The organism is Pseudomonas sp. 1176_21 (genome assembly GCF_052850635.1).
The window spans coordinates 452121-508635 of record NZ_VXCV01000002.1 but is presented as its reverse complement, the minus strand read 5'-3'; the positions used below and the strand labels follow the sequence as shown (position 1 = coordinate 508635).

Genomic DNA, 56515 nt, shown 5'->3' with positions numbered 1-56515 from the left:
CCTATGATGTGGTCATCGCCGGCGGCGGTGTGATCGGCGCTTCCTGCGCCTACCAGTTGTCCAAGCGTGGCAACCTCAGGATCGCGCTGATCGACGCCAAGCGCCCCGGCAACGCTACCCGCGCCTCGGCGGGCGGGTTGTGGGCGATCGGCGAATCGGTCGGCCTGGGCTGTGGGGTGATCTTCTTTCGCATGATGTCGCAAAAGCACAAGCGCGAAGCCAACGGCGCCGCCGTGGCGGTCGATTCCAGCACCCCGCACATCCTGCCGCAGTCGTTCTTCGACTTCGCGCTGCAATCCAATGCCTTGTACCCCGGCCTGCACCAGGAACTGATGGAGCGCCACGGCATGGACTTCAAGTTCGAGCGCACCGGCCTCAAGTACGTGATCTACGACGACGAGGACCGCCTGTACGCCGAGCATATCGTCGCGCAGATCCCGCACCTGGCCCACGAGGTTCGCTGGCTCGACCGCGATGCCCTGCGCAAGGCCGAGCCAGCCGTCAGCCACCATGCCCACGGCGCGCTGGAGTTCCTGTGCGATCACCAGGTCAGCCCGTTCCGTCTGGCCGATGCCTACACCGAAGGTGCGCGGCAGAACGGCGTCGACCTGTTCCTCAACACCAACGTCACCGGCGTGCTGCACCAGGGCGACCGGGTGGTGGGGGTCAAGACCGACGTGGAAGGCGAGTTTCACTGCCAGACCCTGATCAACGCCGGCGGCGCCTGGGCGGCAGAACTGAGCGAGATGGCCACCGGCCTGAGCATTCCGGTCAAGCCGGTCAAGGGCCAGATCCTGCTCACCGAGCGCATGCCCAAGCTGCTGCAGGGCTGCCTGACCACCGCCGATTGCTACATGGCGCAGAAGGACAACGGTGAGATCCTGATCGGCAGTACCACCGAAGACAAGGGCTTCGACGTCACCACCACCTATCCGGAAATCAACGGTCTGGTGCAGGGCGCGGTGCGCTGCATTCCGGAGCTGGCGCAGATCAACCTCAAGCGCAGCTGGGCAGGACTGCGTCCCGGTTCGCCGGACGAGCTGCCGATTCTCGGCCCGGTGCAGAGCGTGAGTGGCTACCTCAATGCCTGTGGGCACTTTCGTACCGGCATCCTGACCTCGGCGATCACTGGCGTGCTGATCGACAAGGTGCTGCATGAGGAGGCACTGCCGCTGGACCTGACGCCGTTCCTCGCGGACCGCTTCGGTACTCAGCCCAAAGCCGCCCAGGCCTGACCCGGTGCGTGCCTGAACCTGCGGTGATGGTCGCCGTCGGTTCAGGCGCACGGATCAAGCGTGCAGGCTGACCGGGGTCAGATCTGCATGGCCATGCCTTCGACGTTCATCGCCGCCTGGCGCAAGGCCTCGGAGCGAGTCGGGTGCGGGTGGCAGGTGAGGGCGATGTCTTCGGCCGAGGCCGAGAACTCCATGGCCACGCAGTACTCACCGATCATCTCGCTGACGCACGGGCCAACCAGGTGCACGCCGAGTACCTCGTCGGTTTCGGCATCGGCCAGCACCTTGGCGAAGCCTTCGGTCTCGTGGTTGATCTTGGCCCGGCTGTTGGCCATGAACGGGAACTTGCCGACCTTGTAGGCGCGGCCTTCGGCCTTGAGCTGCTCTTCGGTCTTGCCCACGCTGGCCAGTTCGGGGCGGGTGTAGATCACCCCCGGGATCAGCCCGTAGTTCACTTCGTGGGCCTTGCCGTGGATGCGCTCGATGCAGGCGATGGCTTCGTCTTCGGCCTTGTGGGCGAGCATCGGGCCGCTGGTGACGTCGCCGATCACCCACACGCCCGGCACGCTGGTGCGATGGCCTTGGTTCTCGAGCATGCCGCGCTTGTCGATCTGCAGGCCTACCGTTTCCAGGCCCAGGCCCTGGGTGTAGGGGCGACGGCCGATGGCGACCAGCACGTAGTCGGCCTGCAGGGTTTCGGCGGTGCCGCCGGCGGCCGGTTCGAGGGTCAGGCTGACACCTTCGGCCGACGGCGTGGCCTGGGTCACCTTGCTGCCCAGCTTGAAGCTCATACCTTGCTTGGCCAATGCGCGCTGCAGGGTCTTGGCGGTTTCTTCGTCGGTGCCGGGGCAGATGCGGTCGAGGTATTCCACCACGGTGACCTGGCTACCGAGGCGGCGCCACACCGAGCCCAGCTCCAGCCCGATCACGCCCGCGCCGATCACCACCAGGTGTTTGGGCACCTGGGGCAGGGCGAGGGCGCCGGTGGAGTCGATGATACGCTGGTTGTCGATGGTCACGCCGGGCAGCGGAGTCGGCTCGGACCCGGTCGCGATGACGATGTCCTTGGCCTGCAGTTCGGTGACGACGCCCTGGTCATCGGTGACCTTGACCTTGCCCACGCCATCGAGCTGGCCCCAGCCCTTGATCCAGTCGACCTTGTTCTTGCGAAACAGGAACTCGATGCCCTTGGTCAGGCCCGCGACGCTCTCGTCCTTCTGTTTCATCATCTGCGCCAGGTTCAGGCTTGGCTTGACCTCGATACCGAGGTTGGCGAACTCGCTGCCGGCAGCCGCTTCGTAGAGTTCGGAGGCATGCAGCAGGGCCTTGGACGGCATGCAGCCAACGTTCAGGCAGGTGCCACCGAGGGTCGGGCGACCTTCGACACAGGCCACGCTCAGGCCCAGCTGGCCTGCGCGAATGGCAGCGTTGTAGCCGCCAGGGCCGCCGCCGATGATCACGACATCATAGGTTTTCATTGTTGTACTCCCGGATGAAGAATCGACAATGCCGCCAAGGTTAGGGGCCGATCTGGAGGTTGTATACAATTTATGCCACTACCTTTTTGCATCGGCCGGTCTACGACGATAGTCCGGCATGCCTCCCTGTTCTTGAGGATGGGCTACCCTTTTGTGCAGACGTCCGAAGATTACGGGAGGCTCATTTCATGCTTGCGCAACTTCCATCTGTTCTGCAAAGCCTGCGGTTGCCCTTGCGACTCAAGCTTTGGGATGGTCACGAATTCGATCTCGGCCCCCAGCCGCAGGTCACCATCGTGGTCAAGGATCCCCAGCTGATCGGCCAGTTGACCCACCCCAGCCTGGATGAGCTGGGCGCGGCGTTCGTCGAGGGCAAGCTGGAACTGGAGGGCACCATCGGCGAAGTCATCCGCGTGTGCGACGAGCTCAGTCAGGCGTTGCTCACGGACGAGGAAGAAGACCAGCCGGTGCGCAGCGAGCATGACAAGGCCACCGACGCGGCGGCCATTTCCTACCACTACGACCTGTCCAACGATTTCTACCAGCTGTGGCTGGACCGCGACATGGCGTATTCCTGCGCCTACTTCAAGACCCCCGGCGACACCCTTGAGCAGGCCCAGCAGAACAAGTTCGAGCACCTGTGCCGCAAGCTGCGGCTCAAGCAGGGCGACTACCTGCTGGACGTGGGCTGTGGCTGGGGAGGGTTGTCACGTTATGCCGCACGCGAGTTCGGCGCCAAGGTGTTCGGCATCACCCTGAGCAAGGAGCAGCTCAAGTTGGGGCGTGAACGGGTCAAGGCAGAAGGGCTTGAAGATCAGGTGGAGCTGCAGATTCTCGACTACCGCGACCTGCCGCAGGACGGTCGCTTCGACAAGGTGGTGAGTGTCGGCATGTTCGAACACGTGGGGCATGCCAACCTGGCGTTGTACTGCCAGCGCTTGTTCGGCGCGGTGCGCGAAGGCGGCCTGGTGATGAACCACGGCATCACCGCCAAGCATGTGGACGGGCGCCCGGTGGGGCGCGGCGCGGGCAATTTCATCGAGCGCTATGTATTCCCCCATGGCGAGCTGCCGCACCTGTCGATGATCAGTGCGCGTATCAGCGAAGCGGGGCTGGAAGTGGTCGACGTCGAGAGCCTGCGCCTGCATTACGCACGGACGCTGGCGCAGTGGAGCGATCGCCTGGAAAGCCAGCTGGACAAGGCCGCGAGCCTGGTGCCGGAAAAGGCCCTGCGCATCTGGCGGCTGTACCTGGCCGGTTGCTCCTATGCCTTTGCCAAGGGCTGGATCAACCTGCACCAGATTCTGGCAGTCAAGCCGTTCGCCGATGGTGGCCACGACCTGCCGTTGACCCGCGAGGACCTGTACCGCTGACAGTCGCGCTCAGAGGATCGGCGAGATCAGTCGGGCGATGCGCATCCCCAGTTGCTGCAGGCGACGCGTCTGCTGGCTGTCCTCGGGGGTGATTTCCCGCGCTTGGTCGAAGTCGTGCTGGAGCATGGCTTCGACCTGCGCGGCAAAGGCAAGGTCTACGGTCAGCAGCATGATTTCGAAGTTCAGGCGGAACGAGCGGTTGTCCAGGTTGGCACTGCCGATGGCGCTGACCTCGTTGTCGACCAGCACCACCTTCTGGTGCAGAAACCCCGGCCCGTAGCGGAACATGCGCACCCCGGCCTGCACCGCCTCGAAGGCGAACAGGCTGGAGGCGGCGTACACGATACGGTGGTCAGGGCGCGAGGGAATCAGGATACGCACGTCGACGCCCCGCAACACCGCCAGGCGCAGCGCGGCCGACACGGCCTCGTCGGGAATGAAGTACGGGCTGGTGATCCAGAGCCGCTCGCGCGCCGCGTGGATGGCGTCGACAAAAAACAGCGAACAGGTCTCCTGCGGATCGGCCGGCCCGCTGGCCAGTACCTGGCAAAGTACGCCGTTGTCGGGGTAGGTGTCGGGCAGTATCAGTGGCGGCAACTGGCGCGCCGCCCAGTACCAGTCTTCGGCAAAGGATTCCTGCAGGCAGGCCAGCACCGGGCCGCTGACCTGCACATGGGTGTCGCGCCAGGGCGATAGCCTGGGGTTGCCGCCCAGGTATTCGTCGCCCACGTTATGGCCCCCCATGAACCCCAGCATGCCGTCTACCACCACGATCTTGCGATGGTTGCGGAAGTTGACCTGGAAGCGGTTGAACCAGCCGCGGCGGGTGGCGAAGGCGCGGATGTTCACGCCGCCTTCGCGCAAGCTCTGTATATAGGCGGAGGGCAGGGCGTGACTGCCAACGCTGTCGAACAGCACGTAGATCTTCACCCCTTCAGCGGCCTTTCTCAGCAGTAGCGCCTTGAGCTCACGGCCGATGCCGTCGTCGTGGATGATGAAGAACTGGATCAGTACCGTGTCGTGGGCCGCTTCTATCGCCTTGAAGATCGCGTCAAAGGTGGCCTGCCCGTCTATCAGCAGGCTGACCTGGTTGTTGGCCAGGCACGGCATGCGCCCAAGCTTGGGCATGGCCCGCAGCGCCGCATAGGATTCGGAGTTGCGCGCGGTCAGCGCCTCTTCCACCCAGGGGCGCCAGTTGAGGTCGGCCATGGCCACGTGCATTTCGCGGTTGGCCTGGCGGCGGGCCTGGATGTAGGCGTCGAAGGTGCGACTGCCGAACACCAGGTACGGAATCAGCGTGAAGTAGGGGATAAACAGCAGCGACATGGCCCAGGCAATTGCACCTTGGGCGGTGCGCACGGTGAACACGGCATGCAGGGCGGCAATCACGCCCAGCAGGTGAATCACACCGATGAGGTAACCGAAGAAGTAAGGGCTGTGGTAATCCATACACATTCTGCTATCCGAGGGCACTGCCCGCTAACAGAGCACGTTCGCGCCTGCACTTGCAACTGAAAGCACGAAAACGCGTCTAAGCTGTGTTCCGGCTTGGGGCCGGATTCTGAAGGAGTCACTACATGAAAAGTCGTCTGCCGATGCTGGCACTGTTACTGGGCCTGGCGAGCCCGTTGGTGCATGCGCAGATGTTGCAACCGGGCCTGTGGGAGTTGACCAGCAGCAACATGCAGGTCGATGGCAAGCCACTGCCCGACATGGAATTCATGCTCGGCCAGTTGAAGAACCTGCCGCCCGAGCAGCGCGCGATGATCGAGGGTGGCCTGGCCAAGCAAGGCATCAGCGTCGGGGGCAAAGGGGTGCGTTCGTGCCTGACCCAGGAGCAGGTTCAGACCAACGACATTCCGCTGCAAGACCCGCAGTCGGGGTGCACGCAGAAGATCACCGAGCGCAACGGCAATGTGTGGAAGTTCACCTTCAGTTGCCCCAAGGCTCAAGGCAACGGTGAAGCGCAGTTTCTCAGCGATCGGGAATTTCTGACCAAGGTCAGCGGCACGTTCAATGCGTCCGGTGTTGAGCAAAAGGGCAGCATGAACACCCGTGCGGTGTGGCTGGGCAACGATTGCGGCACGGTCAAGCCGCGCACCTGATCAGCGCAGGTGCCACTGCCATTGGCTTTGCGCGACAGCGTCGTGGGCATGCAGGCTTTCGGCATGTTCCACACGCAGCTTGAAGCCGTCGATCCACGGCAGCGGTTGCAGGGCCAGATGCAGGCGCCTCGCGGCGTCTTCGCAGAACATCAGGTTCTGCCCGTTGGCCAGCGCAAACGCCTGTTCGTCGGCTCGTTTCACGGCTGTCTGCACAGCAGTGCCGAGAGCTGCCTCGGCCAGGTCGATCAGCTGTCGAAAGGGCATTTGCTCCTCGCCTGGGGCCAGGCGCAGGTGCAGATGGGCCGTGCTGCGTTGGCTGTGTGGTGTTGCGACGATGCCTTGGGCGGTGCCGAGCCAATGCAGGATGGCAGCATGATCGAGGTTACTGCGGTTGGCGAAATCATCGACGAACTGCTGCTGAATCAATTGGCGGGCGAGCGCGGCGGAGCATGGGCAGGTCGAGGAATACTCGACTTGTGCGTTTAGTTCCACGTGGAACACTCCGTTTTCCAAACGTGCGTCCACACTCACCGGGTAAGCCTTCCAGCCTGCCAGCGGGCTGACCAGCGCAGGCCGCTTGAGCAACAATTCAAAGCCCAGACGCAGGTAAGCGGTGGTAGAGAGGCCCTGATGGCTGTCGATAAACCGTTCCAGGACCTGGCGCACCAACCCTACTGAAAACGCCGCGTGCTCGAATGCCTCCAACGCGAGGTACAGGCGCGACATGTGAATCCCCCGCGAGGCTCCATCATCCAGGCTGACACCGGCATCGGCGCTGGCGCGTACCTGCACGCCGTCGAGTGTGATCGGCAGTGCGATGCCGCACATGCCAACCCATTCCAGAGGCATGGATTGCTGGCTGGCCTGAGCGGCAATATCGGGAAGGGTCAGGGCGTTCATGCTGAAACCATCGCTGAATTAAAAACCGATACGTTACATTATAACGATTCATTCATCATAGCTTTTTCCGAGTCCTCACTCGCAGCCCCCAAGGCGATTGCAACGCAGGCTGAAGCGTTGGCCGCTGGAGCTGGACACCCGGTTCTGCGTGGTCCAACCCACCCGGCGGCTATAGCCGACCCAGGCTTCGCCGTCGCTGGCCAGGCCCGTGTAGAAGGTCAGCGGCCCATAGAGGCTGTTGGTTTGTACCCAGCGTCGCTGCCCCAGCACCTCAACGCCGCGCACGTACTGGGTGTTGCCCTGGCTGTGCACGCTGTACACATTGCCGTCGCGATCTTGGCAGGCCAGCAGGTTGGCGCTGCGCGTGCATTGGGCAGGCTCACTGCGCGGCATCGCGGCGTGAACCGTCGCGACGGGGATTAGCAGGAGCGGAAGCAGTACGAAGGTTTTCATCCAATCTCCGATTGGCTAAATTGCATTGTTATAATATAACATTGAAAAAGGCATCCTTCGAATGCTCCGACGCCCTGATGAGGTATTTGCGACATGACCGACCGTCTCCCCGTTACCGTGCTGTCCGGCTTTCTAGGTGCCGGCAAGAGCACCCTGCTCAACCATGTGCTGCGTAACCGCGACAACCTGCGGGTGGCGGTGATCGTCAACGACATGAGTGAAATCAATATCGACGCCAGCGAAGTGCAGCGCAACGTCAGCCTCAATCGTGCAGAAGAAAAACTGGTCGAGATGAGCAATGGCTGCATCTGCTGCACCCTGCGCGAAGATCTGCTCGAAGAGGTCGCGCGGCTTGCCCGCGAGGGGCGTTTCGATTACCTGTTGATCGAGTCCACCGGCATATCCGAGCCGCTACCGGTAGCCGAAACCTTTACCTTCCGTGATGAACAAGGCCGCAGCCTGGCCGACCAGGCGCGGCTGGACACCATGGTCACGGTGGTAGACGGGCTGAATTTCCTGGGTGACTACCAGGCCGCCGACAGCCTGGCTTCGCGCGGCGAGACCCTGGGCGAGGGCGATGAACGTTCCATCAGCGACCTGCTGATCGAGCAGGTCGAGTTCGCCGATGTGATCCTGTTGAGCAAGATCGACCTGATCGGCAGCGATGAGCGCGAAGAACTCTGCGCCATTCTGCGCTCGCTCAATGCCCATGCCCAGATCGTGCCGATGGTGATGGGGCAGGTGCCATTGGCGCAGATTCTCGATACCGGCCTGTTCGACTTCGAGCGTGCTGCCCAGGCGCCGGGCTGGCTGCAGGAACTGCGCGGTACGCATGTGCCGGAAACCCAGGAGTACGGCATTGCCGCCACCACCTGGCAGGCCCGCCGCCCCTTGCACCCACAGCGTTTTTTCGACTTTATCCACAGGCCCTGGAGCAACGGCCGCCTGTTGCGTTCCAAGGGCTTTTTCTGGCTGGCCAGCAAGCACCAGGAAGCCGGCAGCTGGTCCCAGGCCGGCGGCATGATGCGCCACGGCTTTGCCGGTCGCTGGTGGCGTTTCGTACCACGCGGGCAATGGCCCCAGGACCCGCAGGACACGGCGGCGATCCTCAAGCACTGGACGGCCGAATGCGGCGATTGCCGACAGGAGCTGGTGTTCATCGGGCAGCACATCGACTTTGCGCAACTGGATGCCGAGCTGGGCGCCTGCCTGCTGAGCGATGAAGAAATGGCATTGGGCGCCGAGGGCTGGCAACGCCTGCCCGACCCGTTTGGCGACTGGCACGACGAAGAGGCGGCCTGATGCTGGCCCTGAAACGCCGTGGCAGCGCCCGGCAAACAGTCGGCGAATCGCCCCAGGTGCTGACCGAGGTGCTGCAGGATGGCGTCAATCTGGCCGTGTGGCAGCGCCAGTTGCCGGTGCATGTGGCCGATTTTGCCCAGGTGCTGTTGTCCCTTGGGCAGCCGCTGGCCGAGTCCCTGACCCTGGAGTTGCAGCCAGATGACGACGCACCCGCCCTGCGCGGGTTGGCGGCAGCGTATGCCGATCTGCAGGGGTATGAGGGGTTCATCTGCGATGTGCGCTGGCTGGTGGGCGCCTACGCCTGCCTGCTCGACGCGCGTCGGGTGGGGCTGCGCCTGCGCGCACTGGAGGGCGCAATGTGCCCGCGTTTTCACGTCGACCACGTGCCGGCGCGGCTGATCTGTACCTATGCGGGCCCCGGCAGTGAATGGCTGACGGCGCCCGATGCGGTGCAGGTGGAGCAGTTGTCGACCGGTGATGTGGCCGTGCTCAAGGGCGAGAGGTGGCTGGGCAATGAGGGGCAGGGGCTGGTGCACCGTTCGCCGGCGGTACCTGCGGGGCAGCGCCGCCTGATGCTGACGCTTGACTGGATGGCCTGAGCGCGCAGCATAGTGCGTATCCTTCCTGGCGAATCGATGCGCATGCTGCAGAACATACCCACCCACCTGATCGGCGGCCCCCTGGGCGCCGGCAAGACCAGCCTGATCCGGCACCTGCTGGCCCAGCGCCCGGCCCACGAGCGGTGGGCGGTGCTGATCAACGAGTTCGGCCAGATCGGCCTGGATGCCGCCTTGCTCGCCACCGACGATGATGGCGTGGCGATGGGCGAAGTGGCGGGCGGATGCCTGTGCTGCGTGAATGGTGCACCGTTCCAGGTGGGCCTGGGGCGCTTGTTGCGCAAGGCGCGCCCTCATCGACTGTTCATCGAGCCTTCGGGGCTGGGTCATCCTGCCCAGTTGCTGGCCCAGCTGGGCGAAGCACCCTGGCAAGGCGTGCTGGCGGTTCAGCCGTCGGTGCTGGTACTGGACGCCCAGGCATTGGCGGCAGGCCAGGCATTACCCCAGCCGCAGGCGCAGGCACTGCACGGTGCGGGGCTGCTGGTGCTCAACAAATCTGAAGGCTTGGCGGCCGCCACGCGCCTGTGGATAAGCCAGGGGTTGCCTGATGTACCCCAGCTTTGGACGGACCATGGGCAGATTGCGCTGAACAGCCTGCCGGGCGTTGGTGTGCATCCGTTGCCGGTGGATAACTTCAAGCTGCCGGAGGCCAGGCCGTTGCCGGCGGCGCTGTGGATAAACCCGCTGACGCCGATCTGTCTTTATCAACAGCTGGAGCAGGGCTGGAGCATTGGCTGGCGCTGGCACCCGAGCCAGCAGTTGCACCCGCAGCGTTTGCAGCAATGGCTTGCAGGCCTTGGGTGGCGCAGGGCCAAACTGGTTATCCACAGCCCGGAGGGTTGGCAGTCGGCCAATGCGCTGGAGGGGCAGGCGCTGCACTGGCAGGCCAGCGAGTGGCGGCGCGACTCGCGTATCGAGCTGATTTTTGCACAGCCGCAGGCAGTGGCGGCCTTGGAGCAGGGGATGCAGGAATGCCGGATTCCCTGAAGACAGGGCCGGCCTTTTTGCAGGCAAGGCTGGCCCCGGTAGACGAAGGGAACGTCACTGGCGCCAGCGATTGTGCTCCTGGCGCCACTGGTTCATCTCGATCACGTTGCCGCCCTGCACCGGCGGCTTGATCTCGAACGGGTAGGGTGCCAGTTCGATCTGCATCGTATGCGCGCCAAACTGCGTCACCGTACCGGGGTGACGATGTTCGCCTGTCACTGTGAATTCGAAGTTGTACACACGGGCCAGGCGCTTGCGCCCGTTGGCATCGCGCACAAAACCGATGCGCTTGAGCGCCACGTTGCCATCCAGCAGTTCCAGGTCGAGCTTGGCGCAATGCTGCTTGACCCGTTCCAGTGCCTTTTCGCGCAGGCCGTGGTTATGCCACAGCCAGGCGCCTGCGGTGGCCAGCAGCATCAGCACCAGAAGGTTTTCGAGGGTTAACATCTACGTTCGCTCCAACCAGATAGGCTCAGCTTAACTGCCACCCCGGTCTGTCGTACAGGTGGCATTTGGCGCCATACTGCGCGCCTTGTTTTTCATTCGATCGTTTGGAAGCCCTGCATGAAACGTACACCGCATCTGCTCGCCATCCAGTCACACGTGGTATTCGGCCACGCCGGCAACAGCGCCGCGGTGTTTCCGATGCAACGGGTGGGGGTCAATGTCTGGCCGCTGAACACCGTTCAGTTCTCCAACCATACTCAGTATGGCCAGTGGACCGGCGAAGTGCTTGCGCCAGAGCAAATTCCGGCGCTGGTGGACGGGATTGCGACGATCGGCGAGCTGGGCAACTGTGATGCGGTGCTTTCCGGCTACCTCGGCAGCGCCGCCCAGGGCCGTGCGATTCTTACTGGGGTGGCGCGGATCAAGGCGGTCAACCCGAACGCCCTGTACCTGTGCGACCCCGTCATGGGGCATCCGGAAAAAGGCTGCATCGTACCCGCCGAGGTCAGTGACTTCCTGCTCGAGGAAGCGGTTGCGGTGGCGGATGTGCTGTGCCCCAATCAGTTGGAGCTCGACAGCTTCTGCGGGCGTCGGGCCGAGTCGCTGGAGGACTGCGTGGCCATGGCGCGCAGCCTGCTCGCCCGCGGGCCCAAGGCTGTGCTGGTCAAGCACCTGGCATACCCGGGACGCAAGGCCGAAGACTTCGAGATGCTGCTGGTGACTGCCGAAGGCAGTTGGCACCTGCAGCGACCGCTGCTGGCCTTTGCGCGGCAGCCGGTGGGGGTCGGCGACCTGACCTCCGGCCTGTTCCTGGCGCGGGTGCTGCTGGGTGACAGCTGGGTGGCGGCTTTCGAATTCACTGCCGCGGCCGTGCACGAGGTGCTGCTGGAAACCCAGGCTTGCACCAGCTACGAGCTGGAGCTGGTGCGTGCCCAGGACCGCATCATGCACCCGCGGGTGCGCTTCGAGGCGCGGCGCCTGGCGCTCTAGAAGGCGTCGCCCTTGAGTTCCTGGTAGCGCTTTTCGAGTTCCTGGCGAATCAGGCGGCGCTGCTTGCCTTGCACGAATCGGCGCTTTTCCTCGCTGGTCTCTGGCTGGCGTGGCGGCACGGCGACCGGCTTGCGATCGTCGTCCACCGCGACCATGGTGAAGAAGCAGCTGTTGCTGTGGCGCACCGAGCGCTCGCGGATATTTTCGGTGACGACCTTGATCCCGACCTCCATCGAGGTGTTGCCGGTGTAGTTCACCGACGCCAGGAAGGTCACCAGTTCGCCCACGTGTACCGGCTCGCGAAAGACCACCTGATCCACCGACAACGTCACCACATAACGGCCCGCGTAGCGGCTGGCGCAGGCATAGGCGACTTCATCGAGGTACTTGAGCAGGGTGCCGCCGTGTACGTTGCCAGAAAAGTTGGCCATGTCCGGGGTCATCAGGACGGTCATCGACAGCTGGGCGTTTCCAGGTTCCATAGTGTGCTCACGGTAAGGTTGCGCTGAGGCGGGGTGGCGAGTGGTCGTCACGCTTCTTTTCCCCAATTTCGAATCCCATGAAAACGGGACGCTGACAGCGCCGTTGCCGTCACGCCGTTCGTGCCATCTTTGGCGTGTTACCGGTCTATCTGTTTCTTGATATTACACCGCCTTTTCGTCGCAGGCGCCGGTGTTAACCTGACCAAGCCCATGCAATGTGGTGCCTGGCGTCATTTGACAGACTAATTCCCCCGCCGCTCCACGACAGGCATGTCATCGAGCGGCGGGCTTGTTCTTCGGTTCGAAGTAAGGAGCTCCACGCCGTGCATGCCATCAGCTTTATTCAGGATCTGGCGGTGATCATGCTGGTTGCCGGTGTGGTCACCATCCTGTTTCACCGTTTCAAGCAGCCGGTGGTACTCGGCTATATCGTCGCCGGCTTCATCATCGGCCCGCACACCCCGCCATTCGGCCTCATCCACGACGAAGACACGATCAAGACGCTGGCCGAACTCGGGGTGATCTTCTTGATGTTCTGCCTGGGGCTGGAGTTCAGCCTGCGCAAGCTGTTCAAGGTGGGGGCCACGGCGTTCATTGCGGCCTTCCTCGAAATCGTGCTGATGATCTGGATCGGCTTCGAGATCGGCCGCTGGTTCGGCTGGAACACCATGGACTCGCTGTTCCTGGGCGCAATCCTGGCAATTTCTTCCACCACCATCATCGTCAAGGCGCTCAACGACCTGAAGATGAAGAACGAGCGCTTCGCCCAGCTGATCTTTGGTGTGCTGATCGTTGAGGACATCCTCGGTATCGGCATCATTGCCCTGCTGTCGGGCATTGCGGTCAGCGGCGCGGTCAGTTCCGGCGAGGTGTTCTCCACCGTCGGCAAGCTGTCGCTGTTCATGATCGTGGCGCTGGTCATCGGCATACTGCTGGTACCGCGGGTACTGGCCTACGTGGCCAGGTTCGAAAGCAACGAGATGCTGCTGATTACCGTGCTGGGCCTGTGCTTCGGCTTCTGCCTGCTGGTGGTCAAGCTCGAATACAGCATGGTGCTGGGCGCGTTCCTGATCGGGGCGATCATGGCCGAATCGCGCCAGTTGCTGAAGATCGAGCAGTTGATCGAGCCGGTTCGCGACCTGTTCAGTGCCATCTTCTTCGTCGCCATCGGCCTGATGATCGACCTGAGCGTGCTCATCGAGTACATCTGGCCGATCGTGGTCATTACTGTAGCGGTGGTCCTGGGCAAGATGCTCTCGTGCGGCATGGGCGCCTTCATCGCTGGCAACGACGGTCGCACCTCGTTGCGGGTGGGCATGGGGCTTTCGCAGATCGGCGAATTCTCCTTCATCATCGCTGCGCTGGGCATGACCCTGCAGGTCACCAGCGACTTCCTTTACCCGGTGGCGGTGGCGGTGTCGGCCATTACCACCCTGCTCACGCCCTACCTGATTCGCGCCGCCGACCCGCTGTCGCTCAAGCTTGCCAGTGTGGTGCCCAAGCGCCTGTCGCGGGTGCTGTCGCTGTACGGCGAATGGCTGCGCAGCATCCAGCCGCAAGGCGAGGGCGCGATGGTGGCGGCGATGATCCGGCGCATCCTGCTGCAGGTGGGGGTCAACCTGGCGCTGGTGGTGGCGATCTTCTTCAGTGGTGGTTACTTCGCGGCACGCATCGGCGAGTACCTGAGCGAATGGTTGCCCGACCTGGCCCAGCAGAAAGCGCTGATCTGGGGCGCGGCGTTGCTGCTGTCATTGCCGTTCCTGATTGCCGCGTATCGCAAGCTCAAGGCGCTGTCGATGCTGCTGGCCGAAATGGGGGTCAAGCCGGAAATGGCCGGGCGCCATACCCAGCGCGTGCGCCGGGTGATCGCCGAGGTGATCCCGCTGCTGTCGCTGCTGGTGATCTTCCTGCTGCTGTCGGCGCTGTCGGCGAGCATCCTGCCCACCAGCGAGCTGCTGTTGCTGATCGCGGTGGTGGCGGCCGGTGTGGTGGCGTTGCTGTGGCGCTGGTTCATCCGGGTGCACACGCGCATGCAGATCGCACTGCTCGAAACCCTCGACAATCAGAAGGAACATAACCCCTAGGGTTTGCAGCGCAGCGGCTGGTCCCGCCATTGGGCCCAGGCCTGTGTCCAGCCTTCGGCGTGGCTCACACCGGGCAGCGCAACCTGCTGCATGCAGCGGGCACTGCCTAGTTCCACGCGGTAGTGCTCGAACAGCGAGGCCGGCACGCTGCGGTCCTGCAGGCCGAGAAGGTGGCGCTGCGGCAGGTCGCGCAGGCGCTGGCGATAGTCCAGCGGCTCCAGTGAGCCCGCCAGCGGCGTCAGTTGCAGGGTCTGTGCCCAGTACCGCGGGCTGAGGTTGCCGGCCAGGGTCTGTACCTGGGTAACGTCGCTTCGCCGGGCGGCCAGCAGCAAGGCCAGCGCACCCCCGCCGGAATAGCCGATCAGCTCGAACTCCTGGTTGCCATAGCGTTGCTTGATGCCGCTCAGGGCTTGGTCCAGGCTATCGAGCACTGCCTTGCCAAAGCGCTGGTCGGTCCACATCGCTGCGCGGCAGCCAGGCGCACTGACGAACTGGCAAGGGCGCGCCAGGTACAGGCTGGGCTGTGGGTCTTCAAGGGCCAGTCGCGCCAGCAACAGGTTGCGCGGGCTGGGGTCCAGGCTGGGTTGGCTGGAGGTGGCCCAGGCGCGTCCGTCACCTTCCAGATAGACACGCAGGCGCAGGGCGCCTGGCGCCTTGAGCGGAACGCTCAGCGCCAGCGGGAAGGGCTGGGTAGGCTGGATCTCGACACGATGGCCATGGGCCTGGCTGAGGGTCTGCAACTGTGTCAGCGGCGCCTGGCAGCCGCTCGCCAGCAGCAGGGCGAGCAGTGTGAACAGTCTGGAGTACATCGACAGGGCCCCGGCATGTGAAGGTGCATTCCTGTGCGCGCGGGTCGTATGTCCGAGGGGATGGAGCGGTAGCAACACCGCCGCGCACAGGAAGGCGCGGCGATTCTACGAAGATTGATAGCTCAGAGCCATCATTTTTGTCCGACAAACTGACGGATCAGCTTTCCAGCCACACGTCGCGCGCCCAGTGCCATACCGATTCCCAGGTTTCTTCGGTCACCAGCTCTTCTTCGGCCGACCACAGCACCACGGTGCCGTCTTCCTCGACGCAGTAGTAATCGTCACCATCCTGGCAGATCGGAATCAGCGAACGGTCCACGCCGGCATCCCAGGCATTGGCCGCCACGTCAGGCAGGTAGGTATGCGATTGCGGGTCGGTAACGGTCACCGGCTCCAGGCTGCCGTACACCACATCGCTGACGGTCAGCAGGAACTCCCTGAAGACGAACGGGATATCGATGAACAGCTGTTCTTCAATCTCGACCAGCAGGTCTTCGTCGGGCAACTCAAGCGGTACGGGTACCGGTTCGTTGGCTTCACGCAGTTGCTCGATGATTTCTTCCACGGGTTCAATCCTCTTACCTTGACGACACGCTGCGCGTTATACCCTAGTAGGACGCTACGCTAAAAGCAAAACCCCGGGCAAGCCCGGGGTTTTTTGTGCAATGCCTCAAGATCAGCCGTTCTGGCGGATCCCTGCGACCAGCCAAGGCTGGTTTTCGCCCTGGGCACGTTCCATGTTCCAGCTTTCGCTGAACACTTCGCCCTGGTCGAAACGCGAGGTTTTCGACACACCGCTGAAGGTCAGGGTGGCGATGGTGCGGTCGGCACGGTCATCCACGCCTTCCAGCTGCACGTTCAGGTCGTCGATGTAGGTGGACTGGAAGCCTTCACCCAGCTCGGCACGTTCCTTTTTCAGGAACTGCAGCATCTGCGGGGTAACGAACTCGGCGATCTTGTCGATCTCGTTGGCGTCCCAGTGCTGCTGCAGGGTCTGGAAGTGGTTGCGTGCAGCGGCCAGGAAGCTCTCTTCATTGAACCAGGCTGGTGCGTTGATCACCGGGCGGGCCGCGGCAGGTGCAGCGGAACCACCGAAGATCGACGGCTGAGCCGGTTGCTCGTGAACTTCACGCTGGAACGGCGCGTGACCGGCAGCGGCCATCTGCGGCTGTTGCTTGCGGCGACGGGCGGCAATGAAACGGAAGATCAGGAAGGCGATGACCGCCATGATCAGGATGTCGAAGATCTGCATGCCCTGGAAGCCGTCGCCCATGAACATGGAGGCCAGCAGGCCACCGGCGGCGAGGCCGGCCAGAGGGCCGAGCCAGCGCGAAGCACCGCTGGCGGCTGCCGGTGGACGGCCTGCCGCATTTGGCGTGGCGGCCGGCGTGGCCGGAGCGGCCTGGCGCGTCTGGTGGGTCGGCGCGGCGCCCGAGCTCTTGCCGCCGCCGAAGCGCTTGGCGTTGGCGTCGAGGCTCAGCGTAAGGCCGATGCACAGCGCCAAGGCGATGCTAAGAAAACGTTGCATAGAAGGGTATTCCCGTTTTGTGGAGTGCACGCGCGCCATGGTGCACAGGTTGTAGGACACATGACTAGCGCCATAATGTTTCTATCTTTTGCTTGGCGCTGTGGGATGTTTATCAAGTGCGTGTAGGAACTGGCCGACCTCTTCGCCGGCAAGGCCGGCTCCCACAGGGGACGGCCTTGCCGGCGGAGGGTGTTACAGCGGCTCCAGCTTGGCGTAGCCAAGCATCAGCCACTTGCTGCCTTCGGCGAAGTTCACCTGCACCCGCGCCTGGGCACCGGCGCCCTCGAAATTGAGGATCACGCCCTCGCCAAACACCGCGTGCTGCACGCGCTGGCCGAGGTTGAACGCGGTTTCGGGGATGTTCGCCGCACCGAACAGGCTGCTCGAATTCTGTTTCTGACCCGAGCCGAACGGCCGGCTGACGCTGTTGGACAAGCGCACTTCCTGCACCAGCCCCGCAGGGATCTCACGCACGAATCGCGACACCTTGTTGTAGGTTTCGCTGCCGTACAGGCGCCGGGTTTCGGCGTAGGTCATCACCAGCTGCTGCATGGCGCGGGTAATGCCCACATAGGCCAGGCGACGTTCCTCTTCCAGGCGGCCGGGCTCTTCCAGGCTCATCTTGTGCGGGAACAGGCCCTCTTCCATGCCCACCAGGAACACGTGGGGGAACTCCAGGCCCTTGGCGCTGTGCAGGGTCATCAGCTGGATGCTGTCTTCGTGTTCCTCGGCCTGGGCATCGCCGGCCTCGAGGGAGGCGTGGCCCAGGAACGCAGCCAGCGGCGACAGCTCGGCGTCTTCCTCGGCGCTTTCGAAGTTGCGCGCGGCGCTGACCAGTTCTTCAAGGTTTTCTACCCGTGCCTGGCCCTTTTCACCCTTTTCTTCCTGGTGATAGATGATCAGCCCGGACTGCTCGATCACGGTCTGGGTCATCAGGTGCAACGGCATGTCCATGACCTTGGCCGAGAGGTTCTCGATCAGCTCGATGAACGCGGCCAGGGCGCTGGCGGCACGGCCCTTGAGGCCCTTGTTGGCGACCAGCAGGCTCATCGACTCCCACATCGATACCTGGGCGTGACGGGCGTGTTCGCGAATCGCCTCCACGGTCTTCTCGCCGATGCCGCGCGGCGGCACGTTGATCACCCGCTCCAGCGCCGCGTCATTGCCACGCCCTTCAAGCAGGCGCAGGTAGGCCATGGCGTTCTTGATCTCGGCGCGTTCGAAGAAGCGCTGACCACCATAGATGCGGTACGGGATGCGCTCGCGCAGCAGGGCTTCCTCGAGCACCCGCGACTGGGCGTTGGAGCGGTACAGGATGGCGATGTCGCTGCGCGCCATGCCGGTCTTGAGCGCGCTCTCGATGGTCTCGACCACATAGCGCGCTTCGTCGTGTTCGTTGAAGGCGGCGTACAGGCTCAGCGGTTCGCCGTCGCCGCCGTCGGTCCACAGCTCCTTGCCCAGGCGATCACTGTTGTTGGCGATCAGGGCGTTGGCCGCCTTGAGGATGCCGGCGGTGGAGCGGTAGTTCTGCTCCAGGCGGATCATCTGGGTGTCGGGGAAGTCGGCACTGTACTGGTGGATGTTCTCGATCTTGGCGCCGCGCCAGCCATAGATGGACTGGTCGTCGTCGCCCACCACCATCAGGCTGTCACCGCCCTGGGCCAGCAGGCGCAACCAGGCGTACTGCACGGCGTTGGTGTCCTGGAACTCGTCCACCAGCAGGTGGCGGAAGCGCCGCTGGTAGTGCTGCAGCAGGCCCGGGTTGTCGCGCCACAGGTCCAGCGCGCGCAGCAGCAGTTCGGAGAAGTCGATCACGCCGGCGCGCTGGCAAGCTGCCTCGTAGGCCTCGTAGATGCTGCGCATGGTGCCCAGGAACAGGTCGCCGCTGGCCTGGATGTGCTGCGGGCGCAGCCCTTCGTCCTTCTGCCCGTTGATGAACCACTGCGCCTGGCGTACCGGCCAGCGCTGTTCGTCCAGGCCCAGCTCGCGGATCACCCGCTTGACCAGGCGTTGCTGGTCGTCGCTGTCGAGGATCTGGAAGTTCTGGTTCAGCCCCGCTTCCTGCCAGTGGGCACGCAACAGGCGGTGCGCCAGGCCGTGGAAGGTACCCACCCACATGCCGGCCGGGTTGATGCCCATCAACTGCTCGATGCGCTGGCGCATCTCGGCGGCGGCCTTGTTGGTGAAGGTCACCGACAGCACCGAATGGGGTGAGGCCTGCTCGACCTGGATCAACCAGGCGATACGGTGCACCAGCACTCGGGTCTTACCGGAGCCGGCACCGGCCAGAACCAACTGGCGACCAAGCGGGGCCGCTACGGCCTGGCGTTGGGCGTCGTTGAGGGAGTTCAACAGGAGGGAGAGGTCATCGCGCATCCCGCCATTTTAGGGGCGCAAGCGAGCCGGGGGCAAACCCATGGTGGAAAAAGATCGCCCAAGGCGCCGCCCGCTCATCGGGCGCGCCCCTTGGCCCGCGTGCTTGAGGGCTCGGCACTGAAACCAGGTTCCATAATTGCCACGCACAATTTATGACCCAGAGCAGTTTGGCCCAGGCGCCTGCTTGTGTATGCTCCGTGCTCGTTCGAGGCTCACCATTACAAGAACATTGCCTATGACCTTCGCATCTGCCTCCGTCAGCGTGCCGCTGGAAGCGCGCCGCGGTATTCGCAAACAGTTCGCCACGCAACTGGCCGTCGAGCGTACCCGTCTGTTGTACCAGGGCTCGTTGCTGCCCACCCTGTTCATGCTGCTCAACGGCCTGGTGTGTGCCTGGCTGCTGTGGAGCCCGCAGCGCTACCTGCTGGTCAGTGTGTGGATCGTCTGGTTGATGGCGCTGGTAGCGCTGCGGGTCATTCAGGTGGCGGCCTTCGACGCGGCGATGCCCGATCGACAGGTGCAACCGACCTGGTGGCGCATGTTCCTGCTCGGTTCGGCCTTCAGCGGCCTGACCCTGGCCAGCGCGGCGATTGCCCTGGTGCCTGTGGATAACTTCGTGCAACAGGCCTGGGTCTTCGGCTTGCTGGGGGCCGCGACCCTGTCGGCGAGTGTGGCCTACGCGGTCAGCCTGCCGGCGTTCCTGAGTTTCACCTTGCCGTGCCTGCTGCCGCCGATCGCGTTCCTGTTCTGGCGCGGTGACGAGCAGCAGCAGGGCTGGGGCTGGCTTGGGCTGATCCTGCTCGGCGCGTTGATGGTGGTGGCCTGGCAGGTCAATCGGCTGATCGAGGGGGGCCTGTTGCGCCGCTTTCAGAACCAGGCGCTGATCGAGCACCTGCAGGCCGCGCAGGCGCGCAGCGAGCGGCTCAACAAGGCCCTGGCGACCGAGGTCGAGCAGCGTCGGCTGATCGAGGAGCAACTGCGTCAGGCCCAGGCCGGGCTGGAATCGAGGGTGGCGCAGCGCAGCCAGGAGCTGGACCGCGCCAGCCAGGCCCTGAGCAAGAGCGAGCAGCGCCTGGCCCTGGCGCTGGAAGCCAGTGAGCTGGGGCTGTGGGACTGGAATCTGGAAACCGACGAGGTGCATCACACCCAATTGCACGAGCTGTTCGGCCTGAACCCGGAGCAGGTGCGGGCGGTGCAGGCGCACCTCAAGCCGCGCCTGCACCCGGATGACGTGCCGGCGCTCAAGCGCGCCCTGGTCGACCACCTCAAGGGGCGCACCGACGATTACCGTATCGAGTACCGCTTCCGCCACGCCCAGGGCCACTGGTGCTGGATCGAGGACCGCGGCCGCGCGGTGGAGCGCGATGCCGCCGGGCGGGTGGTGCGCATGCTCGGCACCCGGCGCGACGTGAGCGCGCGCAAGGCCCAGCAGGAACAGCAACGCCTGGCCGCAACCGTATTCGAGGCGGCCAGCGAAGGCATCGCGATCATGGGGCCGGACTATGCCGTACTGGCCGCCAACCAGGCGTTCTGCCACATGACCGGCTACGTGCGCGAAGAACTGCTGGGGCGCAATGCGCTGGAGCTGCCATGCAGCCGCGACGCGCGCCGGCACTACGGTGCCATCGACCAGGCCCTGGCGCAGCAGGGGCGCTGGGAAGGCGAGCTGGTTGAGGCGCGCAAGAGCGGGGAACTCTACCCGCAGTGGCTGCAACTGACCGGCGTGACGGATGCGCGTGGCCAGGTCGGCACCATCGTGGGTTTCTTCACCGACCTGTCGGCACGCCGCGAGTCCGAAGAGCGCCTGCGGTACCTGGCGCACTACGACGAACTGACCGGCCTGGCCAACCGCGCGCTGTTCCGCCTGCGTCTGCATGAAGCCGGCCAGCGCCTGCGTGGCAGCGGTCGCAGCCTGGCGCTGCTGCACATCGACCTGGACCGCTTCAAGCTGCTCAACGACAGCCTGGGCCACGAACTGGCCGACCGGCTGCTCAAGACCATGGCCCAGCGCATCGGCAACGCAGTGCCCGAGGCCGATACCGTGGCGCGTCTGTCCGGTGACGAGTTCGTGGTGCTGTTCGACGGCTATTCACACCTGTCCAGCCTGGTGCGGGTGGCGACGCGCCTGCTGGACAAGCTGCGCGTGCCGCTGCGTGTCGACGGGCACGAGCTGGTGATCAGCGCGTCAGTGGGGGTCAGTCTGCTGCCCGATGCCAGCCTGGATGTCAGCACCCTGGTGAGCCAGGCCAACATGGCCATGCAGCACGCCAAGCACCTCGGCGGCGACGGGTTCCAGTTCTACACCGAGAGCCTGCAGGCCAGCACCCTGGAGCGCCTGCAACTGGAGAACCAGCTGCGCAAGGCCATCGAAGAACGCCAGCTGGAGGTCTATTACCAGCCCAAACTGTGCCTGGCCAGCGGCCGCCTGCAGGCTGCCGAGGCCCTGGTGCGCTGGCATCACCCGCAGGTGGGCATGGTGCCACCGGGCGACTTCATCGGCCTGGCCGAAGAGACCGGGCTGATCGCGCCGATGGGCGAGTTCGTGTTGCGCCAGGCGTGCTGGCAGGCCTGTGAATGGCAACGGCAGGGGCTGGCGCCGATTCGCGTGTCGGTGAACCTGTCGGTGTATCAGTTGCGCCAGGGCAAGCTGGTCAGCCTGGTGCGTCAGGTGCTGGAAGACAGCGGCCTGGCACCGCACCTGCTGGAGCTGGAGCTGACCGAAAGCCAGTTGCTCGACAGTGTGGAGCACATCATCGCGACCTTTCATCAGTTGCATGAACTGGGGGTCAAGCTGGCCATCGACGATTTCGGCACCGGCTATTCGTCGCTCAGCTACCTCAAGCGTTTTCCGGTGAATTACGTGAAGATCGACCAGACCTTCATCCGTGGCCTGCACGAAGGCAGCGAGGACGCCGCAATCACCCGTGCGATCATTGTCATGGCCCACAGCCTGGGCCTGCAGGTGGTGGCCGAAGGGGTGGAAACCCAGGAGCAGTTTGCGTTTCTGCGCGAGCAGGGCTGCGATGAGGTGCAGGGCTACCTGATCAGCCGGCCGGTGGAGGCCGACAGCCTGGCCGCCTTGCTGCGTGAGGATCGGCGCTGGTAGCCCCACGGCCAGGGCCCCGATCAACGGGGCCCTGGCGTTGTAACAAGTCGCAGCCTGCCGGTCAGTGAGTGACCAGGATCTCCTCCAGGCTCACCAGCAGTTTGCCGTCGTGGAAAACATCCACTTTCGGGATGTTGCTGTGGTCGCCGTCCATTTCGAAACAGACCGCACGTTCGGTGATCACCTGGGCAGCCAGGGCGTCCACATTCTCCAGCTTCAGTTCCAGCGCCAGGGCGTGCGATTTGTCCTGGATGGCGCGTTTCACCAGCACCGGCACGATGGCCGAGGTGGCGACTTCCACGGTGCCATACACTCGAAACCTGGCGTTGCCCGGCATCTTGTCGTTCTGCGCGATCCAGCCTTTTGTTTTCAGGGACATTCCTTTGTACTCCATTCGATGGTGGGTGGGATGTTGCGTGCCCACTATCGAACAGCGCGGCTGCACCCGGCAGCCGGAAAGCTTTCAACCGTGCCAGGCGCGTCCCTGGTGAGCCAGCAGGCTGTGGGCCTGGTCCGGGCCATTGGAGCCGGCCGGGTAAGGGCGCGGGGCCTGGAAGTGCTCCTGCCAGCCAGTCAGGATCGGGTCGATCCAGGCCCATGCGGCCTCCACTTCGTCGCGGCGCATGAACAGGGTCGAGTCGCCGTCCAGAACATCCAGCAGCAGGCGTTCGTAGGCGTCCCAGCGTCGTGCCTGGCCGAACACCTGGGCCAGGTTCAGGTTCAGTTCCACCGGCTCCAGGCGCATGCCCTTGCCCGGTGCCTTGGTCATCATCTGCAGGCTGATGCGCTCATCGGGCTGCAGCTGGATCAGCAACTGGTTGGCCTGGTCGCCGTCGAACAGGCGATGGGGCACCGGCTTGAACTGGATGACGATCTGCGAAGAGCGCTTGGCCATGCGCTTGCCGGTACGCAGGTAGAAGGGCACGCCGGCCCAGCGCCAGTTGTTGATGTGGGCTTCGACGGCGACGAAGGTTTCGGTGTCGCTGTCGTTGTCCACGTCCTTCTCGAAGTAGTAGGCCGGAACCTCCTGCCCGCCGATCTTGCCGGCGCTGTACTGGCCGCGCACGGTCTTGTCCTGCACGTCCTGCCCGGTGATGGGTTTGAGGGCCTTGAGGATCTTGACCTTTTCATCGCGCACCGCCTCGGCCTCGAACTGCGCTGGTGGCTCCATGGCTACCAGGCAGAGCAGTTGCAGCAGGTGGTTCTGCAGCATGTCGCGGGTGGCGCCGGCACGGTCGTAGTAGCCGCCGCGGTTTTCCACGCCGAGGGTTTCGCACACGCTGATCTGCACGTGGTCCACCTGGTTGGTGCGCCACACCGGCTCCAGCAGCGCGTTGGCGAAGCGCAATGCCATGAGGTTCTGCACCGTCTCCTTGCCCAGGTAGTGGTCGATGCGAAACACCTGGGATTCGGCGAATACCGCGCCGATGGCGCTGTTGATCGTGGTGGCGGACTCCAGTGAGTGGCCGATGGGTTTTTCCAGCACGATACGCGCTTCGCTGTCGACCAGCCCGGCCACCTGCAGGTGGGTGGCGATGGGCACGAACAGGTTGGGTGCGGTGGCCAGGTAGTAGACCCGCGTCAGCCCGCCGGGCTCGCCCAGAAAGCGGGCGAGGCGGCCGAAATCGGCGCTCTGCATGGCGTCCATGGAGAAGTAGTCCAGGCGCGTGGAAAAGCGGTGCCACACCTCGTCGCTGAAGTCCTGGGGCACGATCTGGGCGCGGCAGCGGCGTTCCACCAGCTTGAGAAATTCAATCCGTGGCAAGGGCCGGCGGGCCAGGGCGATGATCCGCACGGCGTTGTGCAGACGGCCTTCGCGAAACAGGTGGTAGAGCGCTGGAAGCAGTTTGTTCAGGGCCAGATCGCCGGTGCCGCCGAACACCAGAATGTCGCACGGGATAGTCAATGCCACCACTCTCCAAGATCGTTTAGCTGGGCGGGTCGCCGGTCATGTAGTATAACTACAAGAAAGCTACAACCCGGTCAGCCGATCATAACCGAGTCCTGCCCTTGAATCTGTTGCAACACATCGCCCAGTCGCGCCATCTGCTACGCAAATCGGAACTGAAGGTTGCCGATCACGTATTGCTCGATCCAGCGGCTGTCATGCATAGCTCCATGGCTGATCTGGCGCACAGCGTCGGGATCAGCGAGCCGACCATCGTGCGTTTCTGCCGGGCGATCGGTTGCACCGGTTTCCAGGACCTCAAGCTCAAGCTGGCGCAAAGCCTGGCGGCGGGTGCGAGCTTCGGTCAGTTCGCGATTCATGAAGACGATTCGGTAGCCGACTACAGCCTGAAGATCTTCGACACCACCCTGCACACCCTGATGGAAGTGCGCGAGCACCTCGATGCCCAGGCATTGCAGCGCGCCGTGACGGCCATGGCCCAGGCGCAGCGCGTGGAGTTCTACGGGTTTGGTGCATCGGGTGCGGTGGCTGCCGATGCCCAGCACAAGTTCTTTCGCCTGTTGCTGACGGCAGCGGCGTATTCCGACCCGCACATGCAGGCGATGTCGGCGGTCACCCTCAAGCCGGGCGACGTGGCGATCTGCATTTCCCAGTCAGGGCGTTCCAAGGACCTGCTGATCACTGCCAACCTGGTGCGTGAAAGCGGCGCGACGCTGATCACCCTGTGCCCGAGCCAGACCCCGCTGGCCGAACTGTCCACGGTCAACCTGGCCATCGACGTGCATGAAGACACCGAAATCTACACCCCGCTGACCTCGCGTATCGCCCACCTGGTGGTGATCGACGTGCTGGCCATGGGCGTTGCCATGGCGCGCGGGCCGAGCCTGGTCAACCACCTCAAGAGCGTCAAGCGCAGCTTGCGCAGCCTGCGCCTGTCGCCCAAGTCGATCAAGGCGATGGACGACTGATCGTCTTGCACCGCTCGAACTGACGCCTTCGCTGGCTTGCCGGCGAAGGGCAGCACCGCATGCCACGCCTGATTGTTCATGCTTTTGTAACCCTCCCGCCGCCAAACCGTAACTCCGCCCGGGCACGCTGAAACTCCCCGCAATCGACCAGGGAGACACGCAATGGCTCGTGAATTCGATGGCTCGCACCAACCTACCGCCAAGTCCCGCAAGCAGCAGGAAAAGGATCAGCGCCGCATGGAGTTTCGCCGCGCGATCGAAAGCTATTCCGAGCAGCGCCAATTGCTGCAGGACATCGCCGACTACCCCGAACTGCACGCTGTCAGCGTATGGCAGGTGTCAGCGGCAACGTCCCCGAGAAACGCTCAACAAGCGCGCTGATCTGCGCACGTTCGCTGCGGATGAACGCAACAAAGGCCAGGGCCACCGGCGACTGCCGCTTGGCCTTGGCCTGCACCACGCACCAGCTGCGGTACAACGGCAGCTCCTCTACCGGCAGCTCGCGCAGCACCCCGGTGGCCAGTTCCATGTTCAGTGCATGCCGGGTCAAAAGGGCGATGCCAAGGCCTGCGATCACGCATTCGCGCTGGGCGTCGGCCGACGCTACTTCCAGGGTCTGGGTGAAGTGCACGCGCTTTTCCTTGAAGTACTCCTCGCACGCCTTGCGCGTGCCCGAACCCTGTTCGCGCACCAGCAGCGTATGCGGCTCCAGGTCCTGCAGGCGCAGGCTGTCGAGCGTGCACAGCGGGTGATCGGGCGGGGCCACGGCCACGATCGGGTTGTTCAGGAAGGGCAAAAACTCCAGGCCCATGTCCTGCGGCACCATCGACATGATGATCAGGTCGTCGCGGTTGTCCGACAGGCGCCGGATGGCCTGGGCGCGGTTGACCACGGTGAGGGTCAGGTTGACCTCCGGGTGCAGGCGCTTGAAGGCGGCGAACAGGTGCGGCACGAAGTACTTGGCGCTCGATTCCACCGCCAGCTTGAGCTGGCCCTGCAGCGAGCCCTGCATGTCCGACAGCTGCATGTCGAGGCTCTCCAGGCGTCCGAAGATGTCCCGGCTGGCGCGCTGCAGCGCCTCGGCGGCCTCGGTGAGGTAGAGCTTCTTGCCGACGTACTCGAACAGCGGCTGGCCTACCAGTTCTTCGAGCTGGCGGATCTGTAGACTAACGGCGGGTTGCGTCAGCGACATCTCCTCGGCGGCCCGGCTGTAGGAACGCAAATCACACACTTCATTGAAGATCTGCAATTGACGCAATGTCATACGCATCAATGACTTACGCATATTTCCCGTCGCCTCGGCAAAACCCTGTTACGGCACTATAAGCAATTGCTAATGCTGCCCCTAACAAATATTGATTTTTGTTTATTCACGTTCGGCGCTAGGGTGATTATACGACTGGCCAGCGACGTCTGGTCACGCGCCGACCGGTACTGCCGGTTCGTTTGTTACCAACGGCTTTGGGAAGACTCCAGTGATAAAAAAAATCCTGATCGCCAACCGGGGTGAAATCGCAGTACGCATTGTGCGTGCCTGCGCCGAGATGGGCATTCGCTCGGTGGCGATCTATTCCGACGCCGACCGTCACGCCCTGCACGTAAAGCGTGCGGACGAGGCCCATAGCATCGGTGCCGAACCCCTGGCCGGTTATCTCAACCCGCGCAAGCTGGTGAACCTGGCAGTGGAAACCGGCTGCGATGCGTTGCACCCGGGCTATGGTTTTCTGTCGGAGAACGCGGAGCTGGCGGACATCTGCGCCGAACGCGGGATCAAGTTCATCGGCCCGGCCGCCGAAGTCATTCGCCGCATGGGCGACAAGACCGAGGCGCGGCGCAGCATGATCAAGGCCGGCGTACCGGTCACCCCGGGCACCGAAGGCAACGTGGCCGACATCCACGAAGCCCTGGAAGAGGGCGACCGCATCGGTTACCCGGTAATGCTCAAGGCCACTTCCGGCGGCGGCGGGCGCGGCATTCGTCGCTGCAACAGCCGCGAAGAACTCGAGCAGGCCTTTCCGCGGGTGATTTCCGAAGCCACCAAGGCATTCGGTTCGGCCGAGGTGTTCCTGGAAAAATGCATCGTCAACCCCAAGCACATCGAGGCGCAGATCCTGGGTGACAGCTTCGGCAACGTAGTGCACCTGTTCGAGCGCGACTGCTCTATCCAGCGCCGCAACCAGAAGCTCATCGAGATCGCCCCCAGCCCGCAGCTGACCCCCGAACAGCGCGCCTACATAGGCGACCTGTCGGTGCGCGCGGCCAAGGCCGTGGGCTACGAGAATGCCGGTACCGTGGAGTTCCTGCTCGCCGATGGCGAGGTGTACTTCATGGAAATGAACACCCGGGTGCAGGTGGAGCACACCATCACCGAGGAAATCACCGGTATCGACATCGTTCGCGAACAGATCCGCATCGCCTCGGGCCTGCCGCTGTCGGTCAAGCAGGAAGACATCCAGCACCGCGGCTTCGCGCTGCAGTTCCGGATCAATGCAGAAGACCCGAAAAACAACTTTCTGCCCAGCTTCGGCAAGATCACCCGCTACTACGCCCCCGGCGGCCCGGGCGTGCGCACCGACACGGCGATCTACACCGGCTACACCATCCCGCCGTTCTACGACTCGATGTGCCTGAAGCTGGTGGTCTGGGCACTGACCTGGGAAGAAGCCATGGACCGCGGCCTGCGGGCCCTGGACGACATGCGCCTGCAGGGGGTCAAGACCACCGCCGCGTACTACCAGGAAATCCTGCGCAACCCGGAATTCCGTAGCGGCCAGTTCAACACCAGCTTCGTTGAGAGCCACCCCGAACTGACCAACTACTCGATCAAGCGCAAACCCGAAGAGCTGGCCCTGGCCATCGCCGCCGCCATCGCCGCCCACGCAGGCCTGTGAGGAACCCTACAATGTCCAAGAAAATTTTCGTAACCGACACGATCCTGCGCGACGCCCACCAATCGCTGCTGGCCACCCGCATGCGCACCGACGACATGCTGCCGATCTGCGACAAGCTCGACAAGGTGGGCTACTGGTCGCTGGAAGTGTGGGGCGGCGCGACCTTCGACGCCTGCGTGCGCTTCCTCAAGGAAGACCCGTGGGAGCGCCTGCGCAAGCTGCGCGCAGCACTGCCCAACACCCGGCTGCAGATGCTGCTGCGCGGCCAGAACCTGCTTGGCTACCGGCACTACAGCGATGACGTGGTCAAGGCCTTCGTGGCCAAGGCAGCAGTCAACGGCATCGATGTGTTCCGCATCTTCGACGCCATGAACGACGTGCGAAACCTGCGCGTGGCCATCGAGGCCGTGAAGGCGGCCGGCAAGCATGCCCAGGGCACCATCGCCTACACCACCAGCCCGGTGCACACCATCGAGGCGTTCGTGGCCCAGGCCAAGCAGATGGAAGCCATGGGCTGCGATTCCATCGCGATCAAGGACATGGCCGGCCTGCTGACCCCCTACGCCACCGGCGAGCTGGTCAAGGCACTCAAGGCCGAGCAGTCGCTGCCGGTGTTCATCCACAGCCACGACACGGCCGGCCTGGCCGCGATGTGCCAGCTCAAGGCCATCGAGAACGGTGCCGACCATATCGACACTGCCATCTCCAGCTTCGCCTGGGGCACCAGTCACCCGGGCACCGAATCGATGGTTGCAGCGCTCAAGGGCAGCGAGTTCGATACCGGCCTGGACCTGCAACTGCTGCAGGAGATCGGCCTGTACTTCTATGCCGTGCGCAAGAAGTACCACCAGTTCGAAAGCGAGTTCACCGCCGTGGATACCCGCGTGCAGGTCAACCAGGTACCGGGCGGGATGATTTCCAACCTGGCCAACCAGCTCAAGGAGCAGGGTGCGCTCAACCGCATGAACGAAGTGCTGGCCGAGATCCCGCGGGTGCGTGAAGACCTTGGCTTCCCGCCGCTGGTCACGCCCACCTCGCAGATCGTCGGTACCCAGGCGTTCTTCAACGTGCTGGCCGGCGAGCGCTACAAGACCATCACCAACGAGGTGAAGCTGTACCTGCAGGGCGGCTACGGCAAGGCGCCGGGGGTGGTCGACGAGAAGCTGCGTCGCCAGGCCATCGGCAGCGAAGACGTCATCGACGTGCGCCCCGCCGACCTGCTCAAGCCCGAGATGACCAAGCTGCGTGCCGACATCGGCAGCCTGGCCAAGTCCGAAGAAGACGTGCTGACCTTCGCCATGTTCCCGGACATCGGGCGCAAGTTCCTTGAAGAGCGTGAAGCCGGCAGCCTGACCCCTGAAGTGCTGCTGCCGATTCCGGAAGCCGGCGCGGTGGCCTCGGCCGGTGGCGAAGGCGTACCAACCGAGTTCGTGATCGACGTGCACGGCGAGACCTACCGCGTGGATATCACCGGTGTGGGCGTCAAGGCCGAAGGCAAGCGCCACTTCTACCTGTCCATCGACGGCATGCCGGAAGAGGTGGTGTTCGAGCCGCTCAACGAGTTCGTCGGCGGTGGCAGCAGCAAGCGCAAGCAGGCCAGCGAGCCGGGCCATGTGAGCACCACCATGCCGGGCAACATCGTCGATGTGCTGGTCAAGCAGGGCGACACGGTCAAGGCCGGCCAGGCGGTGCTGATCACCGAAGCGATGAAGATGGAAACCGAGGTGCAATCGGCCATCGCCGGCAAGGTTGCAGCCATACACGTGGCCAAGGGCGACCGGGTCAACCCGGGCGAGATCCTGATCGAGATCGAAGGCTGACTCAGGCCTTCATCTGCAAGCGGTTAACCTCTGGGGAGCGAATTGCTCCCCTTTTTTTATCTTCTGTTGGATACGCCCGCTTCGGGTACCCGCCTCACGCAACCGTACGGCACGCTTCCAGCGTCTTGAGCTGACCCTCTGGGCGCTGGTTGTCCTCGCTCAGCCAGCGTTCGAAACCAGCGGCAATGGCCGGCCATTCGTCATCGGTGATGGAGTACCAGGCCGTGTCGCGGTTGTGGTCCTTGGTCACCATGTGCTTGCGAAACACCCCTTCGAAGGTGAACCCGAAACGCTCGGCCGCGCGCTTGGAGCGGGCATTGTCGTTGTTGCACTTCCATTCCAGACGCCGGTTGCCCAGGGCGAAGGCCTGCTTGCCCAGCAGGTAGATGGCCTCGGTGCCCCTGGGCGTGCGCTGCATGGCCGCGCCGAAGGCAATGTGGCCGATCTCGATACGGCCCTGCTCGGGCACGATCGACATCAGGCTGAGGATACCCTGGGTCTGCCCGCTGGCCAGGTCGATCACGCTGTAGAACAGCGGGTCGCTGCTGGCGGCGTTGCTGTCTAGCCAGTGGTCGAAGTCTTCGCGCTCGGTGAATGGTCCGTAGGCCAGGTACTTCCACAGTGTCTGGTCGGCCTCGGGGCCCTGGAACACCGCCCACAGGTGCTCGCGGTCGCGCCGCGGGTCGAGTTTTTCCAGGCGGATGAAGCGCCCGACCAGCGGGACAGGCTGCGGGGCCTTGGCCGGCCGCCAGTTCAACGGTGTGCTCATGGTGGCTTCTCCGATTACAGGGCTTTGCGGAACTGGATGAAACCCGGCCGTTCGGCCACCTGTTCATACAGCGAAATACCGGTGGCGTTGGTTTCATGGGTCAGCCAGTGCACCTTGGTGCAGCCGGCCTGGCGCGCCGTGTCGTACACCAGCTCGATCAGCTGGCGGCCCACGCCCTTGCCGCGCTGGTTGGCGTCGACATACAGATCCTGCAGGTAGCAGGCGTTTTCCACCGTCCAGTTGGAGCGGTGGTAGATCCAGTGCACCATGCCCACCGCCTTGCCATCGACCCAGGCCAGCGCAGCGTTGGTCGGCTCGCTGGTGTCGAGCATGCGCTGCCAGGTCACGGCACTGACCGCCTCATCGATGCGGGTCTCATAGAAACGCTGGTAGGCCTGCCACAGCGGCAGCCAGGCGGCGTGGTCATCGGCGGTCACGGGGCGCAGGGTCACGGTAGACATCGAAGGATCCTTGTGTGCGATACAGGGGGTTGGCGAATGGCCCCATCCTAGGCAGGCTATTGGCTTATGGTAAGAGCCATTTCCGGCTTATTTGGTAGGTCCAATTTCATGAGCGAACGTAGCGTTGCCTTGCCCTTCGACCCCACCGGCATCGTGCTGGACCGTCGTCAGGGGCTCAGTCGCCAGTTGTACCAGGCGCTGCGCCAGCGCGTGCTGGACGGGCGACTGGGTAGCGGCACGCGTCTTCCCGCCACCCGCGACATGGCCGCAGCGCTGGCCGTCTCACGTAACAGCGTAGTTCGTGCCTACGACCAGCTGTATGCCGAAGGCTATATCGAAAGCCGGGTGGGCGATGGTACCTACGTCAGTCAGCTGCCAAAACTATCCACAAAACTGTCCACAGGGTTATCCCTGGGTTTTTCCACAGGATTATCCACAAAAACGGGTGATTGCACTGAGGATTTATCCAGTAAAGTTATCCACACGGACGTGCTGGAGCGCCTGGAAAACAATCATTTATCCGTGCATGAGCCTCGTGCGCCGCGGGCTTTTCAGGTTGGCATACCGGCCTTCGACCTGTTCCCCTTCGAGGTGTGGGCCAAGCTGCAGGCGGGTTTCTGGCGAAATCCCGACCCGGCGTCACTCGGTTACGGCGACCCGGCCGGAGAACCGCTGCTGCGCGAGCTGATTGCCACCTACCTGCGTCGCTCCCGTGGGTTGTCCTGCGTGGCTGAACAAATTGTGATCACCAGTGGTGCGCAGCAGGCAATCAGCCTTTGTGCACAGCTGCTGCTGGCGCCCGGTGACGGTGTGGCTGTGGAAAACCCCGGCTATCGTGCGGCGGGTAAAGCCTTCGCCATGGCGGGCGCGAAGGTGCATGGCGTGGGGGTGGATCTCGACGGGTTGCAGTGCGCTGCCCTGGCCCAGTTGCCCAACTGTCGCCTGAGCTACGTTACCCCCGCGCATCAGTACCCCACCGGCGTCACCCTGAGCCTGGCGCGGCGCCTGGAACTGCTGGCCTGGGCCGAGCGCAACGACAGCTGGATCATCGAGGACGACTACGACGGCGAGTACCGCTACAGCGGCGCGCCGCTGGCCCCGCTGGCAGCCCTGGACCGCAGCGGACGGGTGCTGTATGTCGGCACCTTCGGCAAGGTGGCCTTCCCGGCGCTGCGTCTGGGCTACCTTGTGCTGCCGGCCCGGCTGGTGGAGGCATTCGCGCGCTTTCGGGCGTTGGCGGTGCGCCATTCCGAGGTCGGCACACAGGCGGTGATGGCGCAGTTCATGGCCAAAGGGCACTTCCAGCGTCATATCCGGCGCATGCGCCGCGCGGCGTTGAGCCGGCGCAATGCGCTACTGGCCGGCTGGCCGAAGGCTGTGGCGGGGTTGGGAGCCTTGCCGGAGGTGGCGGCGGGCTTGCACCTGAAGATCGACGTGCACAGCCAGGCGCGCGAACGGGAGCTGATCGCCCGTGCCGCAGCGGTGGGTGTCGAACTCAATGCGCTGAGTGATTACTGGTTGCCCGACACGCCGCTGCCTGTGGATAAGCGTGCCGGACTGGTGCTGGGGTTCGCGGCCGTGAACGAGGCCGCGATTGCCCAGGCCCTGGCACGCCTTGCAGGTGCCTGGGCCGACTGAGCCTAGCCTTGACGGGCGCGCTCGAAGCCCTCGAGCACGTTGACCGCGTTGACGCCGATTTCGGCCACGGCATAGCCACCTTCCATGATGAACAGGGTCGGCTTGCCCAACTGCGCGATGCGCTCGCCCATGGCCAGGTAGTCGGGGCTGTCGAGCTTGAATTGCGAGATCGGGTCGTCCTTGAAGGTGTCCACGCCCAGCGAGATCACCAGCACTTCGGGGTCATACGCGCCGATGCGTTCGCAGGCTTCGTCCAGCGCGCCGCGCCAGGTGGCCCAGCCGCTGCCTGCCGGCAGCGGGTAGTTGAAGTTGCAGCCCAGCCCGTCGCCTTCGCCGTGCTCGTCGGCATAGCCGAGGAAGAACGGGAATTCGGCCTGCGGGTCGCCGTGGATCGAGGCGAACAGCACGTCGTTGCGCGCGTAGAAGATCTGCTGGGTACCGTTGCCGTGGTGGTAGTCCACATCCAGGATCGCCACGCGCTGGCGACCGTGGTCGATGAAGGCCTGGGCGGCGATCGCGGCGTTGTTCAGATAGCAGTAGCCCCCCATCACGTCGCTGGCGGCATGATGCCCCGGTGGCCGGCACAGGGCGAAGGCGCTGTGGGCACCGGCCTGCACCGCCGCCTGTGCGGTCAGGGCAACCTGCGCCGAGCTGTAGGCGGCCTGCCAGGTGCCGGCGGTGATCGGTGCACCGGCGTCGAAGCTGTAATAGCCCAGCTCGCCATGCAGGCCGCTGGGTTTGACCTGGCGCAGGCTGCGCGCCGGCCAGGTGAACGGCAGCAGGTCGCCGTCATGGCCCAGTGCGCTCCAGCGCTGCCAGGCGCCCTGAAAGAAATCCAGGTAGTCGGCGCTGTGCACGCGCAGCAGCGGTGCGCGGCCAAAATCGGTAGGGCCTTCGACGGGCCCCAGGCCCTGGGCCTTGACCCGCTCGAGCACATGGTCGGCACGCGAGGGCATTTCGAAGCAGGGCATCAACTGCCCGTCGATCAGCTCGCAGCGGCCGTGGTGCAGGCGATGGTCATCGGAATAGATCGTCAGCATTTTTTGTTCTCCGGGTTTACTGGCGTGGCCCCATTGTCGAGAGGTACGCCCACGGGCAGAACGGCGCAAACGGCCAAAAGGGGATCGATATGGCCAACACGGTTGTCCGCATTTCGCCCCCTCGCGGTGCATGCGCGTGTTTCAGGCGCGAAAATGGCTCGGTGCCACGCCGCTCCAGCGCAGGAAGGCGTGTCGGAAGCTGGCCGGCTCGCTGAAGCCCGGCACCTCGGCGATGCGGTAGATCGGCAGCTCGTCCTCGGCCAGCAACTGCTTGGCCCGTTCGAAGCGCAGCTCATCGAGCAGCTGTTGATAACTGCTGCCCAGCTCGTGCAGGTGGCGACGCAGGGTGCGTGACGAACAGCTCATCTGCCGCGCCAGGCCCTCGAGGCCTGGTGGTGCCTCCAACTGCTGCTGCAGCAGCTGGCGAATGCGCCCGAGCCAGGCCTGGCGCCCGGTGAATTCCAGGTTCTGCCGGCGGCAGCGTTCGCTCATCGCACGGTGGGTGATCGGGTCGGCCAGGGGCAGGGCCCGGGCCAGCCAGTGGCGTTCGAAGGCAAAGGCATTGTCGCTGGCGCCGAACTGCAGGGGGCAGTCGAAAGGCGTGCTGTAGAGCGCCTGGTAATCCGGGGCAGGGTGAGCGAAATGCGCGCCCAGCAAGGGCAGCGGCTGGCCGAGCAGGTCGTTGCAGATGACCTTGAGCGACGTCAGGCAGAACTCGGCATTGAACGCCGCAAGCTCCGGGGCCTGGCCGTAGTCGCTGGCGCTGAACCAGACCCGCTCGCCGTCCTCGATCAGGCGCAGCTGGAAAAGTGTTCCCAGCAGCGCGGGGTACTGCAGGGCCAGGTGCAGGGCGTCACCCAGGGTGGCACCGGAAAGCAGGGCGTAACCGAGCATGCCGTAGGATGAAACGTGCATGCGCTGGCCCAGTTCCAGCCCGACTTCCCGGCGCATGGCCACGGCGTTGGCGCACACCCGCAGTTCCTGGTGCGTGGTGATGCGCCAGTCGGCGCGGCCCAGGTCGGCCGTGGTGATGCCGGTGCCTTCGAGCAGCCGCTGGGCGGCACGGTCTTCGTCCTTGAAGGCCTGCAGCATCAGGGAAACCGCGTTCAGGGTGGTGAGGTGGGAGTGGAGCATGCTCGGCATCCGGCTGAGGGGGCTTGGGGTTGAGTGAGCAATTTGTATGCCCTTCAGGGCCTGTTCGCTGGCAAGCCAGCGAAGGGCTCAACGTAATTCGCCAGCCAGGTCCAGCCCAACCAGCCGTCGCACCTCGTCAACCGGCAACCGGCTACCGAGCAATGCCTGCAATTTGCCGAACGCCGCCTCCCGGGTCATTCCACCACCCGACAGCACACCGGCGTCGCGCAGGCGGCTGCCGGCTGCGTACACCTCCAATTCGACCCCGCCTTCATGGCACTGGGTGATCGCCACCACCACGATGTCACGCGCGCAGGCTTGTTCCAGCACGGCCACGAACGCATCGTCATCACACGGCCCGGTGCCGCTACCGTAGCATTCCAGCACCAGCCCCTGGACCCCGCTGTCGAGTGTGGCCTGCAACAGCGTGGCGTCGAGGCCCGGTACCAGCGGCAACACTGCAACCTTGGCCACCTGCAGTGGCGCGCGATAAGCCAGTGCTGCCGGTACAGGCGCCTGCGCCGCACCGCCCGAGCGCTGCAAGGTCGCGAACGGGTTCCGGCCGAAGCTGCGCACCTTGGCGGTGCGGTTTGGCGCCAGCAGCTGACCGTGGAAATACAGCTGAACACCCGGCGACGTACCCTGGCTCAGCACCTGCAGCGCCCCCGTGAGGTTCTCCCACGCATCGCTGTCCGGCGTACCGGCCGGCAGCATCGAGCCGGTGAACAGCACCGGCACCGTCAGCCCGAGCAACTGGAAGCTCATGGCGGCGGCGCTGTAGGCCAGGGTGTCGGTGCCATGCAGCACCAGCACCCCATCGCAGCCCTGGCCATCCACCGCCTCGATGATCGCGGTGCGCAGGCGCTGCCAATAGCAGGGCGTCATGTTGGCGCTGTCGATCAGCGGCAGCAGTTCGCGGAACTGCCAGGCTGCCAGGCCCGGTTGCCCGGCCAGTTGCTCACGCATGCGCTGCTCGAAGCCCGACGCCGGGGCCAGGCCGCCGGCGCTGGCCTGCATGCCGATGGTGCCTCCGGTGTACAGCACCATGATGTTGTGGGCAGGGGCCGGGGTCATGGCCTGTCTCCGTGCTCGACTGAAGGAAAGCCGACCACCTTACGCCATCCCCCGGCGCGCTGTCAGCGGCCGGGCCGCCCGAGTTCGCGATGGGCAGCGCGACAGCCAGCGGTTACCATCGCGCCTGCTTCAGGACTAAGGTGCCAAGGACGTGTCGACGAACAAGTACAAATCCGCGCAAGAGCGCCTGTGCGCCGCGGTGGACCTCAATTGCCCGGCATGCGGCCACGTCTGGTTGCCGAGCGAGGGCGAGCTGGAAACGCTCATGGGCGGGCAGCCGCTCCCCTGTGCAAAGTGTGCCCAGGCGCTGGTGTTGCCCGAGGCGGATCACCGGGCCATGAAGCGCCACCTCAGCCGTTCCAACTGGGCAGACCTGATCAGCGGGCTGGGCGTGGTGCTGTGCTTTATCGGGGTGCTCACGGTGCGCCATTACACGGGCGATCTGACCGCCTTCATGGTGGCGCTCTGCCTGGCGTTCGTGTGGTGGTTCATGAAGGAGATCGTCAGCGATTCGACCTTCCTGAATGTGCTGCTGCTGCCCTCGTCGGCAGAAGCAGCCGACACCACCGGTTCGCTGTAGGCGCCGGCATTGCTGGCGAAGCTCGCGGCGCAGGCAAAAAAAAGGGCCCGGAGACAAAGTCCCTGGGCCCTCAAAAGGTGAGAGGTGTCTAGTCCCTCAACCTGGTGAGCGGTAGTACGGCGTCGGTTACGCTTTGAGCGGTACCAGACGCGGTGCAATCATGTTTTCCGGACGCAGGATGTCGTTGAGCATCGCTTCGTCCAGCAGGCCTTCCTCACGCACCAGTTCCAGTACGCCGCGGCCGCTTTCCAGCGCGATACGGGCGATACGGGTGGCGTTTTCGTAGCCGATGTACGGGTTCAGGGCGGTGACCAGGCCGATCGAGTGTTCGACCAGTTCACGGCAGCGCTGTTCGTTGGCGGTGATGCCGACGATGCAGTGCTCGCGCAGCATGTCCATGGCGCGTTGCAGCAGACGGATCGAGTCGAAGATCTTGTAGGCGATCAGCGGCTCCATCACGTTCAGCTGCAGCTGGCCGCCTTCGGCCGCGATGGTCAGCGCGATGTCGTTGCCGATGATGGCGAAGGCCACCTGGTTGACCGCTTCCGGGATAACCGGGTTGACCTTGCCGGGCATGATCGAGCTGCCTGGCTGACGCGCCGGCAGGTTGATCTCGTTGATGCCGGTGCGCGGGCCGCTGGACAGCAGGCGCAGGTCGTTGCAGATCTTCGACAGCTTGACTGCAGTGCGCTTGAGCATGCCGGAGAACAGCACGAAGGCGCCCATGTCGGAGGTGGCTTCGATCAGGTCGGCAGCCGGTACCAGCGGCTGGCCGCTGATCAGCGCCAGACGCTGTACGGCCAGGGCCTGGTAGCCCGGGTCGGCGTTGATGCCGGTACCGATCGCGGTACCGCCCAGGTTGACTTCGGTCAGCACTTCCGGCGCCAGGGTGCGCAGGCGGTTGAGGTCTTCGGTCAGGGTGGTGGCGAAGGCACGGAATTCCTGGCCCAGGGTCATCGGCACGGCGTCCTGCAGCTGGGTACGGCCCATCTTCAGTACGTGGCTGAACTCTTCACCCTTGGCAGCGAAGGCCTGGATCAGGCTGTCGAGGCTGGCCAGCAGCGCATCGTGACCCAGCAGCAGGCCCAGACGGATGGCGGTCGGGTAGGCGTCGTTGGTCGACTGCGCCATGTTCACGTCGTTGTTCGGGTGCAGGTACTGGTACTCGCCCTTCTGGTGACCCATCGCTTCCAGCGCGATGTTGGCGATCACTTCGTTGGCGTTCATGTTGGTGGAGGTACCGGCACCGCCTTGAATCATGTCGACCACGAACTGCTCGTGGAAGTCACCGCGGATCAGGCGGGCACAGGCCTCGCTGATGGCGGCGTGCTTGGCATCGCTCAGGTGACCCAGCTCGCGGTTGGCGTCGGCAGCTGCCTGTTTGACCATGGCCAGGCCGACAACCATTTTCGGGTAGTGCGACAGCGGCACGCCAGAGAGGTGGAAGTTGTTGGCAGCACGCAGGGTCTGGATACCGTAGTAGGCATCAGCAGGGACTTCGAGGGTGCCAAGCAGGTCTTTTTCGACACGGAACGATGCAGCAGCGGACATGATAGAGATCATCTCGAGTTAGGCCCGGCACATGCCGGAATGGCGCCAATCCTAGGCCTGCACGGATTTTGCGGCCAATGCTGTTGCACGCTAACCTATGCACAAACGGCATAACGTTCCATGTGACGCCAATTGACATTCGAGCGTGTACCATTTTGGTGCATGCCTGGAGAGCCCGATGAACCTCGAAAGCAAATGGCTGGAAGATTTCAGCGCCCTGGCCGCCACCCGCAGCTTTTCCCAGGCGGCGGAGCGTCGCTTCGTGACCCAGCCGGCGTTCAGCCGGCGCATTCGCAGCCTGGAGGCTGCGTTGGGGCTGACCCTGGTCAACCGCTCGCGCACGCCGATCGAGTTGACCGCTGCCGGCCAACTGTTCCTGGTGACGGCGCGCACGGTGGTCGACCAGCTGGGCGAGGTGCTGCGCCACTTGCATCACCTGGAAGGCGGGCAGGGCGAGGTGATCCAGGTGGCGGCGGCGCATTCGCTGGCGCTGGGCTTCTTTCCGCGCTGGATCGCGCAGTTGCGCAACGACGGCCTGAACATCGCCACGCGGCTGGTGGCGACCAACGTCGGCGATGCGGTGCACGCCCTGCGCGAAGGTGGCTGCGACCTGATGCTGGCGTTCTACGACCCGGATGCGGCCCTGCAGATGGACGCCGAGATCTTCCCCTCGCTGCACCTGGGGCACACCGAGATGCTGCCGGTGTGTGCAGCGGATGCCGACGGCAAGCCGCTGTTCGACCTGGAAAACGACGCCAGCGTGCCCTTGCTGGCCTACAGCGCCGGAGCGTTTCTGGGGCGTTCGGTGAATCTGCTGCTGCGCCAGCGCAACCTGCGCTTTACCACCATCTACGAAACCGCCATGGCCGACAGCCTCAAGAGCATGGCCCTGGAAGGCCTGGGTATTGCCTGGGTGCCGCGCCTGTCGGCCCGTGCCGAGCTTGAACGTGGCGAGCTGGTGATCTGTGGCGGTGCGCAATGGCACGTGCCGCTGGAGATCCGCCTGTACCGCTGCGCGCTGGTGCGCAAGGCCAACGTGCGCCTGCTGTGGCGCAAGCTCGAAGGCGGGCCGGCGACGGCTTGACTCCAGAGTCAGCCCGAAGCCCTGAAAAAGCCCGAAAAATAAGGCTTACAGTTGGTCGCCGGGGTGCATCAAACACACGGCTTTACGATATACTGCGCGGCCTTCGGTCGGTACACCCGGCCCTAATTCGCATAACAAGCCACGCCGGTCGTCCCTGCGTGGCTTGTTGTTTTTTGACGCGCCTGAAGGCGCCCAAGAGAAGAGGCTCGACGATGAGTGCACTGGTTGGCGTGATCATGGGCTCCAAGTCCGATTGGTCCACCCTTAGCCACACCGCCGATATGCTGGAAAAACTCGGCATTCCCTACGAAGTGAAGGTGGTTTCCGCCCACCGCACGCCGGACCTGCTGTTCCAGTACGCCGAAGAGGCCGAAGGCCGTGGCATCGAGGTGATCATCGCCGGTGCCGGTGGCGCTGCCCACCTGCCAGGCATGTGCGCCGCCAAGACCCACCTGCCGGTGCTGGGTGTGCCGGTGCAGTCGGCCATGCTCTCGGGCGTCGACTCGCTGCTGTCGATCGTGCAGATGCCGGCCGGCATCCCGGTTGCCACCCTGGCCATCGGCAAGGCCGGCGCGATCAACGCCGCGCTGCTCTCGGCGAGCATCCTGGGCGCCAAGCACCCGCAGTTCCATACCGTTCTGAAACAGTTCCGCGCTGAGCAGACAGACAACGTTCTGGACAATCCAGACCCGCGCCAGGCCTGAGGTCACACGCATGAAAATCGGTGTAATCGGTGGCGGCCAACTGGGCCGCATGCTGGCCCTGGCGGGTACCCCGCTGGGCATGAACTTCGCTTTCCTCGACCCGGCCCCTGACGCCTGTGCGGCTGCCCTGGGCGAGCACCTGCGTGCCGACTACGGCGACCAGGATCACCTGCGCCAGCTGGCCGACGAAGTCGACCTGGTGACCTTCGAATTCGAAAGCGTGCCAGCCGAGACGGTGGCCTTCCTGTCGCAGTTCGTGCCGGTGTATCCGAGCGCCGAAGCGCTGCGCATCGCCCGCGACCGGCTGTTCGAGAAGAGCATGTTCCGTGACCTGGGCATCCCGACCCCGGCCTTCGCCGACATCCAGTCGCAAGCCGACCTGGAGGCCGCCGTCGCCAGCATCGGCCTGCCGGCCGTGCTCAAGACCCGCACCCTGGGTTATGACGGCAAGGGCCAGAAGGTGCTCCGCACCGAAGCCGATGTTGTCGACACGTTCGCCGAACTTGGTAGCGTGCCCTGCCTGCTGGAGGGCTTCGTGCCGTTCACCGGCGAGGTGTCGCTGATTGCCGTTCGCGGCCGCGATGGCGAGACGCGCTTCTACCCGCTGGTGCACAACACCCACGACAGCGGCATCCTGCGCCTGTCGGTGGCCAGCGAAGACCACCTGCTGCAGAGCCTGGCCGAAGACTACGCGAGCCGCGTGCTCGAGCAGCTCGACTATGTCGGCGTGCTGGCGTTCGAGTTCTTCGAGGTCGACGGTGGCCTGAAGGCCAACGAGATCGCTCCGCGTGTGCACAACTCCGGGCACTGGACCATCGAAGGCGCCGAGTGCAGCCAGTTCGAGAACCACCTGCGCGCCGTGGCCGGCCTGCCGCTGGGCTCGACCGCCAAGGTCGGCGAAAGCGCCATGCTCAACTTCATCGGCGAAGTGCCGGCGGTGGCTGCGGTCGTGGCTATCGACGACTGTCACCTGCATCACTACGGCAAGGCCTTCAAGGCCGGGCGCAAGGTCGGTCACGCCACCCTGCGCTGCGCCGACATGGCCACGCTGGAGCAGAAGATCCAGCAGGTCGAAGCGCTCATCGCAGGCTGAGCGGAACCATTCCCGCCGCGCATCCCTCTGATGGCAGGATGCCAAAGCGCTGACTAGGCTTTGGCTCGTGCACTCAATTCAGAGGGAATGCCATGGGTATCATCGGAACCATCTTCATCGGCCTGATCGTCGGCTTGCTGGCACGTTTTCTGAAGCCGGGCGACGACAGCATGGGCTGGATCATGACCATTCTGCTGGGTATCGCCGGCTCTCTGGCGGCGACCTACGGTGGCCAGGCGCTGGGGATCTACCATGCGGGCGAGGGTGCTGGCTTCCTCGGTGCACTGGTGGGTGCAATCATCCTGCTGGTGATCTACGGCATGATCAAAAAGCGCTGACAGGGCGCTAGAATGCTCGGCAACTTTCCGTCAGTTGCCGAGCTTTTTTTCATGCGCCGAGTCGTACTGCTTACCCTGTTGCTGTGTAGTGGCCTGGCTCGCGCCGAGCTGCCCGAGACCGACTGGCTGGAGCTGATGCCCAAGTCGGACCAGAAGGCGCTGGAGCAGATGCCCGAGATCGACCACAACTCCCCCGAGGCGATGGGTACCTTTACCGAGAAGGGTGGCCTGAAGCAGAGCAAGGGCCTGCCGGCGGTGATGTATTCGAGCAAGACGGTGGCTGCCATGAACGGCAGGCAGATCCGTCTGGGCGGGTACCCGGTGCCGCTGGAAACCGACGCCAAGGGCAACAGCACGCTGTTCTTCCTCGTGCCCTATCCGGGCGCCTGCATCCATGTACCGCCACCGCCGCCCAACCAGCTGGTGCTGGTGCGTTATCCCCATGGCCTGAAGCTGGACGATATCTACACGCCGCTGTGGGTCAGCGGCACGCTGAAGGTGGAGAAGGTCAGCAATGACCTGGCCGATGCGGCGTATGCGCTGGATGCGGGGAAGGTGAGGGTTGTGGAGGACTCCGACCTGTAACCGCGCCGTCTGCATCGCGGGTCAAGCCCGCTCCCACAGGTACAGTGCTGCCCTCATGATCAGTGCAATGCCCGGTGGGAGCGGGCTTGACCCGCGATAGCGGTCTAGAGCGGTTCGCTGCCGATACTGACACTCAGCGAATGGGTCGCCCCGGGCGCAAGTTCCACCACGTCATCCCACACGTTTGCCGTCTCGATGCACAGCATCCGCTGCCAGCCGTCATCGGCCATGTCCGTGAGCTGCGCGGCGCGGTCCACCCATGGGTTCCAGATCACCGCCGAACGCGAACCCTGGGTACGCAGGGTGATACGCCGGTTCCAGCCCGGGTCGACGACGCTCAGACGCTCAGGTGCCTGCAGGTAGATGCGGTCGGTTTCCCCGGCAAACCCCAGGTCGCCCTGCTGGGTGCGTTGCTCCCAGTCTGCCAGCGTCTCGATGTAGGCCAGCCCGTCCACGCCTTCTACCCGCGCGCCACGCACGTCGCTGACTGCAAAGTAGCTGTGCAGCGCCTGGCTGAGGGTGACGCTGCCATTGCCCAGGTTGTGGCTGTCGAGGGTCAGCGCCAGTTCCTCGCCGAGCACGATGCTCAGTTTCAGTTCCACCGTGTGCGGCCAGCCGGGCAGCTCTCCCAACGCCTGGGGCAGCGTGAAGTCCACGCGTACCGAATCCGCACTGCTGTCGATACCCAGCAACTGCCAGTCACGCCCGCGCACCAGCCCGTGGGCCGGGGCCTCGGCGCCGTGGAACATGGCCTGTACGGCCGCTGGGTTGCGTTGCAGGTTGCCGAACCAGGGCCAGCACACCGGGGCACCGGCGCGCACCGATTTGCCCTGCCTGAAGATCGCCTGATCGCTGAGCCACAGCAGCGGCGGCTCGCCCACGCGCTGGTAACTGAGCACCTGTGCGCCCTGCTGGGCAATCAGCAGCTCGGCGCGAGGCGTGGTGATACGCCAGCAGGCAAGCTCGCCATGCTGTTCGACTTCTACCTTGGATGTGGACATGCGTTGCTCTCGAAGGGTGGCCTACGAGGTCTTGGACCTCGCGCAGACCCTCGAGTTTAGCGCGCCCCAGGCTCAGCGACGAGGCGGCACCGAGCGGGTGCGGCCGCTGCCGTCGATGGCGACGAACACGAACACCGCCTCGGTGACCTTGCGCCATTCACTGCTCAGCGGGTCGTCGCTCCACACCTCGACCATCATCTGGATCGAGCTGCGGCCGATTTCCAGGGTCTGGGTATAGAAGGACAATTGCGCGCCCACCGCCACCGGCACCAGAAAGGCCATGCGGTCGATCGCCACGGTGGCGACGCGCCCGCCCGCGACTCGGCTGGCCATGGCCGTGCCGGCCAGGTCCATCTGGGCGACCAGCCAGCCGCCAAAGATATCGCCGAAACCGTTGGTTTCACGGGGCAATGCGGTGATCTGCAAGGCCAGGTCGCCTTGCGGAATAGGATCTTCTTGTTCGAGTTCAATCATGCCGGGGGTGCCTCTGACCCGTAACGCTTCGTTGGTTTGCGCTGGTGCGGACGCCGCGAAAAACGATTCAGCACGAACATACTACGCTGCTTCGCTCTGCCGTGCGGCGAAGGGAAACTCTGCGAAACCGACTAAGCATACCTAGCGGCGTTTTCGCACAACATCCCACACAAGGCGTAACCGTTTGATACGAGCGGCCAGTATATAGAGCCGCGCGTGGGGCGACGACCATGCGGTCATGATTATCTGCCCCGATTATGTCGATCCATGTGCTTTTTCGAACAATTTGCTATCGTTCGACCTCCTGACAGGCCGGGGCCAGCGCTGCCGCGGCCTGATTTGCCAATAAGAGACGCTTCGATGACCTCCGTGCCCCCCTCCATAGAGCAGCCCTCGCGGCCGCTCACCCGCAGTGACTACAAGACCCTGTCGCTCTCCGCCCTGGGCGGGGCGCTGGAGTTCTACGACTTCATCATCTTCGTGTTCTTCGCCGCGGTGGTGGGCAAGCTGTTCTTCCCGGTCGACATGCCCGAGTGGCTGCGCCTGATGCAGACCTTCGGCATCTTCGCTGCCGGCTACCTGGCGCGCCCGCTGGGCGGCATCGTGATGGCCCACTTCGGCGACCTGCTGGGGCGCAAGAAGATGTTCACCCTGAGCATCTTCATGATGGCCGTGCCGACCCTGATCATGGGCCTGCTGCCCACCTACGCGCAGATCGGCATGTGGGCACCGATCCTGTTGCTGCTGATGCGCGTGATCCAGGGCGCCGCCATTGGCGGTGAAGTGCCGGGTGCCTGGGTGTTCGTGTCCGAACACGTGCCGGCGCGCAACATCGGCTACGCCTGCGGCACCCTGACGGCGGGCCTCACCTCGGGCATCCTGCTCGGCTCGCTGGTCGCGACCCTGATCAACACCGTATACACCCCCGAGCAACTGAGCGACTACGCCTGGCGGATCCCGTTCCTGCTCGGCGGCGTGTTCGGCCTGTTTTCGGTGTACCTGCGCCGCTGGCTGCACGAAACCCCGGTGTTCGCCGAGATGCAGCAGCGCAAGGCATTGGCCGAGGAAGTGCCGCTGCGCGCGGTGCTGCGTGACCACCGTGGCGCCATCGTACTGTCGATGCTGCTGACCTGGCTGCTGTCGGCCGGCATCATCGTGGTCATCCTGATGACCCCGACCGTGCTGCAGACCCTCTACGGCATCAGCGCCACCGAGGCCCTCAAGGCCAACAGCCTGGCCATCGTGCTGCTGAGCATCGGCTGCATCGTGGCCGGGCGCCTGGCCGACCGCTTCGGCGCCGGGCGCGTGTTCATCGTCGGCAGCCTGGCGCTGCTGGCCAGCTCCTGGAGCTTCTACCACAACCTGGCGGCGCACCCTGAGTGGCTGTACCCGATGTACGCCGTTACCGGGCTGTGCGTGGGCATCGTCGGTGCGGTGCCTTACGTGATGGTGCGCGCCTTCCCGCCGGTGGTGCGTTTCAGCGGCCTGTCGTTTTCCTACAACCTGGCCTACGCGATCTTCGGTGGCCTGACCCCGATCATGGTCACCTCGCTGATGAAGTTCAGCCCGCTCGGCCCGGCCTACTATGTCGCCGGCATCTGCACCCTGGGCCTGCTGGTAGGCATCTACCTGCTGCTCACCAAGCGCTGAAACCCCGCCCCGCGTCCGCTATAAAGGCCATCCCTCGAACGAGGTGATGGCCTTTCATCTAATTGTCACATTCAGTTCATAGAGTAGTCATACGGCCTGCAGATACTTGGGCCCGATCCATCTACCCCCAATTCCTGCTAGGAGTAAGGCATGAAACTGAAGCGTTTGATGGCGGCCCTGACCTTTGCCGCCGCTGGCGTTGCGACTGCCAACGCAGTTGCCGCTGTTGATCCTGCTATTCCGACCTACGTCAAAACCACCGGCGTATCGGGCAACCTCTCCAGCGTCGGTTCCGATACCCTGGCCAACCTGATGACCCTGTGGGCCGAGGCCTACAAGAAGGAATACCCGAACGTAAACATCCAGATCCAGGCCGCCGGCTCCTCCACCGCGCCACCCGCGCTGACCGAAGGCACCGCCAACCTGGGCCCGATGAGCCGCAAGATGAAAGACGTCGAGCTGCAGGCGTTCGAACAGAAGTACGGCTACAAGCCGACCGCCATCCCGGTCGCCGTCGACGCCCTGGCCGTGTTCGTGCACAAGGACAACCCGATCAAGGGCCTGACCATGGCTCAGGTCGACGCCATCTTCTCCTCCACCCGCCTGTGCGGTGCCAAGGCCGACGTGAAAACCTGGGGCGACCTGGGCGTGACCGGCGACCTGGCCAACAAGCCGGTCCAGCTGTTCGGTCGCAACTCGGTATCCGGCACCTACGGCTACTTCAAGGAAGAAGCCCTGTGCAAAGGCGACTTCAAGCCTAACGTCAACGAACAACCTGGCTCGGCGTCCGTCGTGCAGTCGATCAGCAGCTCGCTGAACGGTATCGGTTACTCGGGCATCGGCTACAAGACCGCCAGCGTGAAAACCGTGGCCCTGGCCAAGAAGGAAGGCGGCGCGTTCGTCGAAGACAACGAAGCCAACGCCCTCAACGGTACCTACCCGCTGTCGCGTTTCCTCTACGTCTACGTCAACAAGGCCCCGAACAAGCCTCTGGCCCCGCTGGAAGCCGAGTTCGTCAAGCTGGTGCTGTCGCAGGCCGGTCAACAGGTCGTGGTGAAAGACGGTTACATCCCGCTGCCCGCCAAAGTGGCCGAGAAAGCGCTGGCCGACCTGGGCCTGAACCACGCCGCCAAAGGCGTCGCTGCAAACTGAGTGTGAACGGGCGCGCCCTGCATCTGTGCGGGCCGCGCTGCAAATTGCGAGTCCGCTGCCAGGCATGCCTGAGCGGCGGGCTTTTTTGCGTCACTGCATTGTCATGTTTTTGTCATACGGGACCGCTAGGGTGAGCGCATGAATGATCTGGCCAACTCCACCATGACCCAAAATTCTCCCCCCGTGCGGATTGATTTCAATACGCCCGAGCTGCAACGCAAGCGTCGCCTGCGTGCATTCAAGGACCGCCTGACCCGCTGGTATGTACTGGTGGGCGGGCTCGCCGTGCTGGCGGCGATCACCTTGATCTTCTTCTACCTGGCCTACGTGGTGGTGCCGCTGTTTCAAGGCGCCGAACTGACCACCAAGAAGGCCATGACCCCGGCCTGGCTGACCCAGGACGCCGGCAAGCCGCTGATGATCGCGCTCGAAGAGCAGAACCTGGTCGGCATGCGCGTCTCGGACAAGGGGCAGGCGCTGTTCTTCGACACCAAGACCGGTGCCGAGCTCAAGCGTGTCGACCTGCCGGTACCGGCCGGCACCCAGGTGACCTCGATCGGCGCCGACCAGCCGGGCAACCCGCTGGTGGTGCTGGGCCTGTCCAACGGCCAGGCACTGGTGTTCAGCCACAGCTACAAGATCACCTACCCGGACAACCACAAGACCATCACCCCGGCCATCGACTACCCCTATGGCCAGCAACCGTTCGCCCTCGGCGATTCGGGCCGTGCGCTGGAGCACGTGAGCCTGAACGTCAATGGCGACACCCTGGTGGTGGCCGGCTCCAGCGGTGCGCAGTTGCAGGTACTGCAACTGAGCCGCGAAGAAAACATGATGACCGGCGAAGTCACCAGCGAGCAGAACCACATCGAACTGCCGCAGATGACCGAGGCGGTCAAGGCGATCTTCATCGACCCGCGCCAGCAGTGGTTGTACGTGATCAACGGGCGGGCCCAGGCCGATGTGTTCAGCCTGCGCGACAAGAGCCTCAACGGTCGTTACAAGCTGCTCGACGACGCCGATGCCGAAGTCACCGCCAGCGCCCAGCTGGTGGGCGGCATCTCGCTGATCATCGGTGACTCCAAGGGTGGCCTGGCCCAGTGGTTCATGGCCCGCGACCCGGACGGCGAGCAGCGCTTCAAGCAGATTCGTACCTTCCAGATGGGCAAGGCGCCGATCGTGCAGATCGATGCCGAAGAGCGCCGCAAGGGCTTCGTGGCACTGGATGCCAGCGGCAAGCTCGGCGTGTTCCACAGCACCGCGCACCGCACCCTGCTGGTGGAGCCGATGGCCGAAGGCGCCGGCGTGCTGGCACTGTCGCCACGGGCCAACCGCCTGTTCGTCGAAGAGGGCGGCAAGCTGATCCCGGCCAGCCTGCGCAACCCGCACCCGGAAGTGTCCTGGAGCGCGCTGTGGAGCAAGGTCTGGTACGAGAACTACGACGAGCCCAAGTACGTCTGGCAGTCCACCGCGTCGAACACCGACTTCGAGCCCAAGCTGAGCCTGTCGCCACTGACCTTCGGTACGCTCAAGGCCGCGTTCTACGCGATGATCCTGGCCGCACCGCTGGCGATTGCCGCAGCGATCTACACCGCCTACTTCATGGCCCCGGGCATGCGCCGCAAGGTCAAGCCGGTGATCGAGCTGATGGAGGCGATGCCCACGGTGATCCTCGGCTTCTTCGCGGGGCTGTTCCTGGCGCCTTACCTGGAAGGGCATCTGCCCGGTGTGTTCAGCCTGTTCGTGGTGATGCCGTTCGGCATCCTGCTGGCCGGCTTCATCTGGAGCCGCCTGCCGGAGTCGATCCGCCTGCGTGTGCCGGATGGCTGGGAAGCGGCGATCCTGATCCCGGTGATCCTGTTCACCGGCTGGGGTGCGCTGACCCTGAGCCCGTTCCTCGAAACCTGGTTCTTCGGCGGCGACATGCGCCTGTGGATCACCAATGACCTGGGCATCACCTACGACCAGCGCAACGCCCTGGTGGTCGGTATCGCCATGGGCTTTGCGGTCATCCCGAACATCTACTCGATTGCCGAGGACGCCGTGTTCAGCGTGCCGCGCAGCCTGACCCTGGGCTCGCTGGCACTCGGCGCCACGCCGTGGCAGACCCTGACCCGCGTGGTCATCCTGACCGCCAGCCCGGGCATCTTCTCGGCGCTGATGATCGGCATGGGCCGCGCGGTGGGTGAAACCATGATCGTGCTGATGGCCACGGGCAACACCCCGGTCATGGAAATGAACCTGTTCGAAGGTATGCGCACCCTGGCGGCCAACGTCGCGGTGGAGATGCCCGAATCGGAAGTCGGTGGCAGCCACTACCGCGTGCTGTTCCTCGCCGCGCTGGTGCTGCTGATGTTCACCTTCGTGATGAACACCTTGGCCGAGCTGATTCGCCAGCGTCTGCGCAAGAAATACTCGTCGCTTTGATAGAAAGGTAGAGATCCGTGAAAAAGGATTCCCTCAAGAGCTGGTTCAAGAGCGGCGCCCCTGGCGTCTGGATAAGCGGTGGCGCGGTGTCCATCGCGGTGATCATGACCATCGGTCTGCTCTCCGTGATCGCCGTGCGCGGCCTGGCGCACTTCTGGCCGGCCGACCTGATCCAGGCCAGCTACAACGTGCCGGGCCAGGCCAACCACATCGTCATCGGCGAAGTGGTGCAGAAGGAAGAGGTGCCGCTGGCACGCCTCAAGGGGGCCGGCCTGCCGGTACCCGACAACGGCCCGGAGTTCATGACCCGCGAGTTGATCAAGGTCGGCAACCGCGACCTCAACGGCAGTGACTTCACCTGGGTGGTCGGCGACTGGCTGGTGGACCAGCAGAAGCCGGTCGACCTGATCGCCCTGGAGCGCCGCGAGTGGGGCAACTTCTACGGCTACCTGGTCAGCGTCAAGGAAAACGGCAAGGTGGTTGCCGAAGGGCAGGCCGCCTGGAACGAGCTGCAGGCACGCCTCAAGCGTGCTGCCGGCCTGGCCGACGAGCTGCAGAAGCTCGAGAAGAAGGACATCGGTGCGATCAACCATGGCCTTGAGCGCCTGCGCCTGCAAGCCCGCAAGCTGGAACTGCAAGGCAAGCTGACCCCTGTAGCGCAGGCCGACATGGATGCCGAGCGCGCCGAGCTGAACAACCGCTACAAGGCCATCGAGGACCGCCTGGGCAAGCTGCACCAGGACTTCAGCCGCGACAGCCTGGTGGCCCGTGACGGCAATGGCCGCGAAGTCGAGATCAACCTCGACAAGGTGGTGCACGCCTACCAGCCCAACGCCATGAACAACTTCACCAAGCTGGGCACCTACTTCGCCAAGGTGTGGGAGTTCCTCAGCGACGACCCGCGTGAAGCCAACACCGAGGGCGGGATCTTCCCGGCGATCTTCGGCACCGTGATGATGACCCTGATCATGGCCGTGATCGTCACCCCGTTCGGCGTGCTGGCGGCGGTGTACCTGCGTGAATATGCCCGCCAGGGCCCGGTGACCCGGCTGATCCGCATCGCGGTGAACAACCTGGCCGGCGTGCCGGCGATCGTCTACGGCGTGTTCGGCCTGGGCTTCTTCGTGTACGTGCTGGGCGGCTCGCTCGACCACCTGTTCTTCCCCGAAGCACTGCCGGCGCCGACCCTGGGTACCCCGGGCCTGCTGTGGGCCTCGCTGACCCTGGCGCTGCTGGCGGTACCGGTGGTGATCGTGGCCACCGAAGAAGGCCTGGCGCGGATCCCGCGGACCGTGCGCGAGGGCTCGCTGGCCCTGGGTGCGACCAAGGCCGAGACGCTGTGGAAGATCGTGCTGCCGATGGCCAGCCCGGCGATGATGACCGGCATGATCCTGGCCGTGGCCCGTGCCGCGGGCGAGGTGGCGCCGCTGATGCTGGTGGGTGTGGTGAAACTGGCGCCGTCGCTGCCGGTGGACGGCAACTACCCGTACCTGCACCTGGACCAGAAGATCATGCACCTGGGCTTCCACATCTACGACGTCGGCTTCCAGAGCCCCAACGTCGAGGCCGCACGGCCGCTGGTGTACGCCACCGCGCTGCTGCTGGTGATGGTGATCGCCACGCTCAACCTCTCGGCGGTATGGATACGCAACCACCTGCGCGAGAAGTACAAGGCGCTGGATAGCTAATACCCCTTATTGCAAGCGCCGCCCGTGTGTTGTGCCGGGCGGTACGATGAAACGAAATTGATAGCGTATGGAGTCTTACCATGCAGCATGAATCCCACACCCACGGCATCGACATGTCCGCCCTGGGTCGCACCAAGCAGAGCCTGCAGCTGGCCGACGAGACCGTGGCCATCGAAGTGCCGGGCCTGAGCCTGTTCTACGGCGAGAAGCAGGCGCTGTTCGATGTCAGCCTGAACATTCCCAAGCAGCGCGTGACCGCCTTCATCGGCCCCTCGGGCTGCGGCAAGTCGACCCTGCTGCGCACCTTCAACCGCATGAACGACCTGGTCGACGGCTGCCGGGTGGAAGGCGCGATCAACCTCGACGGCAACAACATCTACCGCAAGGGCGAGGACGTGGCCGAGCTGCGCCGCCGCGTGGGCATGGTGTTCCAGAAGCCCAACCCGTTCCCCAAGACCATCTACGAAAACGTGGTGTACGGCCTGCGCATCCAGGGCATCAACAAGAAGCGTGTACTGGATGAAGCCGTGGAGTGGGCACTCAAGGGCGCCGCACTGTGGGAGGAGGTCAAGGACCGCCTGCACGACTCGGCCCTGGGCCTGTCCGGCGGCCAGCAGCAGCGCCTGGTGATCGCCCGTACCATCGCGGTGGAGCCAGAGGTGCTGTTGCTCGACGAACCGTGCTCGGCGCTGGACCCGATTTCCACGCTCAAGGTCGAAGAGCTGATCTACGAACTCAAGTCCAAGTACACCATCGTCATCGTGACCCACAACATGCAGCAGGCCGCGCGGGTTTCGGACTACACCGCGTTCATGTACATGGGCAAGCTGGTGGAATACGGTGACACCGACACCCTGTTCACCAACCCGGCGAAGAAGCAGACCGAAGACTACATCACCGGTCGGTATGGCTAGGATTCAACGATTGAACGCCGCCTGACAGCACTTACCGGACGCGCCAAGGATTTCTCATGATCGACAAAGACAGCCTTACCCATCACATCTCCCAGCAGTTCAACGCCGAACTTGAAGAGGTTCGCAGCCATCTTCTGGCAATGGGCGGCCTGGTCGAGAAACAGGTCAACGACGCCGTCACCGCGCTGATCGAGGCCGATTCGGGCCTGGCCCAGCAGGTGCGCGAAGTCGATGAGCAGATCAACCAGATGGAACGCAACATCGACGAGGAGTGCGTGCGCATCCTGGCCCGGCGCCAGCCGGCGGCGTCGGACCTGCGCCTGATCATCAGCATCTCCAAGTCGGTGATCGACCTGGAGCGCATCGGCGACGAATCGACCAAGATCGCCCGCCGCGCCATCCAGTTGTGCGAAGAAGGCGAGTCGCCGCGCGGCTACGTGGAGGTGCGTCACATCGGCGACCAGGTACGCAACATGGTGCGCGACGCGCTCGACGCCTTTGCCCGCTTCGATGCCGAGCTGGCGCTGTCGGTGGCGCAGTACGACAAGACCATCGACCGCGAGTACAAGACCGCCCTGCGCGAGCTGGTGACCTACATGATGGAAGACCCGCGCTCGATCTCGCGGGTACTGAGCGTGATCTGGGCGCTGCGTTCGCTGGAGCGCATCGGCGACCACGCGCGCAACATCGCCGAGCTGGTGATCTACCTGGTGCGCGGTACCGACGTGCGTCACCTGGGCCTGAAGCGAATGAAGGAAGAAGTCGAGGGCAACGGCAACGGCGAAAAAGCTAATGTTCCGGGCAAACCTGACGATAAATAGGACTGCCCCGAGAATGAACGCCCGGCCTTGGCCGGGCGTTTTCGTTTGCGGCAGCGCAACAGCACGCACCCGCGAATGATTTGACGGAGCCCCGGCATGAGCGAAGTCTTGGCAAATGGCCATCAGTCAACGTTATGCTAGCCGGGTCTTGAAGGAGTGGCGATGAGTAAAGTCAGTGTTCTGGTCGTGGATGACGCGCCGTTTATCCGTGACCTGGTGAAAAAGTGTCTGCGCAATTACTTCCCCGGCATGGTCATCGAGGACGCGGTCAACGGTCGCAAGGCCCAGGTGCTGCTGGAGCGCGAGCGTTTCGACCTGGTGCTGTGCGACTGGGAGATGCCCGAGATGTCGGGCCTGGAGCTGCTGACCTGGTGCCGCCAGCACGAAGCGCTCAAGGCCATGCCGTTCATCATGGTGACCAGCCGTGGCGACAAGGAAAACGTGGTGCAGGCGATCCAGGCCGGTGTGTCGGACTTTGTCGGCAAGCCGTTCACCAACGAGCAGTTGCTGACCAAGGTGAAGAAGGCGCTGACCAAGCTGGGCAAGCTCGATACCCTGATGGCCAGTGCGCCCACCCGCGCCACCTCCGCGTTTGCCAATGACTCGCTGTCGGCCCTGACCGGCGGCAAGGCCGAGACCGTGCGCCCGGCCGCCCCAGCTGCGGCCCCGGTGGCGGCGGCCAAGCCACTGATCAATGCGCCGCAACCGGGCGCGGCCAAGGCGGCGGCGCCGGCGGGCCGCGGACAGGGCCAGCTGCGCCTGTCCAGCGGCAACCAGGCCTGCGTGATCAAGGCCCTGAGCCTGAAGGAAGCCTTGCTGGTGGTACGCCGTGGCGAAGTGCTTCCGCAGATCCTGGAAGGCGCGGTGCTGGACCTGGAGCAGGGCGACAATGCCGAGATCGCGCGGCTCAACGGGTACCTGCATGCGGTGGTGGCGGTGGAATCCAAGCCGGACAGCGACTGGCTGCAGCTGACCTTCCGCTTTGTCGATCAGGATGCGCAGAAGCTCGACTACCTGTCGCGGCTGATTGCCCGCGGTACGGCGCTCAAGCACTTCGTGCCGGGGGCCTGACAGGCCCTTTGCTGCTCGCAGCCTCTTCGCCGGCAAGGCCGGCTCCTACAGCCGTAGGAGCCGGCCTTGCCGGCGAAGGACACACCACTGATCGCCTGCCATACCCCGCATCACTCCCCGCAACACGCCCTCCATATTCCCCTGCTAGGCTTGCTCACAGCTAACCTGTCAGATGGCCACTACCGATGCCGCCACACCTGCTGCTGTTCTGCGCCCTGTTGCTGGCTGCCGGCCCGAGCTGGGCCATGACCATCTACAAGAACACCGACGCCGACGGCGTGGTGTCCTATTCCGATCGCCCCAGCCCCGGCGCTCGCGCACTGGTGTTCCGTGATCGCATGGTCGAGCAGCTGGGCCAGCAGGTGCAGTTGCAGGTCAGCAAGTACGCCGACGGCGTGCGTTTCAGTGCCCGCAACGAGCTGCACGCCCCGGTCGAAGTGGAACTGCGCCTGGAGCGCCTGGGCAACGTGCAGAACCTGGCGCCGCGCATCGTCCGGCGGGTGGTACCGGCCCGTTCCACACTGCTGCTCACTGCCCTCGGTGCGCGCAAGCCCGGTACCCCGGTCAGCTACCGCGAGCAGTTCAACTACACGTTGGGCAACCCCGCCCAGCGCACCCAGGCCTATCGCTACCCGTTCCCCTGGCGCGGCGGCCCGTTCCGCCTCTCCCAGGGCCCCAATGGCACCTACAGCCACTTCGGCCCCAAGGGCCGCTATGCCATGGACATCGCCATGCCCGAAGGCACGCCGATCATTGCGGCGCGGGCAGGGGTGGTGATCAAGACGGAAAACACCCAGAGCGGGCGCGGTACCAACCCGGCAGGCAATTTCGTGCGGATTCTGCATGCCGACGGCACCATGGGCGTGTACCTGCACCTGATGCGCGGGTCGGTGGTGGTCAGCGAAGGCCAGCGGGTGGCCTATGGCACGCCGCTGGCAAGGTCCGGCAACACCGGCAACAGCAGCGGGCCGCACCTGCATTTCGTGGTGCAGCGCAACGTGGGGCTGGCGCTGGAGTCGATCCCGTACCAGTTCAACCAGCCCATCGGCGGGCTGCCGAGCTTTACCGCCGGCAACCCGTAAGGCGCGTCAATCGAGCTTGAGCACCTTGGCCAGCACGATCTTGGGCCCTTTCATTTTCTTGATGATGATGCGCAGGCCGTCGACCTCCAGCACCTCTTCTTCTTCCGGTACGCGCTTGAGCGTCTCGTAGACCAGGCCAGCAAGGGTTTCGGCCTCGATATGGTCCAGGTCCACGCCCAGCAGGCGCTCGACCTTGAACAGCGGGGTGTCGCCGCGCACCAGCAGCTTGCCGGGCTGGTAGGCGAGGATGCCGCGCTCGGTCTTGCGGTGTTCGTCCTGGATGTCGCCCACCAGCACTTCGAGCACGTCTTCCATGGTCAGGTAGCCGATCACCTTGCCATCGGCCTCTTCGACCAGGGCAAAGTGCGCGCCGCCCTTGCGGAACTGCTCCAGCAGCTGCGACAGCGGCATGTGGCGCGATACGCGCTCCAGCGGGCGGGTCAGCTCGGCCAGGTTGAACGACTCGGGCAGGTGGTCCAGCGCGGCCAGTTCCAGCAGCAGGTCCTTGATGTGCAGCAGGCCGACGAATTCGCCGCTTTCGGCGTCGAGCACCGGGTAGCGGCTGAACTTGTGCCGGCGGAACATCGCGAGGATCTCCTTGAGCGGCGCATGGGCGTCGAGGCTGACCATGTCTTCACGGGAATTGGCCCAGTCGACCACTTCCAGTTCGCCCATCTCCACCGCCGAGGCCAGTACGCGCATGCCCTGGTCGCTGGGGTCCTGGCCCCGGCTGGAGTGCAGGATCAGCTTGAGTTCCTCGCGGCTGTAATGGTGCTCGTGGTGCGGGCCGGGCTCGCCCTGGCCGGCGATGCGCAGGATGGCGTTGGCACTGGCGTTGAGCAGGTAGATGGCCGGGTACATCATCCAGTAGAACAGGTACAGCGGCACCGCCGTCCACAGCGACAGCAGTTCGGGCTTGCGAATGGCCCAGGACTTGGGCGCCAGCTCGCCGACCACGATGTGCAGGTAGGAGATCACGAAGAAGGCGCTGAAGAACGATACGCCCTTGATGACTTCGGGCGATTGCACGCCCACCGCCGCCAGCAGCGGCTCGAGCAGGTGCGCGAAGGCCGGCTCGCCGACCCAGCCCAGGCCCAGCGAGGCCAGTGTGATGCCCAGCTGGCAGGCCGACAGGTAGGCGTCCAGCTGGCTGTGTACGGTACGCAGGATATGCCCGCGCCAGCCGTTCTTGCCGGCAATCGCCTCGACCCGGGTCGAGCGCAGCTTGACCATGGCGAACTCGGCCGCAACGAAGAATCCGTTGAGCAGAACCAGCAGCAGAGCAAAAAGAATCATGCCGAAATCGGCGAACAGTGAAGCGAGGGTGATACCAGGGGAAGGGTCCATGATGGAGTTTTACGGGGTCCGTCTTCTGAAATAAGGGAGTGTGGCAATGCCAGCAGGTACTGGCGCGAGTCAGCCAATGTAGCGGCTGACTGCGCAAATTTAAAGGGCGGTCGCTCAGGAAACGGTGCGGGTTGCCACCTGAACGGGGGCGAAATGGCAGGTAAAGGTACTGCCGTGGCCCGGTACGCTGCTGATCTCCAGCCGGCCGCGGTGGCGCAGCAGTACGTGCTTGACGATCGCCAGGCCAAGGCCGGTGCCGCCGGTGGTGGAGTTGCGGCTGGAGTCGACGCGGTAGAAGCGCTCGGTCAGGCGTGGCAGGTGCTTGGGGTCGATGCCGATGCCCGAGTCCTGCACGCTCAGGTGCGCGCCCTGGGCGTCGGCCCACCAGCGGATGCGGATCTGGCCTTCATCCTGGGTGTACTTGACGGCGTTGAACACCAGGTTGGAGAACGCGCTGCGCAGTTCCGCCTCGCTGCCCTTGAGGCGCACGCCCGGCTCGGCGTCCAGGGTGATGCGCTGGTTGCGCTGGCCGGACAGGGCCTGGGCATCGCCCTTGATCGACTGCAGCAGGCTGTCGATGGCCACCGGCTGGTTGTCGGAGGGGTAGTCGGTGGCCTCCAGCTTGGCCAGCAGCAACAGGTCGTTGAGCAGTGTCTGCATGCGCACGCCCTGCTGCTGCATCTGGGTCAGGGCCCGCACCCAGCGCGGGCTCACCTCCTCGACGTTGTCGAGCAGGGTCTCCAGGTACCCGGCAATCACCGTCAGTGGTGTGCGCAGCTCGTGGGAGACGTTGGCGACGAAGTCCTTGCGCATCTGTTCGAGCTGGTGGATGCGGGTCACGTCGCGCACCAGCATCAGGTGTTCGTTGTTGCCGTAGCGGGTGATGTGCAGCTGGATGCGCAGGCGGTCGCTGATGGGCGAGGGGATTTCCAGCGGTTCGAGGTAGTTCTCCTGTTCGAAGTACTCCTTGAAGCGTG

At 64.3% G+C, this 56515-nt stretch carries 51 protein-coding genes (2 of these 51 only partly in view); 28 read left to right on the top strand and 23 right to left on the bottom strand.

Going from position 1 to position 56515, the window contains the following annotated elements; all coding sequences use genetic code 11:
• On the top strand, positions 1 to 1235 hold the 3' portion of the coding sequence (gene hcnC / locus FW760_RS07375; protein WP_043861506.1) for a cyanide-forming glycine dehydrogenase subunit HcnC. The gene continues 10 nt to the left of window position 1, outside the view; 1235 of the gene's 1245 nt are visible here — the last part of the coding sequence; the start codon falls outside the window, past its left edge; its stop codon occupies positions 1233 to 1235.
• Between the two features lie 77 nt (positions 1236 to 1312).
• Here the strand turns inward: hcnC and lpdA are convergent, their stop codons facing one another.
• Positions 1313 to 2713 carry a dihydrolipoyl dehydrogenase gene (gene lpdA / locus FW760_RS07370; protein WP_116052433.1) on the bottom strand — a complete coding sequence of 467 codons (1401 nt, stop codon included), beginning with the start codon at positions 2711 to 2713 and terminating at the stop codon, positions 1313 to 1315.
• A gap of 188 nt (positions 2714 to 2901) precedes the next feature.
• Here lpdA and cfaB point away from each other — a divergent pair, with 188 nt between their 5' ends.
• Complete coding sequence (gene cfaB / locus FW760_RS07365; RefSeq protein ID WP_116052432.1) at positions 2902 to 4086, top strand: C17 cyclopropane fatty acid synthase CfaB; 1185 nt, start codon at positions 2902 to 2904, stop codon at positions 4084 to 4086.
• Between the two features lie 9 nt (positions 4087 to 4095).
• Here cfaB and cls read toward each other — a convergent pair whose 3' ends face one another.
• Positions 4096 to 5535: a cardiolipin synthase gene (cls, locus tag FW760_RS07360; protein ID WP_043861509.1), complete on the bottom strand. Its 1440-nt coding sequence runs from the start codon at positions 5533 to 5535 to the stop codon at positions 4096 to 4098.
• Between the two features lie 128 nt (positions 5536 to 5663).
• Between cls and FW760_RS07355 the strand changes: the two genes are divergently transcribed.
• Positions 5664 to 6191 (top strand): DUF3617 domain-containing protein, encoded by a 528-nt coding sequence (locus FW760_RS07355; RefSeq protein WP_446443712.1) that lies wholly within the window; start codon positions 5664 to 5666, stop codon positions 6189 to 6191.
• Here the strand turns inward: FW760_RS07355 and folE2 are convergent, their stop codons facing one another.
• Both folE2 and FW760_RS07345 read right to left on the bottom strand, forming a co-directional pair.
• Entirely contained in the window at positions 6192 to 7091 is a 900-nt protein-coding gene (gene folE2, locus FW760_RS07350; protein WP_116052431.1) for a GTP cyclohydrolase FolE2, read from the bottom strand. It lies immediately after the preceding gene.
• A 75-nt stretch (positions 7092 to 7166) separates the two neighbouring features.
• Positions 7167 to 7484 carry a glutamine synthetase gene (locus tag FW760_RS07345; RefSeq protein ID WP_290445893.1) on the bottom strand — a complete coding sequence of 106 codons (318 nt, stop codon included), beginning with the start codon at positions 7482 to 7484 and terminating at the stop codon, positions 7167 to 7169.
• A 153-nt stretch (positions 7485 to 7637) separates the two neighbouring features.
• On the opposite strand from FW760_RS07345, the gene zigA reads away from it, so the two are divergent.
• From zigA to FW760_RS07330, 3 genes are read left to right on the top strand one after another with little or no spacing between them, the layout of a single operon-like run.
• Positions 7638 to 8846, top strand: coding sequence for a zinc metallochaperone GTPase ZigA (zigA, locus tag FW760_RS07340; protein WP_054916447.1), 1209 nt, complete (start codon positions 7638 to 7640; stop codon positions 8844 to 8846).
• Positions 8846 to 9445: a DUF1826 domain-containing protein gene (locus tag FW760_RS07335; protein ID WP_043861514.1), complete on the top strand. Its 600-nt coding sequence runs from the start codon at positions 8846 to 8848 to the stop codon at positions 9443 to 9445. Before zigA ends, FW760_RS07335 begins: the two co-directional genes overlap by 1 nt.
• Positions 9446 to 9487: 42 nt before the next feature.
• A complete protein-coding gene (locus FW760_RS07330; RefSeq protein WP_078481468.1) occupies positions 9488 to 10450 on the top strand; it encodes a CobW family GTP-binding protein in 963 nt (320 codons plus the stop codon).
• 54 nt (positions 10451 to 10504) lie between these two features.
• Here FW760_RS07330 and FW760_RS07325 read toward each other — a convergent pair whose 3' ends face one another.
• The gene (locus FW760_RS07325) at positions 10505 to 10897 is read right to left on the bottom strand and encodes a DUF3301 domain-containing protein (RefSeq protein ID WP_043861515.1); all 393 of its coding nucleotides are present in this window, start codon (positions 10895 to 10897) and stop codon (positions 10505 to 10507) included.
• Between the two features lie 117 nt (positions 10898 to 11014).
• Between FW760_RS07325 and pdxY the strand changes: the two genes are divergently transcribed.
• Positions 11015 to 11887, top strand: a complete 873-nt coding sequence (gene pdxY / locus FW760_RS07320) for a pyridoxal kinase PdxY (protein ID WP_100634868.1) — start codon at positions 11015 to 11017, stop codon at positions 11885 to 11887.
• On the opposite strand, the gene FW760_RS07315 is transcribed toward pdxY, so the two are convergent.
• Entirely contained in the window at positions 11884 to 12369 is a 486-nt protein-coding gene (locus tag FW760_RS07315) for an acyl-CoA thioesterase (protein ID WP_043861517.1), read from the bottom strand. The genes pdxY and FW760_RS07315 overlap by 4 nt on opposite strands.
• Before the next feature lie 323 nt (positions 12370 to 12692).
• Here FW760_RS07315 and FW760_RS07310 point away from each other — a divergent pair, with 323 nt between their 5' ends.
• On the top strand, positions 12693 to 14453 hold the full coding sequence (locus tag FW760_RS07310) for a cation:proton antiporter (RefSeq protein WP_058541959.1): 1761 nt from the start codon (positions 12693 to 12695) through the stop codon (positions 14451 to 14453).
• Here the strand turns inward: FW760_RS07310 and FW760_RS07305 are convergent.
• The 4 genes from FW760_RS07305 to uvrD form a co-directional block, all read right to left on the bottom strand.
• Complete coding sequence (locus FW760_RS07305; RefSeq protein ID WP_058541958.1) at positions 14450 to 15262, bottom strand: hypothetical protein; 813 nt, start codon at positions 15260 to 15262, stop codon at positions 14450 to 14452. The two genes, FW760_RS07310 and FW760_RS07305, sit on opposite strands and share 4 nt — an antisense overlap.
• A 157-nt stretch (positions 15263 to 15419) precedes the next feature.
• The gene (locus FW760_RS07300) at positions 15420 to 15827 is read right to left on the bottom strand and encodes an SMI1/KNR4 family protein (protein ID WP_014720555.1); all 408 of its coding nucleotides are present in this window, start codon (positions 15825 to 15827) and stop codon (positions 15420 to 15422) included.
• A 111-nt stretch (positions 15828 to 15938) separates the two neighbouring features.
• Positions 15939 to 16790, bottom strand: a complete 852-nt coding sequence (locus tag FW760_RS07295) for a Tim44 domain-containing protein (RefSeq protein WP_043861520.1) — start codon at positions 16788 to 16790, stop codon at positions 15939 to 15941.
• 192 nt (positions 16791 to 16982) lie between these two features.
• A complete protein-coding gene (uvrD, locus tag FW760_RS07290) occupies positions 16983 to 19166 on the bottom strand; it encodes a DNA helicase II (RefSeq protein ID WP_116052430.1) in 2184 nt (727 codons plus the stop codon).
• Between the two features lie 235 nt (positions 19167 to 19401).
• On the opposite strand from uvrD, the gene FW760_RS07285 reads away from it, so the two are divergent.
• Positions 19402 to 22272, top strand: a complete 2871-nt coding sequence (locus tag FW760_RS07285; protein ID WP_116052429.1) for an EAL domain-containing protein — start codon at positions 19402 to 19404, stop codon at positions 22270 to 22272.
• 61 nt (positions 22273 to 22333) lie between these two features.
• Here the strand turns inward: FW760_RS07285 and FW760_RS07280 are convergent, their stop codons facing one another.
• Together FW760_RS07280 and zwf are read right to left on the bottom strand one after the other, a co-directional pair.
• Positions 22334 to 22651: a hypothetical protein gene (locus FW760_RS07280; protein WP_116052428.1), complete on the bottom strand. Its 318-nt coding sequence runs from the start codon at positions 22649 to 22651 to the stop codon at positions 22334 to 22336.
• 84 nt (positions 22652 to 22735) lie between these two features.
• Positions 22736 to 24178, bottom strand: coding sequence for a glucose-6-phosphate dehydrogenase (zwf, locus tag FW760_RS07275; protein ID WP_078481431.1), 1443 nt, complete (start codon positions 24176 to 24178; stop codon positions 22736 to 22738).
• A gap of 104 nt (positions 24179 to 24282) precedes the next feature.
• Between zwf and hexR the strand changes: the two genes are divergently transcribed.
• Together hexR and FW760_RS07265 are read left to right on the top strand one after the other, a co-directional pair.
• Positions 24283 to 25149, top strand: coding sequence for a transcriptional regulator HexR (gene hexR / locus FW760_RS07270; protein WP_043861524.1), 867 nt, complete (start codon positions 24283 to 24285; stop codon positions 25147 to 25149).
• 162 nt (positions 25150 to 25311) lie between these two features.
• Complete coding sequence (locus FW760_RS07265; protein WP_078481432.1) at positions 25312 to 25530, top strand: PA3496 family putative envelope integrity protein; 219 nt, start codon at positions 25312 to 25314, stop codon at positions 25528 to 25530.
• On the opposite strand, the gene FW760_RS07260 is transcribed toward FW760_RS07265, so the two are convergent.
• The gene (locus FW760_RS07260; RefSeq protein ID WP_162484870.1) at positions 25472 to 26419 is read right to left on the bottom strand and encodes a LysR family transcriptional regulator; all 948 of its coding nucleotides are present in this window, start codon (positions 26417 to 26419) and stop codon (positions 25472 to 25474) included. The genes FW760_RS07265 and FW760_RS07260 overlap by 59 nt on opposite strands.
• Before the next feature lie 205 nt (positions 26420 to 26624).
• Here FW760_RS07260 and FW760_RS07255 point away from each other — a divergent pair, with 205 nt between their 5' ends.
• Together FW760_RS07255 and oadA are read left to right on the top strand one after the other, a co-directional pair.
• Positions 26625 to 28040: an acetyl-CoA carboxylase biotin carboxylase subunit gene (locus FW760_RS07255; RefSeq protein WP_043861526.1), complete on the top strand. Its 1416-nt coding sequence runs from the start codon at positions 26625 to 26627 to the stop codon at positions 28038 to 28040.
• Between the two features lie 11 nt (positions 28041 to 28051).
• Positions 28052 to 29860 carry a sodium-extruding oxaloacetate decarboxylase subunit alpha gene (gene oadA, locus FW760_RS07250; protein WP_043861527.1) on the top strand — a complete coding sequence of 603 codons (1809 nt, stop codon included), beginning with the start codon at positions 28052 to 28054 and terminating at the stop codon, positions 29858 to 29860.
• Between the two features lie 94 nt (positions 29861 to 29954).
• Here the strand turns inward: oadA and FW760_RS07245 are convergent, their stop codons facing one another.
• The gene (locus FW760_RS07245) at positions 29955 to 30629 is read right to left on the bottom strand and encodes a GNAT family N-acetyltransferase (RefSeq protein ID WP_116052427.1); all 675 of its coding nucleotides are present in this window, start codon (positions 30627 to 30629) and stop codon (positions 29955 to 29957) included.
• Between the two features lie 14 nt (positions 30630 to 30643).
• Positions 30644 to 31090, bottom strand: coding sequence for a GNAT family N-acetyltransferase (locus tag FW760_RS07240; protein WP_043861529.1), 447 nt, complete (start codon positions 31088 to 31090; stop codon positions 30644 to 30646).
• A 108-nt stretch (positions 31091 to 31198) separates the two neighbouring features.
• Between FW760_RS07240 and pdxR the strand changes: the two genes are divergently transcribed.
• The gene (pdxR, locus tag FW760_RS07235; protein WP_116052426.1) at positions 31199 to 32728 is read left to right on the top strand and encodes a MocR-like pyridoxine biosynthesis transcription factor PdxR; all 1530 of its coding nucleotides are present in this window, start codon (positions 31199 to 31201) and stop codon (positions 32726 to 32728) included.
• Positions 32729 to 32730: 2 nt separating this feature from the next.
• Here the strand turns inward: pdxR and FW760_RS07230 are convergent, their stop codons facing one another.
• The 3 genes from FW760_RS07230 to FW760_RS07220 form a co-directional block, all read right to left on the bottom strand.
• The gene (locus tag FW760_RS07230) at positions 32731 to 33768 is read right to left on the bottom strand and encodes a histone deacetylase family protein (RefSeq protein ID WP_116052425.1); all 1038 of its coding nucleotides are present in this window, start codon (positions 33766 to 33768) and stop codon (positions 32731 to 32733) included.
• Positions 33769 to 33909: 141 nt separating this feature from the next.
• Positions 33910 to 34902, bottom strand: a complete 993-nt coding sequence (locus FW760_RS07225) for an AraC family transcriptional regulator (protein WP_446443711.1) — start codon at positions 34900 to 34902, stop codon at positions 33910 to 33912.
• An 87-nt stretch (positions 34903 to 34989) separates the two neighbouring features.
• Complete coding sequence (locus FW760_RS07220) at positions 34990 to 35976, bottom strand: asparaginase (protein WP_104571770.1); 987 nt, start codon at positions 35974 to 35976, stop codon at positions 34990 to 34992.
• 151 nt (positions 35977 to 36127) lie between these two features.
• Between FW760_RS07220 and FW760_RS07215 the strand changes: the two genes are divergently transcribed.
• On the top strand, positions 36128 to 36556 hold the full coding sequence (locus FW760_RS07215) for a hypothetical protein (protein ID WP_043861533.1): 429 nt from the start codon (positions 36128 to 36130) through the stop codon (positions 36554 to 36556).
• 126 nt (positions 36557 to 36682) lie between these two features.
• Here the strand turns inward: FW760_RS07215 and aspA are convergent, their stop codons facing one another.
• Positions 36683 to 38107 (bottom strand): aspartate ammonia-lyase, encoded by a 1425-nt coding sequence (aspA, locus tag FW760_RS07210; RefSeq protein WP_043861534.1) that lies wholly within the window; start codon positions 38105 to 38107, stop codon positions 36683 to 36685.
• 178 nt (positions 38108 to 38285) lie between these two features.
• Here aspA and FW760_RS07205 point away from each other — a divergent pair, with 178 nt between their 5' ends.
• The 5 genes from FW760_RS07205 (at position 38286) to FW760_RS07185 (ending at position 41911) form a co-directional block, all read left to right on the top strand.
• Positions 38286 to 39191 (top strand): LysR substrate-binding domain-containing protein, encoded by a 906-nt coding sequence (locus FW760_RS07205; protein ID WP_043861535.1) that lies wholly within the window; start codon positions 38286 to 38288, stop codon positions 39189 to 39191.
• A gap of 212 nt (positions 39192 to 39403) precedes the next feature.
• Complete coding sequence (gene purE / locus FW760_RS07200; RefSeq protein WP_054916459.1) at positions 39404 to 39895, top strand: 5-(carboxyamino)imidazole ribonucleotide mutase; 492 nt, start codon at positions 39404 to 39406, stop codon at positions 39893 to 39895.
• A gap of 10 nt (positions 39896 to 39905) precedes the next feature.
• Entirely contained in the window at positions 39906 to 40988 is a 1083-nt protein-coding gene (locus FW760_RS07195) for a 5-(carboxyamino)imidazole ribonucleotide synthase (protein WP_043861537.1), read from the top strand.
• Between the two features lie 92 nt (positions 40989 to 41080).
• Complete coding sequence (locus FW760_RS07190; RefSeq protein ID WP_043861538.1) at positions 41081 to 41326, top strand: GlsB/YeaQ/YmgE family stress response membrane protein; 246 nt, start codon at positions 41081 to 41083, stop codon at positions 41324 to 41326.
• Positions 41327 to 41377: 51 nt separating this feature from the next.
• Complete coding sequence (locus FW760_RS07185; RefSeq protein ID WP_043861581.1) at positions 41378 to 41911, top strand: DUF3299 domain-containing protein; 534 nt, start codon at positions 41378 to 41380, stop codon at positions 41909 to 41911.
• A 104-nt stretch (positions 41912 to 42015) separates the two neighbouring features.
• On the opposite strand, the gene FW760_RS07180 is transcribed toward FW760_RS07185, so the two are convergent.
• Together FW760_RS07180 and FW760_RS07175 are read right to left on the bottom strand one after the other, a co-directional pair.
• A complete protein-coding gene (locus tag FW760_RS07180) occupies positions 42016 to 42912 on the bottom strand; it encodes a D-hexose-6-phosphate mutarotase (RefSeq protein ID WP_116052423.1) in 897 nt (298 codons plus the stop codon).
• 72 nt (positions 42913 to 42984) lie between these two features.
• Positions 42985 to 43386, bottom strand: coding sequence for an acyl-CoA thioesterase (locus tag FW760_RS07175; RefSeq protein WP_009402429.1), 402 nt, complete (start codon positions 43384 to 43386; stop codon positions 42985 to 42987).
• A gap of 360 nt (positions 43387 to 43746) precedes the next feature.
• Here FW760_RS07175 and FW760_RS07170 point away from each other — a divergent pair, with 360 nt between their 5' ends.
• The 8 genes from FW760_RS07170 to FW760_RS07135 all read left to right on the top strand — a co-directional run bounded on the left by FW760_RS07170 (position 43747) and on the right by FW760_RS07135 (position 54191).
• Positions 43747 to 45036, top strand: a complete 1290-nt coding sequence (locus FW760_RS07170; protein ID WP_043861540.1) for an MFS transporter — start codon at positions 43747 to 43749, stop codon at positions 45034 to 45036.
• 150 nt (positions 45037 to 45186) lie between these two features.
• Positions 45187 to 46188 carry a phosphate ABC transporter substrate-binding protein PstS gene (locus FW760_RS07165; protein ID WP_043861541.1) on the top strand — a complete coding sequence of 334 codons (1002 nt, stop codon included), beginning with the start codon at positions 45187 to 45189 and terminating at the stop codon, positions 46186 to 46188.
• Between the two features lie 138 nt (positions 46189 to 46326).
• Positions 46327 to 48615 (top strand): ABC transporter permease subunit, encoded by a 2289-nt coding sequence (locus tag FW760_RS07160; RefSeq protein ID WP_043861542.1) that lies wholly within the window; start codon positions 46327 to 46329, stop codon positions 48613 to 48615.
• A 17-nt stretch (positions 48616 to 48632) separates the two neighbouring features.
• A complete protein-coding gene (pstA, locus tag FW760_RS07155; RefSeq protein WP_116052422.1) occupies positions 48633 to 50303 on the top strand; it encodes a phosphate ABC transporter permease PstA in 1671 nt (556 codons plus the stop codon).
• A gap of 80 nt (positions 50304 to 50383) precedes the next feature.
• Positions 50384 to 51217: a phosphate ABC transporter ATP-binding protein PstB gene (gene pstB, locus FW760_RS07150; protein ID WP_043861544.1), complete on the top strand. Its 834-nt coding sequence runs from the start codon at positions 50384 to 50386 to the stop codon at positions 51215 to 51217.
• Positions 51218 to 51273: 56 nt separating this feature from the next.
• Positions 51274 to 52038 (top strand): phosphate signaling complex protein PhoU, encoded by a 765-nt coding sequence (phoU, locus tag FW760_RS07145; RefSeq protein WP_043861545.1) that lies wholly within the window; start codon positions 51274 to 51276, stop codon positions 52036 to 52038.
• 162 nt (positions 52039 to 52200) lie between these two features.
• Positions 52201 to 53109 (top strand): response regulator, encoded by a 909-nt coding sequence (locus FW760_RS07140; protein WP_088513972.1) that lies wholly within the window; start codon positions 52201 to 52203, stop codon positions 53107 to 53109.
• A 185-nt stretch (positions 53110 to 53294) separates the two neighbouring features.
• Positions 53295 to 54191: a peptidoglycan DD-metalloendopeptidase family protein gene (locus tag FW760_RS07135; protein WP_054916463.1), complete on the top strand. Its 897-nt coding sequence runs from the start codon at positions 53295 to 53297 to the stop codon at positions 54189 to 54191.
• A 6-nt stretch (positions 54192 to 54197) separates the two neighbouring features.
• Here the strand turns inward: FW760_RS07135 and FW760_RS07130 are convergent, their stop codons facing one another.
• Entirely contained in the window at positions 54198 to 55538 is a 1341-nt protein-coding gene (locus tag FW760_RS07130; RefSeq protein ID WP_043861548.1) for a hemolysin family protein, read from the bottom strand.
• 114 nt (positions 55539 to 55652) lie between these two features.
• On the bottom strand, positions 55653 to 56515 hold the 3' portion of the coding sequence (gene phoR, locus FW760_RS07125; RefSeq protein WP_446443719.1) for a phosphate regulon sensor histidine kinase PhoR. 412 nt of this gene lie beyond the right edge of the window; the window shows 863 of its 1275 coding nt (coding positions 413-1275); its start codon lies beyond the right edge, outside the window — the gene reads right to left on this strand; its stop codon occupies positions 55653 to 55655.

Excerpts from the sequence above, each read along its gene's own strand:
- FW760_RS07170 (WP_043861540.1), top strand. The coding sequence starts at position 43,747 with ATGACCTCCGTGCCCCCCTCCATAGAGCAGCCCTCGCGGCCGCTCACC.
- FW760_RS07285 (WP_116052429.1), top strand. The coding sequence starts at position 19,402 with ATGACCTTCGCATCTGCCTCCGTCAGCGTGCCGCTGGAAGCGCGCCGC.
- FW760_RS07160 (WP_043861542.1), top strand. The coding sequence starts at position 46,327 with ATGAATGATCTGGCCAACTCCACCATGACCCAAAATTCTCCCCCCGTG.
- FW760_RS07245 (WP_116052427.1), bottom strand. The coding sequence starts at position 30,629 with ATGAGCACACCGTTGAACTGGCGGCCGGCCAAGGCCCCGCAGCCTGTC.
- folE2 (WP_116052431.1), bottom strand. The coding sequence starts at position 7,091 with ATGAACGCCCTGACCCTTCCCGATATTGCCGCTCAGGCCAGCCAGCAA.
- pdxY (WP_100634868.1), top strand. The coding sequence starts at position 11,015 with ATGAAACGTACACCGCATCTGCTCGCCATCCAGTCACACGTGGTATTC.
- cls (WP_043861509.1), bottom strand. The coding sequence starts at position 5,535 with ATGGATTACCACAGCCCTTACTTCTTCGGTTACCTCATCGGTGTGATT.
- FW760_RS07335 (WP_043861514.1), top strand. The coding sequence starts at position 8,846 with ATGCTGGCCCTGAAACGCCGTGGCAGCGCCCGGCAAACAGTCGGCGAA.
- FW760_RS07135 (WP_054916463.1), top strand. The coding sequence starts at position 53,295 with ATGCCGCCACACCTGCTGCTGTTCTGCGCCCTGTTGCTGGCTGCCGGC.
- FW760_RS07140 (WP_088513972.1), top strand. The coding sequence starts at position 52,201 with ATGAGTAAAGTCAGTGTTCTGGTCGTGGATGACGCGCCGTTTATCCGT.
- FW760_RS07330 (WP_078481468.1), top strand. The coding sequence starts at position 9,488 with ATGCTGCAGAACATACCCACCCACCTGATCGGCGGCCCCCTGGGCGCC.
- zigA (WP_054916447.1), top strand. The coding sequence starts at position 7,638 with ATGACCGACCGTCTCCCCGTTACCGTGCTGTCCGGCTTTCTAGGTGCC.
- FW760_RS07185 (WP_043861581.1), top strand. The coding sequence starts at position 41,378 with ATGCGCCGAGTCGTACTGCTTACCCTGTTGCTGTGTAGTGGCCTGGCT.
- FW760_RS07315 (WP_043861517.1), bottom strand. The coding sequence starts at position 12,369 with ATGGAACCTGGAAACGCCCAGCTGTCGATGACCGTCCTGATGACCCCG.
- uvrD (WP_116052430.1), bottom strand. The coding sequence starts at position 19,166 with ATGCGCGATGACCTCTCCCTCCTGTTGAACTCCCTCAACGACGCCCAA.
- FW760_RS07230 (WP_116052425.1), bottom strand. The coding sequence starts at position 33,768 with ATGCTGACGATCTATTCCGATGACCATCGCCTGCACCACGGCCGCTGC.
- FW760_RS07175 (WP_009402429.1), bottom strand. The coding sequence starts at position 43,386 with ATGATTGAACTCGAACAAGAAGATCCTATTCCGCAAGGCGACCTGGCC.
- pstB (WP_043861544.1), top strand. The coding sequence starts at position 50,384 with ATGCAGCATGAATCCCACACCCACGGCATCGACATGTCCGCCCTGGGT.
- FW760_RS07225 (WP_446443711.1), bottom strand. The coding sequence starts at position 34,902 with ATGCTCCACTCCCACCTCACCACCCTGAACGCGGTTTCCCTGATGCTG.
- purE (WP_054916459.1), top strand. The coding sequence starts at position 39,404 with ATGAGTGCACTGGTTGGCGTGATCATGGGCTCCAAGTCCGATTGGTCC.
- cfaB (WP_116052432.1), top strand. The coding sequence starts at position 2,902 with ATGCTTGCGCAACTTCCATCTGTTCTGCAAAGCCTGCGGTTGCCCTTG.
- aspA (WP_043861534.1), bottom strand. The coding sequence starts at position 38,107 with ATGTCCGCTGCTGCATCGTTCCGTGTCGAAAAAGACCTGCTTGGCACC.
- FW760_RS07295 (WP_043861520.1), bottom strand. The coding sequence starts at position 16,790 with ATGCAACGTTTTCTTAGCATCGCCTTGGCGCTGTGCATCGGCCTTACG.
- FW760_RS07355 (WP_446443712.1), top strand. The coding sequence starts at position 5,664 with ATGAAAAGTCGTCTGCCGATGCTGGCACTGTTACTGGGCCTGGCGAGC.
- FW760_RS07325 (WP_043861515.1), bottom strand. The coding sequence starts at position 10,897 with ATGTTAACCCTCGAAAACCTTCTGGTGCTGATGCTGCTGGCCACCGCA.
- pdxR (WP_116052426.1), top strand. The coding sequence starts at position 31,199 with ATGAGCGAACGTAGCGTTGCCTTGCCCTTCGACCCCACCGGCATCGTG.
- FW760_RS07305 (WP_058541958.1), bottom strand. The coding sequence starts at position 15,262 with ATGTACTCCAGACTGTTCACACTGCTCGCCCTGCTGCTGGCGAGCGGC.
- FW760_RS07195 (WP_043861537.1), top strand. The coding sequence starts at position 39,906 with ATGAAAATCGGTGTAATCGGTGGCGGCCAACTGGGCCGCATGCTGGCC.
- FW760_RS07265 (WP_078481432.1), top strand. The coding sequence starts at position 25,312 with ATGGCTCGTGAATTCGATGGCTCGCACCAACCTACCGCCAAGTCCCGC.
- phoU (WP_043861545.1), top strand. The coding sequence starts at position 51,274 with ATGATCGACAAAGACAGCCTTACCCATCACATCTCCCAGCAGTTCAAC.
- FW760_RS07205 (WP_043861535.1), top strand. The coding sequence starts at position 38,286 with ATGAACCTCGAAAGCAAATGGCTGGAAGATTTCAGCGCCCTGGCCGCC.
- FW760_RS07220 (WP_104571770.1), bottom strand. The coding sequence starts at position 35,976 with ATGACCCCGGCCCCTGCCCACAACATCATGGTGCTGTACACCGGAGGC.
- FW760_RS07240 (WP_043861529.1), bottom strand. The coding sequence starts at position 31,090 with ATGTCTACCGTGACCCTGCGCCCCGTGACCGCCGATGACCACGCCGCC.
- FW760_RS07345 (WP_290445893.1), bottom strand. The coding sequence starts at position 7,484 with ATGCCGCGCAGTGAGCCTGCCCAATGCACGCGCAGCGCCAACCTGCTG.
- oadA (WP_043861527.1), top strand. The coding sequence starts at position 28,052 with ATGTCCAAGAAAATTTTCGTAACCGACACGATCCTGCGCGACGCCCAC.
- FW760_RS07190 (WP_043861538.1), top strand. The coding sequence starts at position 41,081 with ATGGGTATCATCGGAACCATCTTCATCGGCCTGATCGTCGGCTTGCTG.
- FW760_RS07180 (WP_116052423.1), bottom strand. The coding sequence starts at position 42,912 with ATGTCCACATCCAAGGTAGAAGTCGAACAGCATGGCGAGCTTGCCTGC.
- lpdA (WP_116052433.1), bottom strand. The coding sequence starts at position 2,713 with ATGAAAACCTATGATGTCGTGATCATCGGCGGCGGCCCTGGCGGCTAC.
- FW760_RS07130 (WP_043861548.1), bottom strand. The coding sequence starts at position 55,538 with ATGGACCCTTCCCCTGGTATCACCCTCGCTTCACTGTTCGCCGATTTC.
- FW760_RS07165 (WP_043861541.1), top strand. The coding sequence starts at position 45,187 with ATGAAACTGAAGCGTTTGATGGCGGCCCTGACCTTTGCCGCCGCTGGC.
- FW760_RS07280 (WP_116052428.1), bottom strand. The coding sequence starts at position 22,651 with ATGTCCCTGAAAACAAAAGGCTGGATCGCGCAGAACGACAAGATGCCG.
- FW760_RS07260 (WP_162484870.1), bottom strand. The coding sequence starts at position 26,419 with ATGCGTATGACATTGCGTCAATTGCAGATCTTCAATGAAGTGTGTGAT.